The organism is Streptomyces sp. NPDC090499, from assembly GCF_044769305.1.
GTDB lineage: Bacteria > Actinomycetota > Actinomycetes > Streptomycetales > Streptomycetaceae > Streptomyces.
The window spans coordinates 667,802-721,796 of record NZ_JBIVXP010000004.1 but is presented as its reverse complement, the minus strand read 5'-3'; the positions used below and the strand labels follow the sequence as shown (position 1 = coordinate 721,796).

General features: G+C 72.3%; 51 protein-coding genes and 2 pseudogenes. 29 read left to right on the top strand and 24 right to left on the bottom strand.

Annotated features, from left to right (window positions below; all coding sequences use genetic code 11):
• Positions 1-346 precede the first annotated feature (346 nt).
• The 5 genes from ACIQVL_RS18965 to ACIQVL_RS18945 all read left to right on the top strand — a co-directional run bounded on the left by ACIQVL_RS18965 (position 347) and on the right by ACIQVL_RS18945 (position 5,138).
• Positions 347-1,174, top strand: coding sequence for an ANTAR domain-containing protein (locus tag ACIQVL_RS18965; protein ID WP_403475864.1), 828 nt, complete (start codon positions 347-349; stop codon positions 1,172-1,174).
• Between the two features lie 149 nt (positions 1,175-1,323).
• On the top strand, positions 1,324-1,938 hold the full coding sequence (locus ACIQVL_RS18960; RefSeq protein WP_403475863.1) for a DUF1326 domain-containing protein: 615 nt from the start codon (positions 1,324-1,326) through the stop codon (positions 1,936-1,938).
• Entirely contained in the window at positions 1,935-2,693 is a 759-nt protein-coding gene (locus ACIQVL_RS18955; protein ID WP_403475862.1) for a DUF2182 domain-containing protein, read from the top strand. Before ACIQVL_RS18960 ends, ACIQVL_RS18955 begins: the two co-directional genes overlap by 4 nt.
• A gap of 276 nt (positions 2,694-2,969) precedes the next feature.
• A complete protein-coding gene (locus ACIQVL_RS18950) occupies positions 2,970-4,325 on the top strand; it encodes a beta-1,3-glucanase family protein (protein ID WP_403475861.1) in 1,356 nt (451 codons plus the stop codon).
• A gap of 153 nt (positions 4,326-4,478) precedes the next feature.
• Positions 4,479-5,138, top strand: coding sequence for a zinc ribbon domain-containing protein (locus ACIQVL_RS18945; RefSeq protein WP_403475860.1), 660 nt, complete (start codon positions 4,479-4,481; stop codon positions 5,136-5,138).
• Here the strand turns inward: ACIQVL_RS18945 and ACIQVL_RS18940 are convergent.
• The gene (locus ACIQVL_RS18940) at positions 5,127-5,816 is read right to left on the bottom strand and encodes a GNAT family N-acetyltransferase (RefSeq protein WP_403439994.1); all 690 of its coding nucleotides are present in this window, start codon (positions 5,814-5,816) and stop codon (positions 5,127-5,129) included. The two genes, ACIQVL_RS18945 and ACIQVL_RS18940, sit on opposite strands and share 12 nt — an antisense overlap.
• A gap of 142 nt (positions 5,817-5,958) precedes the next feature.
• Here ACIQVL_RS18940 and ACIQVL_RS18935 point away from each other — a divergent pair, with 142 nt between their 5' ends.
• The 3 genes from ACIQVL_RS18935 to ACIQVL_RS18925 all read left to right on the top strand — a co-directional run bounded on the left by ACIQVL_RS18935 (position 5,959) and on the right by ACIQVL_RS18925 (position 9,887).
• Positions 5,959-7,164 (top strand): permease, encoded by a 1,206-nt coding sequence (locus tag ACIQVL_RS18935; protein ID WP_403475859.1) that lies wholly within the window; start codon positions 5,959-5,961, stop codon positions 7,162-7,164.
• A gap of 73 nt (positions 7,165-7,237) precedes the next feature.
• Positions 7,238-8,071 carry a class I SAM-dependent methyltransferase gene (locus tag ACIQVL_RS18930; RefSeq protein ID WP_403475858.1) on the top strand — a complete coding sequence of 278 codons (834 nt, stop codon included), beginning with the start codon at positions 7,238-7,240 and terminating at the stop codon, positions 8,069-8,071.
• Between the two features lie 238 nt (positions 8,072-8,309).
• Positions 8,310-9,887: an adenosine deaminase gene (locus tag ACIQVL_RS18925; RefSeq protein ID WP_403475921.1), complete on the top strand. Its 1,578-nt coding sequence runs from the start codon at positions 8,310-8,312 to the stop codon at positions 9,885-9,887.
• A 66-nt stretch (positions 9,888-9,953) separates the two neighbouring features.
• On the opposite strand, the gene ACIQVL_RS18920 is transcribed toward ACIQVL_RS18925, so the two are convergent.
• From ACIQVL_RS18920 to ACIQVL_RS18910, 3 genes are all read right to left on the bottom strand, one after another.
• Positions 9,954-10,271, bottom strand: coding sequence for a hypothetical protein (locus tag ACIQVL_RS18920; RefSeq protein WP_403475857.1), 318 nt, complete (start codon positions 10,269-10,271; stop codon positions 9,954-9,956).
• Positions 10,268-10,897 carry a SigE family RNA polymerase sigma factor gene (locus ACIQVL_RS18915; RefSeq protein WP_403439987.1) on the bottom strand — a complete coding sequence of 210 codons (630 nt, stop codon included), beginning with the start codon at positions 10,895-10,897 and terminating at the stop codon, positions 10,268-10,270. The genes ACIQVL_RS18920 and ACIQVL_RS18915 overlap by 4 nt, the downstream gene beginning before the upstream one ends.
• An 84-nt stretch (positions 10,898-10,981) precedes the next feature.
• Positions 10,982-11,422: a hypothetical protein gene (locus ACIQVL_RS18910; RefSeq protein ID WP_403475856.1), complete on the bottom strand. Its 441-nt coding sequence runs from the start codon at positions 11,420-11,422 to the stop codon at positions 10,982-10,984.
• A 326-nt stretch (positions 11,423-11,748) separates the two neighbouring features.
• On the opposite strand from ACIQVL_RS18910, the gene ACIQVL_RS18905 reads away from it, so the two are divergent.
• Positions 11,749-14,985 (top strand): ATP-binding protein, encoded by a 3,237-nt coding sequence (locus ACIQVL_RS18905; RefSeq protein WP_403475855.1) that lies wholly within the window; start codon positions 11,749-11,751, stop codon positions 14,983-14,985.
• Here the strand turns inward: ACIQVL_RS18905 and ACIQVL_RS18900 are convergent.
• Both ACIQVL_RS18900 and ACIQVL_RS18895 read right to left on the bottom strand, forming a co-directional pair.
• Positions 14,963-15,757, bottom strand: coding sequence for an ABC transporter permease (locus ACIQVL_RS18900; protein WP_403475854.1), 795 nt, complete (start codon positions 15,755-15,757; stop codon positions 14,963-14,965). The two genes, ACIQVL_RS18905 and ACIQVL_RS18900, sit on opposite strands and share 23 nt — an antisense overlap.
• The gene (locus ACIQVL_RS18895) at positions 15,754-16,845 is read right to left on the bottom strand and encodes an ATP-binding cassette domain-containing protein (protein WP_403475853.1); all 1,092 of its coding nucleotides are present in this window, start codon (positions 16,843-16,845) and stop codon (positions 15,754-15,756) included. The genes ACIQVL_RS18900 and ACIQVL_RS18895 overlap by 4 nt, the downstream gene beginning before the upstream one ends.
• Positions 16,846-17,038: 193 nt before the next feature.
• Here ACIQVL_RS18895 and ACIQVL_RS18890 point away from each other — a divergent pair, with 193 nt between their 5' ends.
• From ACIQVL_RS18890 to ACIQVL_RS18875, 4 genes are all read left to right on the top strand, one after another.
• Entirely contained in the window at positions 17,039-17,977 is a 939-nt protein-coding gene (locus ACIQVL_RS18890; protein WP_403475852.1) for a sulfite exporter TauE/SafE family protein, read from the top strand.
• Between the two features lie 80 nt (positions 17,978-18,057).
• Positions 18,058-18,426 (top strand): peptidoglycan-binding protein, encoded by a 369-nt coding sequence (locus ACIQVL_RS18885; protein WP_403475851.1) that lies wholly within the window; start codon positions 18,058-18,060, stop codon positions 18,424-18,426.
• 98 nt (positions 18,427-18,524) lie between these two features.
• A complete protein-coding gene (locus tag ACIQVL_RS18880) occupies positions 18,525-19,010 on the top strand; it encodes a cation:proton antiporter regulatory subunit (RefSeq protein ID WP_403475850.1) in 486 nt (161 codons plus the stop codon).
• 7 nt (positions 19,011-19,017) lie between these two features.
• Entirely contained in the window at positions 19,018-20,250 is a 1,233-nt protein-coding gene (locus ACIQVL_RS18875; RefSeq protein ID WP_403475849.1) for a cation:proton antiporter, read from the top strand.
• 22 nt (positions 20,251-20,272) lie between these two features.
• Here the strand turns inward: ACIQVL_RS18875 and ACIQVL_RS18870 are convergent.
• Positions 20,273-20,524: pseudogene (locus ACIQVL_RS18870) on the bottom strand (ATP-binding protein); the annotation flags it as partial.
• On the opposite strand from ACIQVL_RS18870, the pseudogene ACIQVL_RS18865 reads away from it, so the two are divergent.
• The 5 genes and pseudogenes from ACIQVL_RS18865 to ACIQVL_RS18845 all read left to right on the top strand — a co-directional run.
• Positions 20,522-20,728 (top strand): annotated as a pseudogene (locus ACIQVL_RS18865) (Scr1 family TA system antitoxin-like transcriptional regulator); the annotation flags it as partial. The pseudogenes ACIQVL_RS18870 and ACIQVL_RS18865 overlap by 3 nt on opposite strands.
• 82 nt (positions 20,729-20,810) lie before the next feature.
• Positions 20,811-21,032 carry a DUF397 domain-containing protein gene (locus ACIQVL_RS18860; RefSeq protein ID WP_403475848.1) on the top strand — a complete coding sequence of 74 codons (222 nt, stop codon included), beginning with the start codon at positions 20,811-20,813 and terminating at the stop codon, positions 21,030-21,032.
• Positions 21,033-21,314: 282 nt separating this feature from the next.
• Positions 21,315-22,187, top strand: a complete 873-nt coding sequence (locus ACIQVL_RS18855; protein ID WP_403439966.1) for a hypothetical protein — start codon at positions 21,315-21,317, stop codon at positions 22,185-22,187.
• A gap of 85 nt (positions 22,188-22,272) precedes the next feature.
• Complete coding sequence (locus tag ACIQVL_RS18850; protein ID WP_403439964.1) at positions 22,273-22,581, top strand: hypothetical protein; 309 nt, start codon at positions 22,273-22,275, stop codon at positions 22,579-22,581.
• Positions 22,582-22,902: 321 nt separating this feature from the next.
• Positions 22,903-23,664 carry a metallophosphoesterase family protein gene (locus ACIQVL_RS18845; RefSeq protein ID WP_403475847.1) on the top strand — a complete coding sequence of 254 codons (762 nt, stop codon included), beginning with the start codon at positions 22,903-22,905 and terminating at the stop codon, positions 23,662-23,664.
• 37 nt (positions 23,665-23,701) lie between these two features.
• Here ACIQVL_RS18845 and ACIQVL_RS18840 read toward each other — a convergent pair whose 3' ends face one another.
• Together ACIQVL_RS18840 and ACIQVL_RS18835 are read right to left on the bottom strand one after the other, a co-directional pair.
• A complete protein-coding gene (locus ACIQVL_RS18840; protein ID WP_403439960.1) occupies positions 23,702-24,502 on the bottom strand; it encodes a TIGR03943 family putative permease subunit in 801 nt (266 codons plus the stop codon).
• Entirely contained in the window at positions 24,499-25,542 is a 1,044-nt protein-coding gene (locus ACIQVL_RS18835) for a permease (RefSeq protein WP_403475846.1), read from the bottom strand. The genes ACIQVL_RS18840 and ACIQVL_RS18835 overlap by 4 nt, the downstream gene beginning before the upstream one ends.
• 171 nt (positions 25,543-25,713) lie before the next feature.
• Between ACIQVL_RS18835 and ACIQVL_RS18830 the strand changes: the two genes are divergently transcribed.
• The gene (locus ACIQVL_RS18830) at positions 25,714-27,612 is read left to right on the top strand and encodes an NAD-binding protein (protein WP_403475920.1); all 1,899 of its coding nucleotides are present in this window, start codon (positions 25,714-25,716) and stop codon (positions 27,610-27,612) included.
• Between the two features lie 503 nt (positions 27,613-28,115).
• On the opposite strand, the gene ACIQVL_RS18825 is transcribed toward ACIQVL_RS18830, so the two are convergent.
• Positions 28,116-29,924 carry a prolyl oligopeptidase family serine peptidase gene (locus tag ACIQVL_RS18825; RefSeq protein ID WP_403439956.1) on the bottom strand — a complete coding sequence of 603 codons (1,809 nt, stop codon included), beginning with the start codon at positions 29,922-29,924 and terminating at the stop codon, positions 28,116-28,118.
• 173 nt (positions 29,925-30,097) lie between these two features.
• Here ACIQVL_RS18825 and ACIQVL_RS18820 point away from each other — a divergent pair, with 173 nt between their 5' ends.
• On the top strand, positions 30,098-30,904 hold the full coding sequence (locus ACIQVL_RS18820; protein ID WP_403439954.1) for an SURF1 family protein: 807 nt from the start codon (positions 30,098-30,100) through the stop codon (positions 30,902-30,904).
• A gap of 184 nt (positions 30,905-31,088) precedes the next feature.
• Here ACIQVL_RS18820 and ACIQVL_RS18815 read toward each other — a convergent pair whose 3' ends face one another.
• The 4 genes from ACIQVL_RS18815 to ACIQVL_RS18800 form a co-directional block, all read right to left on the bottom strand.
• Complete coding sequence (locus tag ACIQVL_RS18815) at positions 31,089-32,225, bottom strand: hypothetical protein (RefSeq protein WP_403475845.1); 1,137 nt, start codon at positions 32,223-32,225, stop codon at positions 31,089-31,091.
• Between the two features lie 119 nt (positions 32,226-32,344).
• Entirely contained in the window at positions 32,345-33,022 is a 678-nt protein-coding gene (locus ACIQVL_RS18810; protein WP_403439950.1) for a SigE family RNA polymerase sigma factor, read from the bottom strand.
• A 486-nt stretch (positions 33,023-33,508) separates the two neighbouring features.
• Positions 33,509-34,588 carry an aspartate-semialdehyde dehydrogenase gene (locus ACIQVL_RS18805; RefSeq protein ID WP_403439948.1) on the bottom strand — a complete coding sequence of 360 codons (1,080 nt, stop codon included), beginning with the start codon at positions 34,586-34,588 and terminating at the stop codon, positions 33,509-33,511.
• Entirely contained in the window at positions 34,585-35,856 is a 1,272-nt protein-coding gene (locus ACIQVL_RS18800; protein WP_403439946.1) for an aspartate kinase, read from the bottom strand. Before ACIQVL_RS18800 ends, ACIQVL_RS18805 begins: the two co-directional genes overlap by 4 nt.
• Positions 35,857-36,055: 199 nt before the next feature.
• On the opposite strand from ACIQVL_RS18800, the gene ACIQVL_RS18795 reads away from it, so the two are divergent.
• Together ACIQVL_RS18795 and ACIQVL_RS18790 are read left to right on the top strand one after the other, a co-directional pair.
• Positions 36,056-36,739: a response regulator transcription factor gene (locus ACIQVL_RS18795; protein ID WP_403439944.1), complete on the top strand. Its 684-nt coding sequence runs from the start codon at positions 36,056-36,058 to the stop codon at positions 36,737-36,739.
• Positions 36,736-38,088, top strand: coding sequence for a sensor histidine kinase (locus tag ACIQVL_RS18790; RefSeq protein WP_403439943.1), 1,353 nt, complete (start codon positions 36,736-36,738; stop codon positions 38,086-38,088). Before ACIQVL_RS18795 ends, ACIQVL_RS18790 begins: the two co-directional genes overlap by 4 nt.
• Here ACIQVL_RS18790 and ACIQVL_RS18785 read toward each other — a convergent pair.
• A complete protein-coding gene (locus ACIQVL_RS18785; RefSeq protein ID WP_403475844.1) occupies positions 38,054-38,554 on the bottom strand; it encodes an SgcJ/EcaC family oxidoreductase in 501 nt (166 codons plus the stop codon). The genes ACIQVL_RS18790 and ACIQVL_RS18785 overlap by 35 nt on opposite strands.
• A 77-nt stretch (positions 38,555-38,631) precedes the next feature.
• Positions 38,632-38,799, bottom strand: coding sequence for a hypothetical protein (locus ACIQVL_RS18780; RefSeq protein WP_294002956.1), 168 nt, complete (start codon positions 38,797-38,799; stop codon positions 38,632-38,634).
• Between the two features lie 125 nt (positions 38,800-38,924).
• Here ACIQVL_RS18780 and ACIQVL_RS18775 point away from each other — a divergent pair, with 125 nt between their 5' ends.
• Positions 38,925-39,644 (top strand): sulfite exporter TauE/SafE family protein, encoded by a 720-nt coding sequence (locus ACIQVL_RS18775; RefSeq protein ID WP_403475843.1) that lies wholly within the window; start codon positions 38,925-38,927, stop codon positions 39,642-39,644.
• 18 nt (positions 39,645-39,662) lie between these two features.
• On the opposite strand, the gene ACIQVL_RS18770 is transcribed toward ACIQVL_RS18775, so the two are convergent.
• The 3 genes from ACIQVL_RS18770 to ACIQVL_RS18760 all read right to left on the bottom strand — a co-directional run bounded on the left by ACIQVL_RS18770 (position 39,663) and on the right by ACIQVL_RS18760 (position 42,067).
• Entirely contained in the window at positions 39,663-40,241 is a 579-nt protein-coding gene (locus ACIQVL_RS18770) for a Uma2 family endonuclease (protein WP_403475842.1), read from the bottom strand.
• Between the two features lie 50 nt (positions 40,242-40,291).
• A complete protein-coding gene (locus tag ACIQVL_RS18765; protein ID WP_403475841.1) occupies positions 40,292-41,242 on the bottom strand; it encodes a hypothetical protein in 951 nt (316 codons plus the stop codon).
• A 276-nt stretch (positions 41,243-41,518) separates the two neighbouring features.
• A complete protein-coding gene (locus ACIQVL_RS18760; RefSeq protein WP_403475840.1) occupies positions 41,519-42,067 on the bottom strand; it encodes a VOC family protein in 549 nt (182 codons plus the stop codon).
• A 188-nt stretch (positions 42,068-42,255) separates the two neighbouring features.
• Between ACIQVL_RS18760 and ACIQVL_RS18755 the strand changes: the two genes are divergently transcribed.
• Genes ACIQVL_RS18755 through ACIQVL_RS18745 form a run of 3 tightly spaced genes read left to right on the top strand, consistent with a single transcriptional unit; the run spans position 42,256 to position 44,547 of the window.
• A complete protein-coding gene (locus tag ACIQVL_RS18755; RefSeq protein WP_403475839.1) occupies positions 42,256-42,855 on the top strand; it encodes a hypothetical protein in 600 nt (199 codons plus the stop codon).
• Position 42,856: 1 nt separating this feature from the next.
• The gene (locus ACIQVL_RS18750; RefSeq protein ID WP_403475838.1) at positions 42,857-43,891 is read left to right on the top strand and encodes a hypothetical protein; all 1,035 of its coding nucleotides are present in this window, start codon (positions 42,857-42,859) and stop codon (positions 43,889-43,891) included.
• On the top strand, positions 43,891-44,547 hold the full coding sequence (locus ACIQVL_RS18745) for a response regulator (RefSeq protein WP_403439925.1): 657 nt from the start codon (positions 43,891-43,893) through the stop codon (positions 44,545-44,547). The genes ACIQVL_RS18750 and ACIQVL_RS18745 overlap by 1 nt, the downstream gene beginning before the upstream one ends.
• Here the strand turns inward: ACIQVL_RS18745 and ACIQVL_RS18740 are convergent.
• The 3 genes from ACIQVL_RS18740 to ACIQVL_RS18730 all read right to left on the bottom strand — a co-directional run bounded on the left by ACIQVL_RS18740 (position 44,540) and on the right by ACIQVL_RS18730 (position 46,235).
• On the bottom strand, positions 44,540-45,205 hold the full coding sequence (locus ACIQVL_RS18740; RefSeq protein ID WP_403475837.1) for a DUF5063 domain-containing protein: 666 nt from the start codon (positions 45,203-45,205) through the stop codon (positions 44,540-44,542). The two genes, ACIQVL_RS18745 and ACIQVL_RS18740, sit on opposite strands and share 8 nt — an antisense overlap.
• Positions 45,198-45,797: a recombination mediator RecR gene (recR, locus tag ACIQVL_RS18735; RefSeq protein ID WP_093500254.1), complete on the bottom strand. Its 600-nt coding sequence runs from the start codon at positions 45,795-45,797 to the stop codon at positions 45,198-45,200. The genes ACIQVL_RS18740 and recR overlap by 8 nt, the downstream gene beginning before the upstream one ends.
• Positions 45,798-45,890: 93 nt before the next feature.
• The gene (locus ACIQVL_RS18730; RefSeq protein WP_403440016.1) at positions 45,891-46,235 is read right to left on the bottom strand and encodes a YbaB/EbfC family nucleoid-associated protein; all 345 of its coding nucleotides are present in this window, start codon (positions 46,233-46,235) and stop codon (positions 45,891-45,893) included.
• A 306-nt stretch (positions 46,236-46,541) separates the two neighbouring features.
• On the opposite strand from ACIQVL_RS18730, the gene ACIQVL_RS18725 reads away from it, so the two are divergent.
• Together ACIQVL_RS18725 and ACIQVL_RS18720 are read left to right on the top strand one after the other, a co-directional pair.
• Positions 46,542-47,297: an SLATT domain-containing protein gene (locus ACIQVL_RS18725; RefSeq protein WP_403439922.1), complete on the top strand. Its 756-nt coding sequence runs from the start codon at positions 46,542-46,544 to the stop codon at positions 47,295-47,297.
• Positions 47,298-47,577: 280 nt separating this feature from the next.
• Entirely contained in the window at positions 47,578-48,732 is a 1,155-nt protein-coding gene (locus ACIQVL_RS18720; protein ID WP_403439921.1) for a Gfo/Idh/MocA family protein, read from the top strand.
• A gap of 22 nt (positions 48,733-48,754) precedes the next feature.
• Here ACIQVL_RS18720 and ACIQVL_RS18715 read toward each other — a convergent pair whose 3' ends face one another.
• Entirely contained in the window at positions 48,755-50,281 is a 1,527-nt protein-coding gene (locus tag ACIQVL_RS18715; protein ID WP_403439919.1) for a substrate-binding domain-containing protein, read from the bottom strand.
• Between the two features lie 134 nt (positions 50,282-50,415).
• Positions 50,416-52,212, bottom strand: a complete 1,797-nt coding sequence (locus ACIQVL_RS18710; RefSeq protein WP_403475836.1) for a protein kinase — start codon at positions 52,210-52,212, stop codon at positions 50,416-50,418.
• Between the two features lie 209 nt (positions 52,213-52,421).
• On the opposite strand from ACIQVL_RS18710, the gene ACIQVL_RS18705 reads away from it, so the two are divergent.
• Positions 52,422-53,780, top strand: a complete 1,359-nt coding sequence (locus ACIQVL_RS18705; RefSeq protein WP_403475835.1) for an aspartate aminotransferase family protein — start codon at positions 52,422-52,424, stop codon at positions 53,778-53,780.
• Positions 53,781-53,995 lie beyond the last annotated feature (215 nt).

Genomic DNA, 53,995 nt, shown 5'->3' with positions numbered 1-53,995 from the left:
CGCCCCGGCACCGGGTCGCTGTCGGAGGTGACGTGCGCGGGGGTGCCGGCCGGGCCGGAAGCCAGGTGGCGCGTGCCACAGGCGGACATGTGCGGGAGGAACGCGGGAAGACGCGCTGACGCTGAGCTGCATGTGCTGCCGTGATCATCCCAGGCGGGACACGCGCAACCACACGCAGGCCGTTCCCGCCGGGGCGCCCCGGCACCGGGTCGCTGTCGGAGGTGACGTGCGCGGGGGTGCCGGCCGGGCCGGAAGCCAGGTGGCGCGTGCCACAGGCGGACATGTGCGGGGGGAACGCGGGAAGACGCGCTGTGCGCAGGAGTCGGGTCGGATGGGAGTTGCTTACATGGCCGAGAATTCCGGTACCGGGCTGCGTCCGGGAGAGAGCGGGTCCCGCGACGCCGAGCAGCAGGCGATCGACGTGCGGAACAGGAAGCTGGCGCGTGCCGGGGTCGCCCGTGCCGAACGGCTCCTCGTCTCCTCGTACCGGCTCTCCTCGGAGCAGGAGGCGTTCGACCTGCTGCGCCGCGCCTCCCAGCGGTTCAACGTCAGACTGCACACCCTCGCCGAGACGGCCGTGCACCTGCCCGCTCCCCGGCCGGGTGCCGCCAGCTGGGTGCCGGGCCGGCCGCGCCCGGCCGCTCCGCCGCTGCCCGTCCTGCGCGCCGACGAGCGACGGCTGGTCGACGACAGCGCCGTCCTCAAGACCGCCCTGCAGCGCACCCTGCACATCACCGGTGCCGAGATGGGCAACGTGCAACTGGTGCAGAACGGCATGCTCCGCATGGAGCACCACACCGGACTGAACGGACGCTTCACCGACTACTTCACCTTCGTCGACGCCTCCACCACCTCCTGCGCGCAGGCCGCGGAGCAGAGCCGGCAGGTCACCGTCGAGGACGTCGCCGCCTCGGACGCCTTCGACGAGGCCTCCCGGCGGACGATCCTGCAGACGGGCAGCCGCGCCTGCCACAGCGCCCCGCTGCTCAGCCCGAGAGGAACCGTCATCGGCATGATCTCCTCCCACCACGACCGGCCCCTGACCCCGCTCACCGCCGCCCAGGCGGCGGCGCTGGACCAGCTCGGCAGGCAGGTCGGCCGCTGGCTGGTCTGGCACCGCAACACCACGGTGGTCTCCGCCCTGAACCACCTCCACACCACCGCCACCCACTGACGCCCACGGACCCCCACTGGCACCCACCGGCACCCGCCCGCCGCTGATCTGCGCGACGGGGGCCGTCGGGAATAGCCTGAAGAGGAGAGCGGTACCGGACAGAACGGGCCCTCCAGTGGCGTTCCCTTCGCGGAAGGGGAGGTAGAGCGATGCCCTGGAACCTGAACGGCACGTACCTGGAGAGTTGCAACTGCGACGTGGTCTGCCCCTGCACCACCTCGGGTCTGACCGCGCCGGCCGACCACGAGCGCTGCCAGGTGACCTTCGCGTTCCACGTGGACAGCGGGAACGTGGACGGCGTGGACGTCTCCGGCCACAACGTCGCCGTCTTCGTCGACGCCCCGCGGGTGATGGCCGACGGCGGCTGGCAGGTGGCCGTGTATCTCGACGCCTCGGCCGACGACAGCCAGGCGGCGGCGCTGGGCAGCGTCTTCTGCGGTGAGGCAGGCGGGCCGATGGCGGCTCTCGGGCCGCTCATCGGCAAGGTGCTCGGCGTGGAGCGGGTTCCCATCGAGTACCGCGACGACGGCCGCCACCACAGCGCGCGGGTGGGCGACGTCATCGACGTCGAGATCGAGGACCAGGTCGCCCCGCAGTTCGGCGAGGACGGCCCGGTCATGCACCTGACCGGGATGTTCCACCCGGCGAACAGCACGCTGGCCATCGCCCGGTCCGCGCGGGCGCGGGGCGGTGGCGTGTACGGCCGGTCGTGGGACTTCTCCGGTGGCAACGGGCACTCCGCGCCCTTCGCGTGGTCCGCGTGACCGGTCGGCCGGTCACCGTCCGCAGCGGGGCGGCCCCCGCCGGACTGCTGCTGGTCGCGGCGGCCGCCGCCTGGGTCTGGGTGGTGACGCGCCGGGCCGGCATGCCGGCGATGCCGGGCACGATGGGCCTGGGCCTGGCCGCCTTCCTGGCCGTGTGGACCCTGATGATGGCCGCGATGATGCTGCCCGGCACCACGCCCGTCGCCGCGCTGTACGCGCGCACCCTCACCGCGCACCGGACGCCGCGCATGGTCGTTTTCACGGCCGCCTACCTGCTCGTCTGGGCCGCGGCCGGGCTGCCGGCGTACGCGCTGGCCGCGGGCCTGGGCCGGGCGGGGGGCCTGCCCGCCGCGACCGGGACCGCGGTCGCCGCGGCCGTCTTCTTCGTCGGCGGCGTCTACCAGCTCACCCCCCTCAAGGACCGCTGCCTGGCGAAGTGCCGCTCGCCGGTCGGGCAGCTGCTGCGCTACGCCTCGTACCCGGGGCGCTCCCGTGACCTGCGTGCCGGAGCCCACCACGGAGGCTTCTGCCTGGGCTGCTGCTGGTCGCTGATGGTGCTGCTGGCGGCGTTCGGGGTGATGAACCTGTGGGCCATGGTGGTGCTGACCGCCGTGATCACGGCCGAGAAGCTGGCTCCGGCCGGCCGCCTGATCGCCCGCCTCGTGGGGATCGCCTCGATCGCCCTGGCCGTGGCCGTCTTCTGGTTCCCGGAGCTGGCTCCCGGACTCACCGGCGGCGGCATGACCGGGATGTGAGGGCCGGCGCGGAAAGGTCCGTACCGGATGCGTCAAGGGTTGTAAGAGCGGTCCGGACCCGGGCCGTTGGCGTGGTCGGGAACCGAATGCGACGGCCGGCGGGTGCGTGACACCAGGGCCGCGATCAGCGGCATGTCGTCCACAGGGCCGCAACCCGACGGATTTCGGCTTCAGTTGTTGACGGCGCGCGGGTGCGGGACTACAACCCGAGGGAGCGCTCTCACATCTGCCGTTGCTCCATCCCCACGCACGCCGAACCGGCTGAGGAGACTTCGCATGCAGAGTTCCGTCGGCGCACCCACCCGCAGACCACCGGCCGTCGCCTTACGTCCACGCCTGGCGCTCGGCCTGGTGGTCGCCCTGATCGCCGTCTTCTTCGCGGTCCTCGCCCCGTCGCCCGCGCACGCGGCCGACCAGTTGCTGTCCCAGGGCAGGCCCGCCACCGCCTCCTCGACCGAGAACGCGTCCTTCCCCGCGAGCGCGGCGGTCGACGGCAACACCGGCACCCGCTGGTCCTCGGCCTTCGCCGACCCGCAGTGGCTCCAGGTCGACCTCGGCTCCGTCCAGCAGCTCAGCAGCGTCACCCTGAACTGGGAGGCCGCCTACGCGAAGGCCTTCCAGATCCAGACCTCCACCGACGCCGCCACCTGGACGACCGTCTACTCGACCACCACGGCCACCGGCGGCACCCAGAACCTGGCCGTCAGCGGCAGCGGCCGCTACGTCCGCCTCTACGGCACCGTGCGGGGCACCCCGTACGGCTACTCCCTGTGGGAGTTCCAGGTCTACGGCCCCGGGTCCACCACCCCGCCGGACGACTTCTGGGGCAGCACCAGCGACATACCGGCGGCGAACAACGCCGTCGAGGTGAAGATCCTCAACCGGACCAACGGCAAGTACCCCGACAGCCAGGTGTACTGGAGTTTCAACGGCCAGACGCACTCCATCGCCGAGCAGCCCTACCTGGACATGCCGGCCAACTCCGCGGGCCGCATGTACTTCTACCTGGGCTCGCCCACCAGCTCGTACTACGACTTCATCGAGTTCACGGTCGGCAACAACGTCTTCAACGGCAACACCACCCGGGTCGACGCCTTCGGCCTGAAGCTGGCCATGCGGCTGCACACCAAGGACGGCTACGACACCGAGGTCGGCGAGAACCGGCAGACCTTCGCCGAGGACCGTGCCACCACGTTCCAGCGGTTCGTCGACGCGGTGCCGTCCCAGTTCGACGTGCTGGCCCAGACCCAGGCCCCGTACCGGATCATCGCGCCCGGCAGCGACCCGAGCTTCCGCGCGGGCGGCGCCAACGCCGACTACTTCACCTCGTACGCCCAGTCGGTGGGCGTGACCGCGGCCACCTCCGACATCTTCGGCTGCGCGGCCTCCCTGGCGTCCGACCCGAACACGTGCGCCGCCCTCAACCGGCACGTCGCCACCCTGCCGGCCTCCCAGCAGTCCGACCCGGCCCAGTTCTACACGGCGGCCCCCGCCAACTACTACGCCAGGTTCTGGCACGACAACGCCATCAACCACCTCGCCTACGGCTTCCCCTACGACGACGTGGCGGGCCAGTCCTCCTTCATCTCGCACGCCAACCCGCAGTGGCTCCTGGTGGCCGTCGGCTGGTAGCCGCTCCCGCAGAGCAGGCCCGTGGCCCGGGGCAGCCGTCTCGGGCCACAGCTCTGGCCATGGCCTGAACTCGGCTGCTTTGGCCAGAACCAGTACCGTTTCCCCTGCGTCGTACGGCATGTGTGCCGATGGCCTGACCTGTGGGGGGACCACATGAGCGCCGAGATCTACTTCAGCAACAACTACCGGGACCTGTGCGAGCGGAACGGCACCGGTGCCGGCTTCCAGTTCGAGTTCTCCTGCTCACGCTGCTACGACACCTGGCGCTCGCCGTTCGAGCCGTACACCGGGGAGCGGGCCGCCACCTGGCTCCACAAGGGGGTCGACGTGGCCTGGGGGCTGCTCGGCCGTACCGGTACCGGGCTGACGTCGGCGGCCGACGGGCTGGCGGGGGCCGGTTACGGGCGCGCCCGCGACGAGGCGTTCCAGCGGGCCATCGACAACGCGCAGGGCCACTTCAACCGCTGCGCGCGCTGCACCGACTACGTGTGCGGCCGCTGCTGGAACGCGGCCCAGGGCCTGTGCCTGCGCTGCGCTCCGGACACGGCGGCCGAGGCGATGGCGGCCCAGCAGCGCGGCCTCAACGACATGGCCTCGCAGCGGGCGTACGCGGCGGGCCAGCAGGCCGGGCAGGGCTACGACCCCGGCACGCCCCGCCAGTTGGTCTGCCCGCAGTGTCAGACCGAGACGCACGGCGCCGCGTTCTGCTCGGGCTGCGGCTACCGACTGGCCCAGTCGCAGCAGTGTTCGTCCTGCTCCGCGGTGGTACCGGACGGGGCCGCCTTCTGCCCGGGGTGCGGCTCACGCAGGTAGCGGGCCGGCGCCCCGGCAGCGGGTGAGCGGGGCGGTCGTCGTGCGCTCCAGCCAGCGGGCGTCGATCTCGCGGCCGTCCGGCTGGGTGTGGCGTGCCCGTCCGTCGGCGGCCACGAAGCCGGCCTTCGTCAGGGCACGGGCGCACGCGGTGTTCGCCGGTTCGAAACCCGCGAACACCCTCGGCAGCCCCAGGTGGGCGTGGCCGAGGACCACGGCGGCCCGGAACATCTCGGTGCCGAGCCCCAGACCGCGCGCCTCGGGCGCCATCCATCCGTCGATCTCACCGGTGCCGGGGTGCATCATCACGACCCCGGCGTAGGTGCCGACGTCCACGCGTACGCCGATCAGCAGCTCCGCCTCCTCGTCCCCGAGGGGTTCGTAGGGCCGGTTCAGCAGGTTCCTGAAGGGCTGCAGGGTCTCCGTGGCGCCGGGACGCAGCCGGAGCAGACCTTCACGGACGGCCGCGTCAGCGATGACGCGGTCGTCGGTCCAGCCGAGCCACCGCTGGGCCGCCGGGTCCGAGCCCGCGGCCACGGCGGCGACGAGGTCCAGCCTCGACTCCGGGGTGTAGAGCAGAAGGCGCTCCGTGCGCAGCGTGTGCCGCCGGTGCCAGCACGGGCCGGGCAGCGGGAGCCTCGGTGCGGTCGTCCGCCCGCGGCGCAACCGTGACCAGACCATGCGACTCCCCCCAGGACCCTCGTGACCGAGGCGGAGTCTACTGCCACGGTGCCTCCATCCGGATGCCGTGACACCACTGGCCTACATACCCTCCAGGGGTATATAAACGGAGGGTCGCGGTCGGCTGCGAAGGGCGGACACCATGCATGCGGTCGGGCACGCGCTCTCCATCGCCGGGTCGATGACCTGGGAGATCACCTGGGCGCTGATCCTCGGCTTCACACTCTCCGCGGTCGTGCAGGCGGTGGTGCGCCGGGAGACGGTCGTACGGCTGCTCGGCGACGACCGGCCCCGTACGCTCGCGCTCTCCGCGGGGTTCGGCGCCGCCTCCTCGTCCTGCTCCTACGCCGCCGTCGCGCTCGCCCGCTCGCTGTTCCGCAAGGGCGCGAACTTCACCGCGGCCATGGCCTTCGAGATCGCCTCCACCAACCTCGTGATCGAACTGGGCGTGATCCTGGCCCTGCTGATGGGGTGGCAGTTCACCGCGGCGGAGTTCGTCGGCGGCCCCATCATGATCGTCGTGCTCGCCGTGCTCTTCCGCGTGCTGCTGCGCGAACGGCTGCTGCGCCAGGCGCGGGAGCAGGCCGAGCGCGGGCTGGCGGGCTCGATGGAGGGGCACGCGGCGATGGACATGTCCGTGGGCGGCGAGGGCGGTTTCGTCCGGCGGCTGTTCTCCCGGGCCGGGTTCACGTCCGTCGCGCACATCTTCGTCATGGAGTGGGCGGCGATCCTGCGCGACCTGGTGGCGGGGCTGCTGATCGCCGGGGCGATCGCCGCCTGGGTGCCGGACGACTTCTGGCAGAGCTTCTTCCTGGCCGGCCATCCGCTCGCGGCCAAGCTGACCGGGCCGCTGATCGGGCCCGTGGTGGCCGTCGTGTCGTTCGTCTGCTCCATCGGCAACGTGCCGCTGGCCGTGGTGCTCTGGAAGGGCGGCATCAGTTTCGGCGGCGTCATCGCCTTCATCTACGCCGACCTGCTGATCCTGCCGATCCTCAACATCTACCGGAAGTACTACGGGGCCCGGACGGCCGCCTTCCTGCTGGGCACCTTCTACGCCTCGATGGTGGTGGCCGGCTACGTCGTGGAGCTCGTCTTCGGAGGCCTCGGGCTGATCCCCGACCAGGCCGACGCGAAGATCCCCGACGAAGGGGTCAGCTGGAACTACACCACGTACCTCAACATCGCCTTCCTGCTGCTGGCCGCCGCGCTGGTCGTACGGTTCCTGCGCACCGGCGGCCCGGCGATGCTGCGGATGATGGGGGGTGCGCCGGACGGCGGCCACGAACAGCAGGAGGAGCACGCACACGGGCACGGACCCGGACCCGGACACATGCACGGCACGGACTGAGCGGGCGCCCGGCGGGGCAGGACGTCCGGGTCCGACTCGTTCGTCGTGGAGACATCGTGGAAGAGGAGATCACGTGGACCCCAGCCGCGACCTCGCCCTCGCACCCGCCGTGCGCGCCGTCTACGGGCCGCAGGACCTCAGCTCCGCACCGGCGTTCGCGGGCGGCTTCATCAACTTCGGCCACTGGGCCGGGATCCCGCTCGACCGTCCGCTGACCGCCGAGGACCGGGTCCGCAGCCAGCGCGACCTCTACCGGCTCGTGTTCGGCGCCCTCGACGGGGCGGACACCCGTGCCGTCGAGATCGGCTGCGGACTGGGGGTCGGCGCCGCGCTCGCGCTGGAGGAGTTCGGCTTCGCCGCCGTGACCGGCCTCGACATCCACCCCGAGCAACTGGCACGAGCCCGCCGGGCCAACGCCGGCCTGCTCGCCACGGCGCCGGAGCGGCTCGGTTTCGCGCACGGGGCGGCGGAGCGCATGCCCTTCGAGGACGGCCGCTTCGACCGGCTGTACTCGGTGGAGGCCGCCCAGCACTTCCGCGGCCTGACCGCGTTCGCCGGGGAGGCCGCGCGCGTGCTGCGCCCCGGCGGCCGGCTGGCCGTCACCAGCTTCTTCCTGCCGGCCGGCGCCGAGGACGCGGGCGGCGAACTCGCCGCACGGCTGGAGAGCTTCGCGTCCGGCCTGGACGTGGCCCACCCGCTGACGGCCCTCCTCGACGCCCTCGGCGGCGCCGGCCTGACCGGCGTACGGGCCGAGTCGATCGGCGACCAGGTCTGGCCGGGCCTGGACCGCTTCCTCGCCGGTGTCGACCTGCCCGTGCAGTGGCCGCGCAACTTCCTGCCGGCGTATCGCGACGGCCTGCTGGACTACTACGTCGTCACGGCGGACCGCCCACCGGCCGTCGCCTGACCGTCCCGGCGGCCCGCGCGCAGGGCTGCGCCCGCTCGGGTGGCTCTGCGGTGCCCGCCGCGTGGCTGTCCGGCCACGGCCGGGCCGACTTGATGATCATCGGTCCGTGACGACCTACGACGGCGCTCGCACCGCCGGCCAGCCACGCCGCACGGCGCCCGCCGTCGCAGCCGCCTGCCCGCGCCGGAGCCTTGCCCGCTCTCCCGCCCGCACTCCCGCCCGCGCCCTCGCCGCGGCCCTGATCCTGCTCTGCAGCACCCTGCTGACCTGCCTGTCGGCCGCACCCCCCGCGGCCGCGCTCCCCCGCCCCGGAGCCGCCGCGGGCACGTCGGCGGATGCCGAGGCCCGCACGGGCGCGTACCTGGCATCGCTGCGGTCGGCGGGCCCGGACCGCTCGCGGGCCCTGCGCAGGTTCTTCCTGAAGCTGCCCAAGGGCGGCGACCTGCACAACCACCTCTTCGGCGCGGTCAGGACCGAGTACCTGATCGCGCTCGCCGCCGACGACGGGCTGTGCGTCGACACGGCGACGCTGACCGCCGTCGTACCGCCCTGCGGCCCCGGCACCCGGCCCGCCGCCGACACCCGCGACGACCGTGACTTCCGCGAGGCGGTCCTGCGGGCCTGGTCCATGTACGGCTTCCCGCCGGACCGGAGCGGCCACGACCACTTCTTCGCCACGTTCGACAAGTTCGGGCTGGTGCCCGCGCTCCACCCGGACAAGGTGCTCGCCGAGGTCGCCGACTCGGTGGCGGCGCAGCACCAGTTCTATCTGGAGACCATGGTCAACCCGGCCTCCGACCGCGCCGAGCAGCTGGCCGACGAGGTCGGCTGGGATCCCGACCCCGCCGAGATGTACGCGCGGCTGGTGGCGGGCGGCCGGCTCGACCAGGTGGTCGCCGCGGCGCGCCGGGCGACGGACGACGCCGAGGCCGGGTTCCGGGCCGAGGCCCGCTGCGGCACCGACCGGCCCCGCCCCGGCTGCCGGCTCACCGTGCGCTACGTCTACCAGGCCTTCCGCGGCGAGTCCCGCGAGCGCGTCTTCACCGAGCTGGCCCTCGGCATGCGGCTCGCCGAGGCCGACCCCCGCTTCCTCGCCGTCAACCTCGTCCAGCCCGAGGACGGGCCCGTCGCCCTCGCCGACTACACCGTGCAGATGCGCATGGTGAGGTTCCTGCACACGGTCTATCCACGGGCCCATGTCACCCTGCACGCAGGCGAGTTGCGGCCCGGCCTGGTCGACCCCGAGGACCTGCGGTTCCACGTCCGGGAGGCCGTGGACATCGCCGGCACCGAGCGCGTCGGCCACGGCGTCGACCTCCGCCACGAGGACGACTGGCAGCGGACGGCCCGCACGATGGCCGCCCGGCAGACCGCCGTCGAGGTGCCCTTCACCAGCAACGCCCAGATCCTCGGCGTGCGCGGCGCCGCGCACCCCTTCGACACCTACCGGGCCTACGGGGTGCCGGTCGTCCTGGCCACCGACGACCCCGGCGTGTCCCGCACCGACATCAGCCACGAGTACCAGTACGCCGCCGAGACCTACGGCCTGACGTACCCGGAACTCAAGGACCTGGCCCGCGCCTCCCTGCAGTACGCCTTCCTGCCCGGCGACAGCCTGTGGCGGGGCAACCCCACCCGGGACGGCTACCGTCCGGTCGCGGCCTGCGCCGGGCAGCTTCCCGGCAGCGGGCGGACGCCGGGCGCGGAGTGCCGGGCGCTGCTCGACGCGAGCGCGAAGGCGGCGGTGCAGTGGCGTGAGGAGGCCGCGTCGGTGGCGTTCGAGCGGACGTTCGGCCGGGCCGCGTCACGCCCCTGAGAGCAGGGCCGCGGCGGGGCGACCGCCGCGGCGGAACGCGGTCGAGGCGATCGTCCCGTCCGCCGCCTAGCGGGTGGTGGACGGCACGGCGGAGGGCACCGGCTGCGGGTCGCCGGAGCTGGGGGCGGCGGTGGGGCTGGAATGCCGGGCGGGTGGTGTCGGGTGGGAGCGGTCCGGGGTGTTGGAGGACAGCACGAGGACGACGGCGGCTGCGGCCGCCGCTGTGGCGGCGACGGCGAAGGACAGCACCCGCCGAATCCGCCGTGTGCCCCAGGTACGTCCGACGGGCGGGCGGGCCGGTGACAGGTCGTGGGCACTGATGAGCTGCCCGCGTGCTTCGAACGCAGCGCGCAGCCGCTCCTCCAGTGGCGCCCGATTGCTCATCGGTCCACCTCCAAAAGCTTCTCCAGAGTGGCGAGCGCACGGCTCGCGGTCGACTTGACGGTGCCACGGGACACCCCGAGGGTCTCGGCGATCTGCGCCTCGGTCAGGTCGGACCAGTAACGCAGGACCAGCACCTCGCGCTGGCGCGCGGTGAGTCGGGCCAGCGCGTCGAAGACCTGCCGGTGCTCCTCGGCGAGCAGCAGCATCTCGTCGACCGGCACCCCCGGGCCCTGGTACGGCGGGGTGTACGCGCGCGCGGTGCGCCGCCGACGCAGCACCGAGCGGGCGGCGTTGACCACCGCGGTGTGGAGGTAGGCATGCGCGTCCTGGAGGTCGTCCAGCCGTTCGCCGTGCCGACGGCAGACGGCGGTGAAGGCATCCTGGACGACGTCCTCGGCGGAGTGCAGGTCGTCCACCAGGAAGGCCGCCAGCCGCACCATGTCGAGCCGCCGGGTCCGGTACAGATCGGCGAGTGTAGGGGCATCCTTCTCGCCGTCCCGGTCCGCCACCGGGCGCAGGTGCCCGAAGCGTCGGCCCGGGTGCGGCACGCCCGACGCCGGAGTGGGGGTGGTCCGGGCCCGGCGCATGAGCCGGGCCCACCAGGGCAGGGCAAGGGTGAGCTGCATCGTCCTCGTTCACCTCAGGGGTACGGCGGGGCCGGCTCCGGTCCGGCCCCGCCACACCGATGGTCGGCGGCTCAGCGGCCGGTTCTACCGCGGGTAGGGCTTGCCGTTCTCGTCACCCGGCACCGGAGTCGGGTCGCTGTCACCGGAGGTGTGCTTCCCTGCGGTGGAAGGCACCGGCTTCGGGTAGGGCTTGCCGTTCTCGTCACCCGGCACCGGAGTCGGGTCGGCGTCACCGGAGGTGTGCTTCCCCCCGGTGGAAGGCACCGGCTTCGGGTAGGGCTTGCCGTTCTCGTCACCCGGCACCGGAGTCGGGTCGGCGTCACCCGAGGTGTGCTTCCCCGGGGTGGAGGGCACGGGCTTCGGGTCGGCCTTCGCCGACGTGCCCGACTCGGTCGCGTGGGTGTGGCCGGCGGTGGCCGCCTGGGCGGCGATGCCGCCGCCCACCACCAGGGCGAGACCGGCAGCCGACCCCAGCACCCAGGTGCGCAGGGAACGGTTCGACTTCTTGGCGCGGGAATGCCGCATAGGAAACGACTCCAAAGAGCTCAGAGAAAACGCTGACGGATCGGACGGCTCCGGGACCGAAATCCCGTCCCGGAAACCGCCTTTCACCCCACCAGACGTGCGGCCCCACCCGAGGTTGTCGTGATCCGCAAAAAAGATCCGCGGCGGTCGTGAGAGCAGCCGACGGACGTCCCCGCCACGCGCGAGGCGCCGGGTCCGGGGGACGGCCAGGGTGCTGCCCGACCGCGAGCGCCTGCGCCGGCTCGCTCCTCTCGTGCTCCGCTCGTGCTCCTCTCGTGCGAAAACACACTCCGGCACGATGCGGGACGACGTCCTAGTCTGCACGGGTGACCGATACCCCCGAGCTCATCCTGCTGTCCCGAGTCGCCTGTCGTGGGCGGGAGATCACCGCGCCGCGGCTGCGTGGGCTGCTGGCACTGCTGGCGGCGGATCTGCGTACCGGCTGCAGTACCGGACGGCTGGTGGCGGGGCTGTGGCCGGACGAGCTGCCGGAGCGGCCGGGCAAGGCGGTGCAGATCCTGGTGTCCCGGCTCCGGTCGCAGCTGGGTGCCGAGCTGGTCGTGAGCACGCCGACGGGGTACCGGCTGGGGCTGGACGAGACGCAGGTCGACAGCTCCGCGCTGCTCGTGCGGGAGGCGGCGAGCGCCGAACGGGCGCGGGCGGGGGATCAGGAGGGCTCCCTGGCGGAGGCCGAGGCGGGGCTGGCGCTGTGGGACGGCAGCGTGGACGCCGGGACGGGCGAGGAGCTGCACGACCCGGTGGCGGCGCTGCGGGCGGATCGGCTGCGGGCGTACCGGGCGCTGGCGCGCTCGCACGCCCTCGCGCTCGCCCGGCTGGGCCGGCGGGCCGAGGCCACCGCGCCGCTGACCGAGCTGCACCGGGAGCTGCCGCGGGACGAGGAGGTGCTGGCGGAACTGCTGCGCTGCGAGGCCGCAGGCGCGGGCCGGGCCGCGGCGCTGGCCCGGTACGACGGCTACCGGCGCCGGCTCCGGGACGAGCTGGGCAGTGACCCGGGGGCCCGGCTCCGGGCCGTGCACCAGGAGTTGCTGAGCACGGACGCGGCGCCGGTCCGGCACGGGGTGCCGCACGAGCCGAACCCGCTGCTGGGCCGGGACGCCGACGTCGCCGCCGTGGCCGGGCTGCTGCGCGTGGCCCGGGTGGTCACCGTGGTCGGTCCGGGCGGGCTCGGCAAGACCCGGCTCTCGCACGCGGTGAGCCGGGCGGCCGGGCAGCCCGTCGTCCACTTCGTCACGCTGGCCGGTGTCACCGGTGACGACGTGGCCGACGAGGTCGCCTCGGCCGTCGGCGGCGGGGAGGGCCGCCAGCTCCCCGGCGGCGGCAAGGACGCGGTGAGCGGGATCGTCGCCGCGCTGGGGCCGGGCCCCGTGCTGCTGGTCCTGGACAACTGCGAGCACGTGATCGCCGCCGCCTCCGCGCTCGTACAGGCGCTGGTGTCGCGGTCGAGGGAACTACGGGTCCTGGCCACCAGCCGGGCCCCGCTCGGGCTGACCTCGGAGTCCGTGTACGCCCTGCCGGAGCTGTCCCTGGCGACCTCCGTCGAGCTCTTCGAGCAGCGGGCGCGGGCCGCCCGGCCCGGGGTGGAGCTGCCCGCGGACCGGGTCGCCGAGATCTGCCGGCACCTGGACGGGCTGCCGCTGGCCGTGGAGCTGGCGGCGGCCCGGGTGCGGGTCCTCTCCGTGGCCGACATCGCGCACCGGCTGCGGGACCGTTTCGCGCTGCTGCGCGGCGGCGCCCGGGACGCCCCCGAACGGCACCGCACGCTGCGGGCCGTGGTCGAGTGGAGCTGGAACCTGCTGGAGCCGGAGGGGCGGGCGGCCCTGCGTGCGCTGTCGGTGTTCCCGGGGGGCTTCGCCGCGGACGCGGCCGAGTACGTGCTCGGCGAGAGCGCAGGTGACAGCGGAAGCGAAAGCACGAGCGAAGGTACGAGCGAAAGCGCGAGCGAGAACGAGAGCGACGGCCGGGACGCGACGGAGCTGCTGGAGGCGCTGGCCGGTCAGTCCCTGGTCAAGGTGGGCGAGAGTGCCGCCGGGGTGCGGTTCCACATGCTGGAGACGCTGCGGGAGTTCGGCGCCGCCCGGCGGGCGGAGGCGGGCGAGGACGAGGCCGTGACGGGCCGGTTCCTCGCCTGGGCCCGGGACTTCGGCCGGGCCCATCACGCCGGGATGTACGGCACCGACGCGCCGGCCGCCTTCGACCGCGTCCGGGCCGAGCAGGACAACCTGGTCCTCGCGCTGCGGCACGCCCTGGCCCGCGGCGACGGGCCGGCCACCGCCGCCGTCACCGCCGTCCTGGCCTCCCTGTGGTCGGTCGGCAACAGCTACACCCGGTTCGTCACCCTCGCCGCCGAGACGGGCGGGCCGCTGTCCCACTTCCGTCCGGGACCCGGGCACCCCGAGGACGTGGAGACGGCCCGGAGCGCGGCCGCGGTGTGCGCGGCCGGCCTCTTCATGGGCTACGGCCCGCACGCCGTACGCCAGCTCGTCACGCTGCGCCGCCTGCCGCCCGCCCCGGCGGACACCGTGCCGCGGGCGCTGGCCGCCGTGCTGTGCGCGGTCCCGGACATGCGCCCGCCGCAGTACGCGCGGCTGGAGGAGCTGTGCGAGGCCGACGAGCCGCTGCTGGCGGGCCTCGCCGCGGGCGTCGCCAGCTACCTGTGGGAATCGGCGTACGAGACGGAGCGGGCACTGCGGTACGCGCGCCGGATGCTCGCCGCGGTGGGGCCGCTCGGCAACCTGGTCATGACGCTGCTCGGCCACGGCCGGATCGGCGAGCTGTGCCTCAAGACGGAGCGCGGCGCGGAGGCGTACGACCATCTCCGGGCCGCCGACACACTCAGCGGGGCCGGGACCTGGTCGGACGCGATCGGCGTCCGCTACGGGCTGGTGTCGGCCTGCCTGCAGCGCGGGGACGTCGAGGAGGCGGAGTACTGGCTGGGCCGCGCCGTCCCGGACCGGCAGCCGGAGACCGCCCAGGCCTTCAGTCCCGAACTGCTGCAGGCACGGGCGGAGATAGCGCTGGCCCGGGGGCTGACCGAGGTCGGCCTCGGCCTCTGGCGGCAGGCGGCCGCCGGGATCCGGGAGGCGAGTGCGCTCGCCGCCGACGACCCGTTCCTGGACTCGTGGTCGCTCCAGGTGCAGGCCGCCGCGCTCGCCGCGCACGCACAGCACGGCCGCGTCGAACCGGTGGCCGAGCTCGCCGCGCACCTGCGGGAACGGCTGCTCGGCATGCTGTCAGGCACCGCTTCCGGCGCCGGGGACCTGCTGGAACTGCCGGTCTACGGCTCGGTGCTGCTCGCGCTCGGCCATGCCGGGCTGGCCTGGGGCGACCCGGCGGCGGTACGGCTGCTGGCGCTGGCGGAGGTGCTGCCGGTGATGCGGGACCTGCCCACGCTCTCCTCGGCCAGGTCCCGGGCGGCGGCCGAGAACGCGGACGGGGCCGCGTACGCCGACGCGAGGTCGGAGTACGCGGCCCTGGGGCGGGATCAGCTGCGGGTGGCGGCCCGGCAGGCGCTGCATGAGGTCACTGCCGGGGCTCGCGGCTGAACCGCGCCTTGGACCACAGGTAGCCGAGCACGCTCAGCCCGAGGCCCCAGCCGAGGGCCAGCACCGCGTTCTCGGTGCCGATCCCGCTGCCCAGCAGCAGGCCGCGCAGGGTCTCGATGAAGGGCGAGAACGGCTGGTACTCGGCGAACCAGCGGAACCAGTCCGGCATGGCGTCCACCGGCACGAACGCGCTGGACAGGAAGGGCAGCATCACCAGCGGGGTGCCGATGTTGCTGGCGCCCTCGGCGTTGGGGCTGATCAGGCCGATGCCGACCGCGAGCCAGGTGAGCGCGAGGCTGACCAGGGCCATCAGTCCGGCCGCGGCGAGCCACTCCACCGGCGACGCGTCGGGCCGGAAGCCGATGGCGAGTCCGATGCCCAGGACGAGCGCGAGCGCCATCATCGTCTGGATCACGCTGCCGACCACGTGTCCGATCAGCACCGAGGCGCGGGAGATCGCCATGGTGCGGAACCGGGCCATGATGCCCTCGGTCATGTCGGTGGCCACCGAGACGGCGGTGCCGAGCGAGGTCATGGCGGCGGTCAGGAAGAGGATGCCGGGGACGAGGTAGGCGACGTACTCGGACCGGTCGGCGTGGCCGCCGGTGATGCCGGCGCTCATCACGTTGCCGAAGACGTAGACGAACAGGAGCAGCAGGATGACCGGGGTGAGCAGGAGGTTCAGGGTGAGGGAGGGGTAGCGGCGGGCGTGCAGGAGGTTGCGCCGCAGCATGGTCAGGTTGTCGCGGAGGGCGTAGGAGGCGGTACTCATCGGGCGGTCTCCTTGTCGGTAGAGCCTGCGGTCGGGCTTCCGGTCGGGCCGGCGGTCGGGCCGGCGGCCTGGCTGCCGGTCGAACTGCCGGTCGAGGCGACGGGGTTGCCCGTCAGGGCGAAGAACACGTCGTCCAGGTCGGGGGTGTGCACGGAGAGTTCGTCGGCCTCGATGCCGGCCGCGTCGAGCCAGTCGAGGATGGCGCGCAGCTCGCGCTGGGTGCCGCCGCTGGGGATCTGCAGGGCGAGGGCCTCGTCGTCCCGGGTGGTCTCGCGCAGTTCGGTCGCCGCCCGCTCGTAGGCCGCCGGGTCGGAGAACCGCAGCCGCACGTGGCCGCCGGGCACCAGCCGCTTCAGCTCCCCGGCGCTGCCCTCGGCGACGAGCCGGCCGCCGTTGAGCACCGCGATGCGGTCGGCGAGCTGGTCGGCCTCGTCCAGGTACTGGGTGGTGAGGAAGACGGTGGTGCCGCCGGAGACCAGCTCGCGGATGATCTGCCACATGGTGTGGCGGGAGCGCGGGTCGAGTCCGGTGGTCGGCTCGTCGAGGAAGATGATCCGCGGGCGGCCGACCAGGGTCATGGCGATGTCGAGGCGGCGCTTCATGCCGCCGGAGTAGGTGGAGGCGGGCTTCTTCGCGGCCTCGGTGAGGTCGAACCGCTCCAGCAGGTCGGCGGTGACCTGCCGTCCCTCCCGCTTGGAGAGGTGGTGCAGGTCGGCCATGAGGAGCATGTTCTCCTCACCGGTGATCAGCCCGTCCACGGCGGAGAACTGACCGGTGACCCCGATGGCGGCCCGTACCTTCTGGGCCTCGGCCGTGAGGTCGTGGCCGGCGATCCGGGCGGTGCCGCCGTCGGCGGAGATCAGGGTGGACAGGATGTTGACCGCCGTGGTCTTGCCCGCGCCGTTCGGCCCGAGGAGGGAGAAGACCGTCCCGGCGGGCACCCGGATGTCGATGCCGTCGAGGACGGTCTTGTCCCCGTAGGCCTTGCGCAGCCCGGTGGCCGCGATCGCGAGGTCGCGTCCGTCCTGGCGTCCGCGTCCGTCCCGGCCTTCGTGTCCGTCCTGGCGTTCGTGTTCGCTGGTCGTCATGGCGCAGAGCGTGCCGCCGCGGCGGTTCAGCACGGCTTCAGCCGGGTTTCAGCCTGCCGGGACTCCTCCGGGACGTTGAAACCCGCAGGTCAGCGGCGCGCCGGAAGCCGCCGCCGGGCGGTCGGGCCGAGCGCTGCCCGGCCCTGAACCCTTCCCTACGTTTCCCATAGGAATGGTGGTTAAGGTCCGCCCCATGGATTCCACCGTTCCGATCGTCGTCGCGGGAGCCCTGGTCGGCTTCGCCGTAGGGCTCACCGGCATGGGCGGCGGAGCGCTCATGACGCCGATCATGGTGATGGTGTTCGGGGTGAATCCGACGGCGGCCATCGGCAGCGACCTGGCCGCGTCCGTGTTCATGAAGCCGTTCGGCGCGCTGGTCCACCAGCGGGCCGGGACGGTGCGCTGGGACATCGTGCGCTGGCTGCTGCCGACCGCCGTCCCGGCCGCCTTCGGCGGGGTGTTCCTGCTCCGGGCGCTCGGCGACGGCGACGACCTGGAGCAGCGCGTCAAGTACGTCGTCGGTACGGCGCTGATGCTCGCCGTCGCCGGCATGCTCGCCCGCATGTGGCTCGACCGGCGCCGCACCGCCGCGGACGGGGAGGACGCCGAGGTCCCCGTACGGCCCGTGGCCACCCTGCTCATCGGGCTGGTGGGCGGGGTGATCGTCGGGATGACCTCGGTCGGCTCGGGCTCCCTGATCATCGTGATGCTGATGCTGGCCCACCCGCGGCTCAGGGCCAACCATCTCGTCGGCACGGACCTCGTGCAGGCCATCCCCATGGTGGCCGCGGCCGCCCTCGGCCACCTGCTCGTCGGCGACGCGGACCTGGGGCTCGCGGCGACGCTCCTGATCGGCGCCGTCCCCGGGGTCGTCCTCGGCGCCCTGGTCTCCAGCCGGGTCTCGGGATCCGCGGTGCGCTGGGCGCTGGTCGTGCTGCTCACCGGCTCCGGACTGGCGATGCTGAAGGCGTCGTCCACCGTCATCCTGCTCGGCTGCCTGGCCATGATCCTGCTCGGCACGCTCACCGCCGTACGCGACCGGCGCCCGGCAGGCTCCGCCGCGGCGGCGACGGCGGACGCCGCGGAGACGGCGGACGCGGCGCAGCCGGCGGGGGCGCCCGGCTCCAGGTGACCGGGGGCTCCCGACTCGCGGGCCCCACCGCTCCCGGGCGACCATGGGCAGGAGTCGAGTCGCCCCCTTAAGGAGCGGGCATGAGACGGAACCGACTGCTCACCCCGGCCGCGGTACTGGGCGCGGCCGTCGCCCTCGGCCCGGCGCTGCCGCACACCGCGGCGGCCACCCCCGGACAGAACTGCTCGTACGTGGCATCGGGCTACCAGCCCACGCTCGGGTACGGCGCCACGGGAGCCGCGGTCAGGCAGGCGCAGTGCCTCAGCAACGCGTGGGGCGGGCAGCCGCCCCGGCTCGCCACCGACGGGATCTACGGCACGGCCACGCAGGAGAAGATCGAGTGGATCCAGACCTGCCACGGCCTGCCGGCGAGCGGAGTCGTCGAGGGCCGCACCTGGCACGTGCTGTACCACCCGGCCCTGGACTGCTACGTCCCCTACCCGTCCTGAGCCGCCCCCGGCCCGTCTCCCCGCCTCCCCCGTTAGGGTGTTGTTAAAGAAAGCGCAAAAACCCAGCGGGACGAGACGACGAGACAGGGGAGACAGCCTTGGGGGCTCCACGCCTGAGCAGGACGCCGTTGCCGGGAATCGGGGTGCGTTACGACCTCGCCACACGCGAGCAGGGCCGGGTGTCCGTGGTCGCGCACCGGGACGGTTCACGGATCCTGAGCGCCTACCACCGGGACGACCCCGACGCCTGCGCCCTGTCGCTCAGGCTGTCCTCGGGGGAGACGGCGGCGCTCATCGACGCGCTGATGCCGACGCACCACAGCCCGAACCTGCTCTCCACCACCGGCCTGGGGCTGGTGGCCGAGCGGATCGAACTGTCCGCCACCTCGTACTGGAACGGCCGGCTCCTCGGCGAGACCCGGATGCGGACCGACACCGGCGTCTCCATCGTCGCCGTGCTGCGCCGCGCCGAGGCGGTGCCCTCCCCCACACCCGGCTTCCGCCTCGCGGGCGGCGACACGCTCATCGTCATCGGCACCCGTGAGGGCGTCGACGCGGCCGCCTCCATACTCGGGCGGGAGTGAGTCCGCCGTGCACGACTCCTCCGTGTTCCTGATCGAGTTCGGTGCGATCATCCTCGGCCTCGGCCTGCTGGGCCGGCTCGCCGGGCGCCTCCGTTTCTCGCCCATCCCCCTCTACCTGCTGGCCGGGCTCGCCTTCGGCGAGGGCGGGCTCTACCCGCTCGGCACCAGCGAGGAGTTCGTTGCGATCGGCGCCGAGATCGGCGTCGTCCTCCTGCTCCTCATGCTGGGTCTGGAGTACACCGCCAGCGATCTCGTCTCCAACCTCAAGACCCAGTACCCGGCGGGTCTGGTGGACGCCGCGCTGAACGCGCTGCCCGGCGCCGCGATGGCTCTGCTGCTCGGCTGGGGCCCGGTGGCGGCCGTGGTGCTGGCCGGCGTCACCTGGATCTCCTCGTCCGGGGTGATCGCGAAGGTGCTCGGGGACCTGGGACGGCTCGGCAACCGGGAGACGCCGGTGATACTGAGCATCCTGGTCCTGGAGGACCTCTCCATGGCCGTCTACCTGCCGATCATCACCGCGCTGCTGGCCGGCGTGGGCCTCGCGGCGGGCAGCCTCACGCTGGCGGTCGCCCTCGGGGTCGCCGGACTGGTCCTGCTGATCGCGGTCCGCTACGGCAGGCACATCTCCCGCTTCGTCTCCAGCGACGACTCGGAGAAGCTGCTCCTGGTGGTGCTGGGCCTGACCCTGCTGGTCGCGGGCATCGCCCAGAAGCTGCAGGTCTCCGCCGCGGTGGGCGCCTTCCTGGTCGGCATCGCCCTGTCCGGCGAGGTGGCCGAGGGCGCCCACCACCTGCTGGCTCCCCTGCGCGACCTGTTCGCCGCCGTCTTCTTCGTCTTCTTCGGCCTGCACACCGACCCGTCGAGCATCCCGCCGGTGCTGCTGCCCGCGCTCGCCCTGGCGTTCGTCACCACGCTGACGAAGATCGCCACCGGCTACTGGGCCGCGCAACGCGCCGGGATCTCGGCCAGGGGCCGCTGGCGGGCCGGCGGCACCCTGGTCGCCCGCGGCGAGTTCTCCATCGTCATCGCCGGTCTCGCCGTCACCGCGGGCATCGAACCCTCCCTGGGCCCCCTGGCCACGGCCTACGTCCTGATCCTCGTCATCCTCGGCCCCCTCACCGCCCGCTACACCGAACCCCTGGCCCGCCGCCTCACCCGCCGGACGAGGACCGAGCAGTCCCTCGCCCTGCCGGCCCCGGCCGCCCCGGTCGACGACCAGGACACGGTCGGCCGGACGTGACCGGGCCCGGCGGCCACCCCGGTCACGGCGAGACGACGGGCACCTGCGCCCACACCGTCTTGCCCACGGGGTGACGAGGCGTCACACCCCACCGCAGGGCCAGGGCATCCACCAGGAGCAGACCGCGGCCCGACTCCCCCTCGGGAAAGGACGAGGGCACGGCGCCGGGCGGCCTCTTCCTGGATTCGGCGTCCGCGACCTCGGCACGGACCAGGCCCGCCGCGGTGTCGAGGGCGAGCCGCAGCCCGAAGTCGCGCCCCGGCACCCTGCCGTGCAGCAGTTGGAGCGATTGCTCGACGGAGCGGCAGAACGTCACATCACCGTGCAGGTACTGCCCTTCGACCAGGGCGGACACGAGGCGATGGGCGGATCGTTGACGATCCTCACTCTTCCGGACAGCTCGGACGTGGCCTACACAGAAGGCTCGGACTACGGCCAGCTCATCGAGGAACCACCCAACGTCGGCCGTTACAAGGTGATTTACGATCGGCTGCGGGCGGCAGCCCTCCCCCCGCTCATGTCACTCGACATGATCAGGTCCGTGATGGAGGGCAACTACCGTGGCGCGAACGTCCCGTCCCGATCTGAACGGCGCCGCCTGGCGCAAGAGCAGCTACAGCAATCAGGAGGGCGGCAACTGCGTGGAGGTGGCCGACGCGTTCCCCGGCGCCGTCCCCGTGCGTGACAGCAAGAGCCCTGACGGACCCGCACTGATCTTCGAGGCCAGCTCCTGGGCCGCTTTCATAGGCAAGTTGAAGGCCGGTCGGCGCCACCGCGTCTGAGTCCGCCGGGCCCCGGCCACGGCACGCCTCCCCGGTCCGCCGGAACCTTGTCCGCGAGGGCCCGGCGGGCCGCTGACCTCCCCAAAGAACCGGGGGAAAGAACTACCCGCCCACCCACCCTCCCCGGCCGTGCGGCGCGCGTCACCCGTCCGGGTGACCGGCTTGCAGGCGCGGGATGCGGGCCGTTACGTTCACCGCGACAACCGCAAACAGATACGGCCCCCGGCCGGGACTGGCATCCCGAACGAGGGCCTGACCGATCAGGAAGTGAACACCTTCCCGATGGCTGACCCGCAGTCTAACGCGCCCTCGCGCACCGGTGCCGGAGCTCCGACCTCCGGCGTGATCCACGTCCGCACCCGGCTCACCGCCGACTTCACCGTGATCTCCAACGCCCTCGCGCAGCGCCGCGGCAGCGCGGTCACGGTCGGCGTCGCGGCCTACGTCCTCTCCCTGCCCGACGGTTCACCGGTGAGCATCGCCGCCCTCTGCGAGCACTTCACCGAGGGCGAGATCCTGATCTCGCGGGCACTCAGGGAATTGGAAGCGGCCGGATACCTGGAACGCCGTCGCGAGCGGGCGTCCACCGGGCAGGTTCGTACCCGGACGTTCTTCCACGACGTACCCGGCGGCGATCCCGACCCGGAACCGCCCGAACCCCCGAAGACCCGCCTCCCCCGGGAACAGCCCGCGAGCGCGCCGGTGACCGGGCCAGCCGCTGAGCGCACCCCCGAACCGGCTGCCGAAGCGAAGTCCCCGGCTTCGCTCGCCGACGCGGACCCCCGGGCCGTTGCCGTACTCACCGCACTGCGCCGCGTCGATCCGCGCCTGATCCTCTCCGCGCAGGAGGCCGCACGACTCGCACCGGCAGTCTCCGAATGGCTCGCGGCAGGCGTCGACGCTCCCAGACTCATCGAGTTCCTCACCGCGGGGCTGCCCGACCGGCTCCGCACCCGCCCGGCAGGCATCCTCGCCTTCCGCCTGCGCGAGACGCCCCTCCCTGCCCCGCCCCCACTCCGGTCCGAGCGCGTCACAGACCGCCCGACCGTCGCGCGCTTCCAGACCTGCGACGGCTGCGAGCGGGCGTTCCGAGCGCCGGACCCCGGACGCTGCCGGGACTGCCGGTCCGGGAACGGTGTCCGTGCGGCCGGTTGAGCCGGTGACCGGGTGTGCGGTCCACCGGCAGGTGGGAGGCTCGATGCGCGACGATGCGAAGCGCGGCATCAGGAGGAGGTGGGGCATGGTGGACAGGTTCAGAGACGGGCTTCTGACACCCGCGGAAACGGCCTCCTACCTTGAGATCCCCCAGTCGACTCTCACCACCTGGCTGAAGGGCCAGGCCGCCGGAGCACCGCTGGTCCACCAGGTGGAGCCGGTCCTGAGAGGGCAGCCCTCGGTGCCGTTCATCGCGGTGGCCGAGGCGCACGTCCTTAGCGAGATGGTCGAACGGCTCGTCACACGCGGCGACGCGATCCACCGGGCCGTTGAGAAGGGCGGCCCAGCGGCGTACGCCGTGCGGCACGACCGTGTCGAGCGCACCTGGCCGTGAGAACCTCCACCGAGACGAATGGCCGAAGACGCTGAAACTCGTTGTCCGGCTGGGGCGGCGGAGGCCGTACCTGCCTGTGCCATCACCCGACGGGCTTGGCCCCGCCAGAATCGGGTCCGCTCATGAACACGCGCAGCCCACCGACAGCGGCTGAGCTACCCGGAAGGGAGCGATTGGTGGATTTGGGCCACCACCGACCCCGCCCACCTGGGACCGCGCTCCCCGGCGGTGGCCCAAATCCTCCAGTTGACTGAACAGGCCGAGGTACGCCGCGGGTGAAGGACCACACCGCGTGGCTGCCTTCATCCCACAGTGGTCACCATGCTGAAGCGAGTAGCCGTCCTGTCCGACGTTCACGGCGTCCTGCCCGCCCTGGAGGCAGTACTCGCCGAACCGGACGTCAGCACCGCCGATCGCATCGTGCTCACCGGTGACATCACCGCCGGCCCACAACCGACCCAGGTTCTCGACCTGTTGACCGGTCTCGGCGACCGCGTCATCTGGGTCAGCGGCAACGCCGACCGCGAACTTCGTGAATTCCGTCGGGGGCAACGCGACACCATCCCCGATCCCATCGCCCCCTGGGCAGCCTCGCAGCTTCGCCAGGACCATCTCGACCTTCTCGGCTCGCTGCCACGATCGTTCTCCCTGTCCGTGAACGGCCTGGGAGAGGTGCTGTTCTGCCATGCCACCCCTCGCGACGACGAAGAAGTCGTCCTCGTCGACTCCTCCCTCGACCGCTGGAAGGAGGTCTTCGACGGACTCGATCCCGGCATCCGCACCGTGGTCTGCGGCCATACCCACATGCCGTTCGTCCGCCTCGCCCACGGCCGACTGGTGATCAACCCCGGCAGCATCGGCATGCCCTACGGACGAACCGGAGCACACTGGGCCCTCCTCGGCCCGGGAGTCGAGCTCCGCAGCACGAACTTCGACATCCAGCGTGCGATCACCCGGATCAGCGAGGACTCGTCCTACCCGGGCATCACCGAGTGGGCCGACTACTTCCTGCACGCCCGCGCGAGCGACGCCGACGCCCTGGCGGCCTTCGCGCCACGGGACGGACGTGACCACAGCCCGTGACATCCGCTCTCCGGCCACGGCTCCGCGGCCAGGGCCGTCAGTTGTTCCAGGTCTCGTCGTACGGGTCCGCCGGGGTCGGGATCGGCTTGGCCTCGGTGACCCGGAGGTACGGGATCGGGCCGTTGTTCACCGGGTCGCGGGTCTCGCGGGCGGTGTACGTGCCCGTCACCTGGAGCCAGCCGTCCGGCTGCAGGACCGGGGGGATCTTCCCGGTGAGGGCCACCTTCACCGGCTGGGCGTCCGCCGCACAGCAGTTCAGCGCCATCCGGACGAGATACGGGGTACCGGCCGAGTCGACGGCCACGAAGCCCGCGATCCGGACCTGGTGGCCCGCCAGCGAACGCCCGTGGCCGTAGACGGCGCGGCCCGCGTAGTCGACCAGGTTCAGCGGTATCGGGTCGGAATTGGGCAACTTGTTGTAGCCGTAAGGCTGTTGCAGGGCCGTACCGGTGCGCAGCGCGCTGTACGAGCCGAGCGCGGGCGGCGCGATGAGGATCAGGGCGAGGAGCGGGAGGACCAGCAGCCAGGAGATACGGGGCTCGCGGTGGACGTGCCCCTCGGGCGCGGTCTCCGGCACGGCTTCCCGCCCGGCTTCCGGCACGTCCTCCGGCACGGATTCCGGCGCGGCCTGCTGCCCGGCCTCCGTGCGGCTGCCGCGGGCGCGCCTCCACTCGTACCAGGCCGTCGCCAGCGCCGAGACGATCAGGACCGCGCCCGCCGCCAGCAGCAACGGCTGCAGACCCGCCTTGACGTAGCGGAGGTAGAGGTCGGTCATGCCCGCGTGCAGCAGGGCCGCACCGACCAGGAACATCACCGCCGCCTGCGCCTGCCGGTTCACAGCAGCACCGCCCCGGTCAGGACCGCGCCCGCGATCGCCGCCGCGAAGGTGGCCGGGGCGAAGCGCAGGGCGAAGCCGCGGCCGAAGGTGCCGGCCTGCATCGCGAAGAGCTTGAGGTCGATCATCGGGCCCACGATCAGGAAGGCCAGCTTCGCGGTGAGCGAGAACTGGGTGAGGGAGGCCGCCACGAACGCGTCCGCCTCCGAGCAGATGGACAGCAGTACGGCCAGCACCGACAGGGCGAGGATCGCGACCACCGGGTTGGCGGCCGCCGTACGCAGCCACTCCGCCGGGGCCACCGCCTTCAGCGTCGCCGCCGCCATCGCGCCGAGCACCAGGAAGCCGCCCGCCTGCATGGTGTCGTGCCGGACCGAGGACCAGAACGCCTCCCCCTTGGTCTCGCCCTCGTGGTGCGCGTGGGCCGGCAGGCGCAGCCAGTCGGTGCGGCCGAGCCGCTGCCACAGCCAGCCCATCGCGCACGCCACCAGCAGGCTGCCGGCGAACCGGCCCACCACCATCTCGGGGTTGCGCGGGAACGCGACCGCCGTCGCCGTCAGCACGATCGGGTTGATCGCTGGCGCGGAGAGCAGGAAGGCGATGGCCGCGGCCGGGGTGACGCCCCGGCGGACCAGGGCACCGGCCACCGGCACCGACGCGCACTCGCAGCCCGGCAGGATGACGCCGGCCAGCCCCGCGACCGGTACCGCCAGAGCCGGGTGGCCGGGCAGGGCGCGGGCGAAGAAGGAGGGCGGCACGAAGACCGCGATCGCCGCGGAGAGCAGCACGCCGAGGACGAGGAACGGGAGCGCCTGGACGACCACCGCCACGAACACCGTCATCCAGCTCTGCATCACGGGCTTCGACAGAGCGCCGCGCACCGGGCCCTGGAACACCACGACCAGGAGCAGGAGCAGGGTCAGGGCCAGCGGGGAGTTGAGGTGCCAGCCCTCCCGGCCGGGCGGGGTGCCGGTGTCGTCGGCGCCGGGCGTACCCGTCTCGGGCGCGGCGCCGGGCGGGGCGGCTTTCTCGGTGATGGCCACGGGTCGGATACCTCCGGCACTTCGGTCAGATCCGGGATTATGCTCCCTCCCCCTCCCTACGGGCGGTCGGGGGCGGGTGTTCACCTCGTTGCTGGAACCATGCGTCCTGTTGAGGCACTCTTTTCCCTCGTGGCGAGCGTTCCGTATCAGGGTGGTGGGTCCCCGGCGCCCATGGTGGTGTGCGGGGACGACGGGCTCGCGCACCGGCTGGCCGCCGAGTTGCGCACGGTCTACGGCGAACAGGTCACCCTCGTCGTGCCCCCGAACGTGCGCATCGCCCGGCCGCCGGTCGTCGGACGCGCCCGCGCCGCCTCGGCCGCGCTGTTCGACCGGGTGGTCAGTGCGACCGTGGGACGGACGGGCGGGAACGGCGGCAGCGGCAGCGGCGGTGCCGGGGCCGGCGCGGTCTCCGGGGCCGGCGAAGGGCCGCGCGGGGAACGGGTGCTGGAGGCCTACGAGGCCACCGAGGCGGTGCTCGCGGAGGCGGGAGTGGAACGGGCCGCCGCGCTCGCGCTCGTGTACGACGACGACGAGACCAACATCCGGGCCGCGCTCACCGCCCGCCGGCTGAATCCGCGGCTGCGGCTCGTGCTGCGGCTGTACAACCGGCGGCTGGGGCAGCATATCGAGGAACTCCTCGACCAGGCAGCCGCGTTGGCGATCGACCCGGACGGCAGCGGGGGCGGCGCGGTGGGGGACGCCTCCACGATCGTGCTGTCCGACGCCGACACCGCCGCGCCGGCGCTCGCCGCCACCGCACTCGCCGGGCGCGGCAAGGTCATCCACACGGACGGTCTGGTGCTGCGGGCGGTGGATCTGCCGCCGGGCGCCGACGCGGGGCAGGACGCCGTCGAACAGGGGCTGTTCCCGCTGGCGCTGCTCTCCCCGAACGGCACCGGGCCCGAACCGGCCGAGGGCGGCCGGGAGCGGGGGCCGCTGCTGCTGCCGAATGCGGAGCAGGTGCGGGCGTCCGCGGGTGAGCGTGGCGTGATGGTGCTGGAGCACGTGTCGTCGTCGGCGGGGGCGGCGGAGCCGGCCGGGCGCGGGGTCGTACCGCCGCTCGCCTCGCTGTTCTCGCGGCGGCTCAGGTGGTCGCTGGCCGGGATCGTGGGGTGCGTGGTCGCGCTCGCGGTCGCGCTGTCGGTGGTGACGCACATGCATCCGGTACGGGCCTTCTACTACACGCTCCTCGACCTGTTCGCCATCGACGACCCCGCGATCGGGGCGCCGCTCGGCCGGCAGGTCCTGCAACTCCTTTCGGGTCTTGTCGGGTTGCTGCTGCTGCCGGTGCTGCTGGCGGCGGTCCTTGAGGCGCTCGGGACCTTCCGCACCGCGTCCGCGCTGCGCAAGCCGCCTCGGGGTCTTGGCGGTCATGTGGTGCTCCTCGGGCTGGGGAAGATCGGGACGCGCGTGCTGACGCGGCTGCGGGAGCTGCACGTGCCGGTGGTGTGCGTCGAGGCCGATCCGGAGGCGCGCGGGCTGGCGGTGGCGCGGCGGCTGCGGGTGCCGGTGGTGCTCGGGGACGTCACCCAGGAGGGGGTCCTGGAGGCCGCCAAGATCCATCGGGCGCAGGCGCTGCTCGCGGTGACCAGCGCGGACACGACGAATCTGGAGGCCGTGCTGTACGCGCGGTCCGTGCGGCCCGATCTGACGGCGGTGCTGCGGCTGTACGACGACGACTTCGCGACCGCCGTGTACCGGACGCTGCGGGCGGCGCATCCGCAGGCGGTCACCCGGAGCCGGAGTGTGTCGTACCTGGCGGCGCCGTCCTTCGCGGGGGCGATGCTGGGGCGGCAGATCCTCGGGGCGATCCCGGTGGAGCGGAAGGTGCTGCTGGTGGCGGCGGTGGCGGTGGGCGGGCATCCGCAGTTGGAGGGGCGGACGGTGGCGGGGGCGTTTCGGGCGGGGGCGTGGCGGGTGCTGGCGCTGGAGGGGCGGCAGGGGGTTGCGGACGGGGAGTACGTGTTGCGGGGTGGGGACCGGGTGGTGGTGGTCGCCACCCGCCGGGGTCTGGCGGAGCTGTCCGGCCGCCGGGTCCTGCCCACCCACCCGCCCGACTCGCTCGGTTGAGAGGCGGGGGCGGGTGGGCCGCGGAGCCGGGACACGTGCGGCCGAGCGGGGGCTGAGCGCGCAGTTCCCCGCGGCCGCCCTGCGGGGTACGCCGCACCGTGGTTCAGTGCCGCGACATCGTGGTTGGCCGCGCAGTTCCCCGCGCCCCCACACGGGGGCACACCGCACCGTGGTTCAGTGCCGCGACATCGTGGTTGGCCGCGCAGTTCCCCGCGCCCCCATACGGGGGCACGCCACGCCGTGGTTCAGTGCCGCGACATCGTGGTTGGCCGCGCAGTTCCCCGCGCCCCCATACGGGGGCACACCGCACCGTGGTTCAGTGCCGCGACATCGTGGTTGGCCGCGCAGTTCCCCGCGCCCCCACACGGGGGCACGCCACGCCGTGGTTCAGTGCCGCGACATCGTGGGTGCTCGCGCAGTTCCCCGCGCCCCTTGCGGGGCACGCGACGCCGTGGTTCCCCGCGCCCCTTGCGGGGCGCTTCGGGGGCGGGTGGGTGGGGGGGTCAGTCTGTCGGCGCTGTCGCCGTGGGGGTGAGGTGGCGTTCGGCGAATTCCATTTCCAGGCGGAGTTGCTTGATGCGTTCGTCGACCACGAGGGAGCCGTGGCCCGCGTCGTAGCGGTAGACCTCGTGGGGGGCCGAGCGGGCGGCGAGGCGGTTGACGTAGTTGTCGATCTGACGGATGGGACAGCGGGGGTCGTTGAGGCCGGCCGAGATGTAGACGGGGGCCTTGACGTCGTCCACGTAGGTCAGCGGGGAGGAGGCGGCGAAGCGGTCGGGGACCTCTTCCGGCGTGCCGCCCAGCAGCGTGCGGTCCATCGCCTTCAGGGACTCCATCTCGTCGTGGTACGCCGTGACGTAGTCGGCGACCGGGACGACCGCGATGCCCACCGCCCAGGAGGCCGGCTGGGTGCCCAGGCCGAGGAGCGTGAGGTAGCCGCCCCAGGAGCCGCCGGTCAGGACCAGGCGCCCGGGGTCGGCGAGGCCGGACTCGACCGCCCAGTCCCGGACCGCCGCCACGTCCTCCAGCTCGATCAGGCCCACCCGGTGCTTCAGCGCGTCCGTCCAGGCCCGGCCGTAGCCCGTGGAGCCGCGGTAGTTGATGCGGACCACCGCGTACCCGTGGTCGACCCAGGCCGCGGGCCCCGCCGCGAAGCTGTCGCTGTCGTGCCAGGTCGGGCCGCCGTGCAGGTCGAAGACGGTGGGGAGGGGGCCGACAGCGCCGGCCGGCTTCTGGATCAGGGCGTGGATGACACCGCCGGGGCCCTCCACCCATGCGTCCGAGACGGGCACGGAAGGGGGGCACTTCATGCCCGGCGGGTCCAGGACCACCCCGCCGGTCGTCGAGCGGACCACCGGCGGCTCCGCGGCCGACGACCAGAGGTACTCGACGGTGCCGTCGGGGCGGGCCGTGGCCCCGGAGACGGAGCCCGGCGGGGTCGGGATGCGCGTCAGCTCGTGCGTGGCCAGGTCGTAGCGGAACAGGTCGCTGCGGGCCTTGTGGCTGTGCGCGATGAGCAGCGCGCCGCCGTCCGGGTACCACTCCGCGCTCACGTCGCCCGGCAGGTCGAGGGTCAGGTCGGTCTGCGTGCCGGAGACGACGTCCCAGACCAGGGGCTCCCAGCGGCCCCGCCGCTGGTGGCCGATGAGCAGCCGCGGGTCGGCGTCGACGGGGGCGAAGCCCAGCACCTCCAGGCCCAGTTCCTCGGTGCCGCCGTCGGTGTCGTCCAGCTCGGCGACGGTCGAACCGTCCGGGCGGACCACCCGCAGCGCCGAGTGCATGGCGTCACCGTGCTCGGTGTGCTCGATCGCGATCAGCGAGCCGTCGTGGGAGAAGTCGCCGACGCCCGCGGACTCGGCGTGCCGGTAGATCTCCAGCGGCTCCTCACCCGTTCTGACCAGGTAGATCGTCGTGCCCTCGTCGTCCGTGGAGCGGCCCACGACCGCCGTGCGGCCGTCCCGGCCCAGCGCCAGGCCGGAGGGGTAGGACGGGTCGAGACCCGGCGTCGCCTCCTCGTCCGCGCCGCCGCCGAACGGCTGGCGGCGCCAGACGCCGAACTCGTCACCGTCCTTGTCGTCGAACCACCAGATCCACGCGCCGTCCGGGGAGAGCAGCCCGTCCGTCGTGCCGTTCGGCCGGTTCGTCGCCTGGCGCTGCTCCCCGCTCGCGCGGTCCCAGGCGTACAGCTCGTACGTCCCCGTCGCGTTCGACACGAACAGGGAACGGTCGGGGGCGTCCTCCGCCCAGTCCGGCAGGGAGACCCGAGGGGCGCGGAAGCGCTTCTCCCAGTCCGGCATGTCGCTCTCACTCATGGCCGCAGTCATGGCCCCATAGTGCCCGTCCCCGCCCACATTGCGTCGACGAGAGCCCACCGCCTGTGGATAACTTTGCGAACCTCCAGGTGGGCGTCGGGGGCCCGGACACCCGTCGGCGCGCGTCCACCCCGCCCGTAAACCGCCATGAACCGCCCCGTACCGTGGACGGCGTGTACCGCTTTCTGCTGACACCCCGCTGGTGGGGCATCAACGTCTTCGTGCTGCTCGCCATCCCGTTCTGCATCTTCATGGGGTCGTGGCAGCTGAGCCGCTTCGAGGCGCGGGTCGAGGCGCATCGCAGTGCCGACAAGCAGGTCGAGACGGCGAAGACGGAGCCGGCCCGGCCGCTGGCGGACCTGCTGCCCGTCGACCAGTCGACCTCCGGCAAGCGGGCCACCGTCACCGGCCGGTACGCCAAGCAGCTGCTGGTGCCCGACCGCCAGGTGGACGGGAAGAACGGCTTCTACGTCCTGACCCTGCTGCGCACCGACTCGGGCCGGGCCCTGCCCGTCGTACGCGGCTGGCTGCCCGGCAGGGCGGACGCCGCCAAGGTACCGGCCCCGCCCACCGGCGAGGTCACCGTGACCGGCGCGCTGCAGGCGTCCGAGACGCCGGGGGACAACGGCGTCAGCAACCAGGGCGGGCTGCCGTCCGGGCAGACGGCGGCGATCAGCGCGGCCTCGCTGGTGAACCTGGTGCCGTACCCGGTGTACGACGCGTGGATCACCCTGGAGAAGGCCGACTCGGGGATGACGGCCGTACCGGCGGCCGCGCCGGACAACTCGGGGCTCGACCTGAAGGCGTTCCAGAACCTCGGCTACACCGGTGAGTGGTTCGTGTTCGCGGGGTTCGTGGTGTTCATGTGGTTCCGGCTGCTCCGCCGCGAGGTGGAGTTCGCCCGGGACGCGGCGCTCGGCCTGGTCCCGGACGCGGCCCCGAACCCGGAAGAGGAAGCCCAGCAGCCGACCGCCGTGTGACGGCCCCGGCCGGTCCAACCGGCCGTAACGGTCGCACGGGTCCCGCCGGTCGTACCGGTCGCAGGGGTCCCGCCGGTCGTACCGGTCGCACGGGTCCCGCCGCTCGTACCGGCCGCACGGGTCCCGCCGCTCGTACCGGCCGCAGGGGTCCCGCCGCTCGTACCGGCCGTACCGCCCCCGCCGGTCACTCCGCCGCCAGGACCCCGGTCCAGTAGACCGTCCCAGCGCACGCGTTCGTCACCGTCGCCGAGCCGGTCGGGGACCCGGCCTGCGGCGTGTACGAGACCGCGACGCTCCCGTCGGCCGTGCCGCCGTCCTCGGTGAACAGCTGGGTGGTGGTGCCGTCCGACCCGGAGGTGGTCGTACCGGCGCTGCTGCTCGCGCCGTCGGAGGGGCTCGGGGACGGGGTGCTGCCGCCGGTGCCGCCGGTGTCGGTGGAGCCGCCGGTGCTGGAGCCGCTGGTCGGGCAGGTCTCCGAGGGGACGAAGCCGAACTTCTCCTCGTAGGCGGCGCCGGGCGCCAGGACCAGGCCGGTGAGCTCGGTGGTCGGGTCGGGCAGCCCGGCCGCCGCGTCGCCGGCGACGTGCCGGGCGGCGGCGATCTTGGTGGCGTCGGCCGCTCCCTGCGCGAGGACGCCCACGCTGCCGGGGCCGCCGACGGTACAGCTCGTCGTCGAGACGTTGACGACCCGGAAGGTGCCGTAGACGACGCCCGTCGAGTCGGGGGCGCCGACGGTGGCGGCCGGGGTGCCGAGCTGTGCCGAGGTGCAGACGGGGGCGCTGCTGGCGGCGCTGGCGGTGGGGACGACCTTGGTGCCGGAGACGGCTCCGGTGCTCTCGCTCTTGCCGCCGTCCTTGGTGCCGCCGGGGGTCTGGTCGGCGGCCTGGCCGCCGCTGCCGCCCGCGGTGCCGGAGCCGCCGTCGGGGTTCTTGCCGCCGGTGGCGCCGCCCTGTGCCTGGGAGGCCTGGCCGGCCATGGAGGTGTTGGGGTCGGTGCCGCCGGAGTTGGAGACGTGCACGAGGGCGGGGACCGCGGTGCCGATGAACAGGGCGGCGGCCGCCATGCCGACGACGGCCTGCCGCTTGCGGGCCCGGCGGGCGGGCACCGCGCGGCGCAGGTGGTCGAGGCTGCCGTCGCGCGGGGCGAGGTCGTCGACGGCGGAGTGCAGGAGCCGGCGCAGGGCCAGCTCGTCCGTGTCGAGCCCGTCCAGGGCTTCGGGGCCGCCGGCATCGGCCCCGAAGCCGGGGCCGAGCCCGCTCCGGAGCCCTTCAGGGCCCTGCTCCAGGCCCTCGGGGCCCTTGTCGTCGGGGCCGTCGTTCACAGTTCCGTTCCCAGCGTGCGATTGCGTGTGCTCTTGCTCGTGGTGCCGTCCTGGTGTCGGCTCGTGCCAGGCGTAAGGCTCGTGGCGATCATGTGAGTCGCCTCCCTGGGGGCTGTCCGTCATGCCGCCGACTCCATCGCCACCCGTAGCGCCGCGATGCCGCGCGAACCGTACGCCTTCACCGAGCCCAGCGAGATGCCGAGCGTCTCGGCGACCTGGGCCTCGGTCATGTCGGCGAAGTAGCGCAGGACGAGGACCTCGCGCTGGCGGCGCTGCAGGCCCTTCATCGCCTTGATCAGGTCGCGCCGCTCCAGCTGGTCGTAGGCGCCCTCCTCCGCGCTGGCTGCGTCCGGCATCGGCTTGGAGAGGAGCTTGAGGCCGAGGATGCGGCGGCGCAGCGCGGAACGGGAGAGGTTGACGACCGTCTGGCGCAGGTAGGCCAGGGTCTTCTCCGGGTCGCGGACGCGTTTGCGGGCGGAGTGGACGCGGATGAACGCCTCCTGGACGACGTCCTCGCAGGAGGCGGTGTCGTCGAGGAGGAGCGCGGCGAGGCCGAGGAGTGAACGGTAGTGCGCCCGGTAGGTCTCGGTGAGGTGGTCGACGCTGGTACCGGCCGCCGCCGTCGCCTCCTCGGCGCCGTCGCGCTGGCTGGGTATGCGGGTGGGCCGCGCTGCGGGCATGGGCGCGATCACCGGCATGCCGCCGGGCGTGCCGGGCATGCGGGGGCGCAGACCGGCACGGGGCGGCCGCACGGCCGTCGCGCCGCGGGGCGCACTGAGTTCGAGTACCTCTGCCACGTGAGTTGGACACGTCTGCCCCCGGCGGGGTTGTACGTGCCGGGCATCACTTTTGCGTCGGACTTTCCGGACGGGTGCATGCCGGGGCCGCCGGGTGGGCCGGCCGGCGCGTTCGGTACCGTCCCGCGCGCGTCCGGCAGCACACTCGACGGTGCATCAATTGCCGTCATGCGTCCCGCTCTTCCCTTGTGTCCCATGATGAACGGGCGTCCCCACGCCCCGATCACGGCGTCCCCACGCCAGGATCATGCGTCCCCGCGCCCCCAAGGCCCGGTTGCGTAAGCGCCCGGTAAGTGGGCGACCGCAAAGACGCTCCCCACCGTCCGCATGGTTGCGGAGGACGGGAGGAAAATCTTCGAACGCGGACGGGCTCCGGTTCAAGTGGTTTGGACCATGCTCCGGGACACATTTCTTACACGGATCCTACGCATGGGCCCGCTCCCACCCGGGGCGCACCCCGGAGCGTTTACCGTGGTCACCGGGCGTTCACGCGGAATCCGCCACAGCTGAACGGCCGGTCAGTTCCGCCGCCACCAGCTCGGCGATCTGCGCGGTGTTCAGCGCGGCCCCTTTGCGAAGGTTGTCCCCGCACACGAACAGCTCCAGCGCGGTCGGGTCGTCGAGCGCCCGCCGCACCCGGCCGACCCAGGTCGGGTCGGTGCCCACCACGTCGGCCGGCGTCGGGAACTCCCCGGCGGCCGGGTTGTCGAAGAGGACCACGCCCGGAGCCGTGTCCAGGATCTCCCGGGCCCCGTCGACCGTGACCGCGCCCTGGAACCTGGCGTGCACCGTCAGGGAGTGCGTGGTGACCACCGGGACCCTCACACACGTCACCGCGACCGGCAGCTTCGGCAGCCCGAGGATCTTGCGGGACTCGTCCCGCACCTTCATCTCCTCCGACGACCAGCCGTCCTCCCGCAGCGACCCGGCCCACGGTACGACGTTGAGCGCGACCGGCTCCGGGAACGGCCCGGTCAGGTCCCCGACCGCGCGCCGCACGTCACCGGGCTTGGTGCCCAGCTCGGTGCCGGCGACCATCGACAGCTGGGCCCGCAGCGTCTCCACGCCCGCCCGCCCGGCCCCGCTCACCGCCTGGTACGACGACACCACCAGCTCGCGCAGCCCGAACTCGGCGTGCAGCGCGCCCAGGGCGACGATCATCGACAGGGTGGTGCAGTTGGGGTTGGCGATGATCCCGCGCGGCCGGTTGCGGGCGCAGTGCGGGTTGACCTCGGGGACGACCAGCGGCACCTCGGGGTGCATCCGGAAGGCCCCGGAGTTGTCCACCACGACCACACCGCGCGCGGCGGCGACCGGCGCCCAGTGTGCGGACACCTCGTCGGGCACGTCGAACATCGCGACGTCGATGCCGTCGAAGGCCTCCTCCGACAGCGCGACGACCTCGACCTCCGCCCCGCGCACGGTCAGCTTGCGGCCGGCCGAGCGCGGGGTGGCGATCAGGCGGATCTCGCCCCAGACGTCCGCCCGCTGGGACAGGATCTGGAGCATGACCGCGCCGACGGCCCCGGTCGCACCCACGACCGCGAGCGCCGGCTTGCCGGTCATCGGCCGGTGCCTCCGTAGACCACGGCCTCGTCGGTGTCGGAGTCGAGCCCGAAGGCGGTGTGCACGGCGCGCACGGCCTCCGGCACGTCGTCGGCCCGGGTGACGACCGAGATGCGGATCTCCGAGGTCGAGATCAGCTCGATGTTGACCCCGGCGTCGCTGAGCGCCTCGAAGAACGACGCCGTGACCCCCGGGTTGGTCTTCATACCCGCTCCGACCAGCGAGATCTTGCCGATCTGGTCGTCGTAGCGCAGCGAGTCGAAGCCGATGCCCGGCCGGTTGCGCTCCAGCGCGTCGATGGCCTTGCGGCCCTCGGTCTTGGGCAGCGTGAAGGAGATGTCCGTCAGGCCGGTGGCGGCGGCGGACACGTTCTGCACGACCATGTCGATGTTGATCTGGGCATCGGCGATGGTCCGGAAGATGGCGGCGGCCTCGCCCGGCTTGTCGGGCACCCCGACGACCGTGACCTTGGCCTCGGAGGTGTCGTGCGCGACACCGGAGATGATGGCCTGTTCCACCTTCTTGTCCCCAATCGGCTTGCTGCTGACCCACGTACCCTGCAGTCCGCTGAAGCTGGACCGGACGTGGATCGGGATGTTGTAACGGCGCGCGTACTCCACACAGCGGTGGAGCAGCACCTTGGAACCGGAGGCGGCGAGCTCCAGCATGTCCTCGAAGGAGATCCAGTCGATCTTCCGCGCCTTCGTCACCACGCGCGGGTCGGCGGTGAACACACCGTCGACGTCGGTGTAGATCTCGCAGACCTCGGCGTCCAGCGCGGCGGCAAGGGCCACGGCGGTCGTGTCGGACCCGCCGCGCCCCAGCGTGGTGATGTCCTTCTTGTCCGCGCTGACGCCCTGGAACCCGGCCACGATCGCGATGTTGCCCTCGTCCAGCGCCGTCCTGATCCGCCCCGGCGTGACGTCGATGATCCGGGCTTTGTTGTGGACCGAGTCGGTGATGACGCCTGCCTGGCTGCCGGTGAACGACTGGGCCTCGTGGCCCAGGTTTTTGATCGCCATGGCCAGCAGGGCCATGGAGATACGCTCTCCGGCGGTCAGCAGCATGTCGAACTCACGCCCGGCGGGCATCGGTGATACCTGCTCGGCGAGATCGATCAGCTCGTCCGTCGTGTCGCCCATCGCGGAAACGACGACAACCACCTGGTTGCCGTTCTTCTTCGCTTCCACGATTCGCTTGGCGACGCGCTTGATGCCCTCGGCATCGGCAACGGAGGAGCCTCCGTACTTCTGCACGACAAGGCCCACGTGCGCTCCTCGCTCGGTTTGTTGTGTCGGCTCAGTTTAACGAGCGTCCGAATTCCACCGGCCTGCTCCCGCATGGTGAGACCGGCGGGCCCGCTCCGCTCGCGACCGGAACCTGCCCAGCGAACAGCAGACCACGCGGAAAGTGCCCTGCCTCACATTCCACTCCGTGCATGAATTTTCAAGAATTAAGGTACGGGGCGTGCGCGTACTCCTGGTGGAAGACGACGAGCCGGTCGCGGAGTCCCTCCGGCGCGGCCTGAAGCGGTACGGCTTCGAGGTCGAGTGGGTCACCACGGGCGCCGCCGCACTCGCCCACCCGGGCCCCTACGACGTCGTACTCCTCGACCTGGGTCTGCCCGACGGCGACGGTCTCGACATCTGCAAGGCGCTGCGCGGGCGCGTCTCCGGTGGCGACGTGCCGATCATCGTGATCAGCGCCCGCAGCGACGAGACGGACCGGGTGGTCGGCCTGGAGCTGGGCGCGGACGACTACGTCTCCAAGCCGTTCGGGGTCCGCGAGGTGATCGCCCGGATCAGGGCGGTGCTGCGCCGGACGCAGCCCCGGCCGGCGGACGCCGGCCCCGACCGCTACGGCTCCCGGCTCACCGTCGACCGCAAGGCCGCCCGCGTCCGCCTGGACGGCGCGGAGGTCGCCCTGGCCCCCAAGGAGTACGACCTGCTGGCCTTCCTCACCGAGGAGCCGGGCGCGCTGATGTCGCGCGAGCAGATCATGGAGGCCGTCTGGGACGCGAACTGGTTCGGCCCGACCAAGACCCTGGACGTGCACGTGGCGGCCCTGCGCCGCAAACTCGCCGGCGCGATCACCATCGAGGCCGTCCGGGGCGTCGGCTTCCGCCTGGAGGTAGCCGGGGACACCTCATGAACCGTCAGCTGATCCGCAGCTACATCCTGCTGGTCGCCGTCGCGATCCTGCTCTTCACCGTGCCGGTCGCCTTCACCCTCACCAAGCAGCTCCGCGACGACACGGAACTCTCCGTCCTGCGCGAGGCCAAGACGATGGCGCTGCTGCTGGGCGGCGGCGACAGCGTCTCCTGCGAGGCACTGACGGAGGTGGCCAGGGCGTACGACCGTGAGACCCCCGGCACGGTCCAGGCGACCCCCACCCGCACCTGCACCCCGGCCCTCCCGGCCCCCGCCGCCGGCCCGGCGCTGACGCGGGCCGTGACGGACGACACCGCGACCACCGACTGGGGTTCGGACGTCATCTGGGGCGAGCACCTGACCGTGACCGTCCCCGCCGAGGGCGACGCGGCCGTACGGATCGTCTACTCGACGTCGGACATGACCACCCGGTTCTGGCAGATCTGGGGCTTCCGGGCCGGCCTGGCCGTGCTCGTCCTGGCGGCGGCCGCGGCGATCGGCGCGGTGGCCGCCCGCCGGATCACCCGCCCGCTGCGCGAACTCAACTCCATGGCGAGCAGGTTCAGCGACGGCGACCTCACCGCCCGCTCGCCGGTGACCGGCCCGGCGGAGACCCGGACCCTGGCCCGCACCCTCAACCAGGGCGCGGAACGCCTGGACACCCTGGTCGCCTCGCAGCGCCGTTTCGTCGCCGACGCCTCCCACCAACTACGCACCCCGCTGACGGCGTTGCGGCTGTCCCTCGACAACATCGCGGACGGCGTCGACGACGAGTTCGTCCGCGAGGACGTGGAACAGGCGACGGCGGAGGTGATCCGGATGAGCCGCCTGGTGAACGGCCTGCTGGTGCTGGCGCGGGCGGAGGCGAAGGTGACGGCGCCCGAGCCGCTGCCCCTGACGGACATCGTGTCGGAACGCCTCGCCGTCTGGAGGCCGGCCGCCGACGAGCGCGGGGTCCGCATCGCGCTCAGGGGGAGTGCCGACGGCCGGCCGGCCGTGCTGGCCAGTCCCGGTCACCTGGAGCAGGTGCTGGACAACGTGCTCTCCAACGCCCTGGAGGTCTCCCCGGACGGCGCCACGATCACCGTGCGCGTCGAGGCCGACGCCGGCGAGGTGACGCTGTCCGTCCTGGACGAGGGCCCCGGCATGACCGACGCGGAGAAGTCCCGCGCCTTCGACCGCTTCTGGCGCGGCCAGGGCCTGACCGGCCGCTCGGGCTCGGGCCTGGGCCTGTCCGTCGTACGCCAGCTGGTGACGGACGACGGCGGCACGGTGGCCCTGCGGGACGCGCCCGGCGGCGGCCTGTGGGTGGCGGTCACCCTTCGGGCATCGCCGAGGAGTGGTGGTTGACGATCAGCCACTTCCCGCCGCGCTTCTCGTACTCGTAGGTGTAGCGGGCCTCGACGACCCGCTCGGCGCCGGTCTTCGGGTCGGTGAGGGTGAACTCGTAGATCCCGGTGTCGATGGCGGAGTCGGTGTCGAGGACGTTGACGATCGTCTCGACCTTCTTGCCGACGGGCCTGTTCTGCAGGAAGTGCTCGAAGTAGTCGACGATCTCGGCATGGTCGGTGCGGATCTTGTTGCTGACGGTCGGCAGCAGCACCGCGTCCTTGGCGTACAGGTCGGCGACCTGCTCCGGGTCGCCGGTCTGCAGGGCCGCGTTCCACCTGTCGAACAGGGCGGCGATCTGCTTCTTGCCGGGCTCGGGGGCGGTCCGCGGGCCACCGGCCTGGCTCACCCCCACGCTCACCGTGGCGGCGGTGACGACGGCGGTGGCGGTGACGACTGCGGCGCGTATGCGGTTCGTTCTGGTCATGACCCAAGACTCGCCTTGCGCTGGTTAACGCCCGTGCAGCCGACGTACAGCGCAGGTGCAGGGCTGGGCCAACTTCTTCAGGTGCGCAGGAGACTGACGCCGGCACCGAGCGACACGACCCCCATCCCGACGGCCGTCAGCACGCCCTGCGTGCCGTCGACGACGAACGGCGCGACGGCGGCGACGACGAGGTTGAAGAGGAAGAGGAACCACAGGACGGGACGGGAGGAGAGCAGCGGCTTCACGGCGGGATCCTTGTTTCTCGGCTTGGTTTCTCGGCCTGGCTGACCTGGTGAGATCAACGATCCCGTCTCCCGGCTGCGGCAACGAGGCAGCGCACTCCCGAACCGTTGGTGTAGGCAGGTACACCATGACGGCGCTGATCCTTCTCACCGGCATCGTGCTGCTGGGCGCGAGCGTGCAGTGGCTGACCGGCATGGGCTTCGCGCTCGTCGCCGTCCCCGCCCTGATCCTCCTGCTCGGTCCGGCCGAGGGCGTCGCGCTCGCCAACTGCGCGGCGGGCGCGATCAGTGTGGTGGGGCTGGCGGGCGGCTGGCGCCGGGTCCGCCCGGCCGCGATGGTCCCTCTGTGCGCGGCGGCGGCCTGCACGGTCCCGGCGGGCACCTGGCTGACCCACCAGCTCCCCCCGCCCGTCCTCCTCCTGACCATGGGAGCCCTGGTCACCTCGGCCGTGCTCCTGGTGATGCGGGGCGCCCGGCTCCCCGCCCTCGGCGGCCGGGGCGGCGCGCTGACGGCCGGCGCGGTGGGCGGCTTCATGAACTCGGCGGCGGGCGTGGGCGGCCCGCCGATCTCCCTCTACGCCCTCAACGCGGGCTGGACGGTACGGGAGTTCGTCCCCAACGCCCAGTTCTACGGCGTCGTCGTCAACGCCTTCTCGGTGACGGCGAACGGCGTGCCGGGGCTGAGCGCGGCCCAGTGGACGGCGGTGGCCGGCGCCATGCTGGCGGGCGCCCTGACCGGCCGCGCGGTGGCCGCCCGCACCCCCGAACACCACGCCCGCCGCCTGGTCCTCCTCCTCGCCCTGACGGGCGGCGTCACCGCGGTGACGAAGGGGGTGTGGACGCTGTGACCTTCGCGGTACGACCGCTCAGTCCACGAACTCCTTGAGGGGCTCGGTGTCGAGGGTGATATCGACCGGCCCCGGAAGCTTCACGGCGGCTCCGAAGGGCAGCTTCTCCTCATGCCGGTAGCGGCCGTTCTCGGGCTGGTTGAACACGACGACCGAGCAGTCGTCGCGGTCGATGAGAAGGTAGACGGGGATACCGGCAGCGGCGTAACCGTCGGGCTTCTCGACGCGGTCGCGCTGGTTGGTGTCGGTGTCGAACGAGGTGATCTCGACGGCCATCAGCACGCCGCTGGTCTCCGACCACTCCCCCTTGCCCTTGAGACTGCCCTTGGGCACCAGCACGCCGTCCGCACGGGCGCGCCCCTTTCGGTACGCCTCGGTCTTGAGCCCTCGTTCGGGATGAAGCCGCAGATCAGGACGGAGTTGCATGCACTGTTCCAGAAGCCACATGTAGATCTCGCTGTGGTTGCCGTCAGGCAAGGGCTTGACCTGGACCTTCCCGTTGACGAACTCCAGCCGCACGGTCTCCGGGGCATGGCGTTCGAGTTCCTCGAACTCCTCGACGGACATCTGCGGCTGGTGCTCGGTCCTGGGGGTCATGGCGTCGCCTCCTCGACTCCATACTGCCCCGACCGGCACCTCCTGCACGCTCACCGCAGCCCCGCCGCGCGGCGCAGCGCCTCGACGCGCTCGGTGACGTCGATGACCTCGTCGGCGCCGGGCAGGCAGCCGCTGCCGCGCGGCCCGGGAAGGAAGGTCTCAGGGACGTAGCCGTCCGTGTACTCGTCCTCGTCGACGCACTCCAGGCACTCCCGGCACAGCCCGCTCACGATCTCGGTCGTCCGCTCGTCCGCGTCGCACAGACCGCAGGCCATGATCACGCGAGAGACGTGAGCCCGGCGGGCGGCCTTCTGCCGGACCTTCGCCTTGGACCTCTTCGGGGGCATCTTGCTCTCCAATCGGTTGCGGGCGAGTCCGCCCGGGTTGGTGACGGCGGCCGGGAGGCCGTCGGTCAGTGCCTTGGTGATGTCGTCCGGGGTCGCACCACGGGACAGCCACTCCTCGGCCAGGGATGCGAGGGAACGGCAGTCGGTGTCGGACAGGGCCATACGGGAGTCGGCGGCACGCAGTTCGGCGAGGACCTGCCGGGCGGTGTCGGGTTCCGGCCCGACGTCCACGACATCGATGTCTTCGGCCGCCTGGGCCTCCTCGACGCGGGCAAGCCCCGGCCGGTAGTCCTCGGTGACGTCCTTGCCGTTCAGCCTCCGCGCGAACTCCGCCCACCACTCGGCCGACCTGCGGGTACGCGACCAGTGCGTCCGGGTCACCCAGCGCATCGAGTTGTCCTCGACGGTGATGTGCTCCTTGATCCAGCGCAGGTGGCCGGCGAGCGTGATGCGGCGCAGCGAGGTGCGGCAGGCCTGCTGCCCGTAGCGGGGGTGCGCGGCGGCGATCGCCTTGTAGCCCATCGCGCGGCCTTCGTGGAGGTGGTCGACGAAGACGGCGATCTCGCGGTCGCGGGGGCTCAGGTGTGCGAAGTCCGGGTCGGCGTGCGGATCTTCGTCACCCGCAGTGCGCTTGCCGTAACCCGTTTTGGCCATGGGGTGCGACGGGGACGGCAGGGCAGGGCTAGGGTAGGTGCAGGCCACCATCGAGTCCTTGTCGATGAGTAGGTTGAGGCCCCGGAGCCGGTGTTCCCGCACCGACCGGGGCCGATCTATGTGCCGCGAACCTAGAGCTCCTTTACGTTCCGGCGCAAGCCGATCACGGAACGTCACTCTTTCGAGGTAGGCGGCCTCAACTCACCTGCAGACTTGGTCGGTTGGGTCGGATCAAACCAGCCCAAAAACCCAAGGGAAGAGCTCGAAGCCCGAGGCTCAAGCCCCGGGCCGAACTGCGGAAACGACAGGGGCACTGCTACGGCCCTGAGAACGGCCGCTGAGTTCGGCGTCGAACGTCTCCTGGGCCACGCGCATGGCATCGGCGTACGCGGGTTCGCGCAGCCGTTTCCGCATCTCCTCCTCGGAGACCTCCTCGATGTGGGCGACCACCCACCAGATGTTGCCGAAGGGGTCCTTGATACGCCCGCCGCGTTGCCCGAAGGCGTGGTCGGCGAGGGGCGTGACGACCTGGCCGCCGGCCTCGACGGCACGCGCGAACGTGTCGTCCGCGTCGGCGACGAACACACGCAGCAGGCTGGGCATCACGGGCCAGTCCGCGCTCCGGTCGAAGGCCGGCAGGACGGTGTCGCCGATCCGGATCTCGGCGTGCCCGATCGCACCGGCCTCGGTGGCGACCCGCCCCAGCTCCACGCCCCCGAGCACCTCGGTGACGAAGTCCAGAAACGCCCCCGTGTCGTCGGTGACGACCCAGGGGGCGAGTGTGGTGCAGCCCTGCGGTGCGGCGCTTTCCGGCTGCTCGGGCATCGCGGTCCTCTCGTCGGTGTCGGGATGACGCCGACGACCGTGGGCACGACTTAGGACCGCTCTTGTCCTGCATGGCTGTTGTGGTCTCAACTCTCCACCAGATCAACGAAGTTGCTCTACGCTGACGGGTCCCGCACGTGCATGAGCTCGGGGGACGGGCTTTGATCGTGCAGTGGTGTGTGAAGGGGATGGCGCTTCCCGACGACGACGTCGCCAGAGGAGTGATCGACGACAGGTTCGGGATCGCCTGCCGCTGGTGGCAGCGGGTCGATCCCCTGCCGCGCGGCGACGTCGCCTCGAAACTGACCGCGCAGAACCTCAATCTCCACGTGAACCATTTCGAGAGCACCGACCCGGACACGGGGCTGCCGTTCTGCGAGGAGACCCCTTTCATCTCCCTGTCGTGCGGGACGGTCGAGCGGGACACGGCGGCGAAGACCAACTTCGTGCACACCGCCCGGCACACGGCTCTGTGGTTCGGCACCCGCTTCGGCCGGGAGCCGGTCGCCTATCTCTACTTCTGCTGGGTCATCCTGGCCCCCCGCTCCGCGGTGGCCGTACAGGGCGTCGCCGAAGAGGTCCGGGACCTGAACACCTACCGCAGATACTCCGCGTACCAGGTCGAGGGCGAGGTGGCAGCGAAGATCCTCGTGCCCGCGAACCAGATCAGCCGGTGCGAGCGATGGGAGTGGAACCGCGAGCGCAAGACGATCCGGCAGACGTGGACTCACTCCAACCCCCATTTCGTGCGGCCCGAAGCACTGAGCAACGTCAGGGAGATGCTCTGAGATGACCTCCCGCTCACTGGACCTCCTAGGGCTCCACGCCGAGCAGGTGGGGACCGCCGCGGACTTCCACGAGGCATACGGGCGCCTCATGGAACCCGACCAGGAGAACGACGACTTCAAGGCCCTCGTCGAGGCCGCGTCGGCTTACCGCCTCGCGGGCCAGTGGCGGTTGCTGGTCGAACGGGACGCCGGAGTCGGACTGCTGCTCCACGCCGCCTCGCTGTTCACCCGGGCCGGACTCACCTACGGCGCGTACCTCAGCGCCTCGCTGGCACCTGCCAGCTGTCGCGACCAGCTCGATCCCTGGAAGGAACGGCTTCTGCGCTCCGCCGGACAGCAACGCGGCGAGAGCGAGCTACTCGTCGAGCTCGGGTTGGCGGACCACCAGCCGGACGACATCCTCGGCCATGTCCAGCAGCAGACCTACCTGCTACTGGCCTGCGCCCTGCTCGCCCCGCCCGGGAGCCCGCAGGCGACAGAGCTCAGGTCCTTCGCGTCCGAGTCACCGCAGCGGGACGGCGTCGTTCCCATGGGGTCGTTGGCCATGCCGGTGCGGACGTTCTGGGGACTGGCGGTGGACATGCTCTCTCCCGAGGACAGAGGGGCCGCCCGACGGTACGCCGACACGCTCGCCGAACTGTCCCGTGCCTGTGCGAGGACTGTCGACCTCGCCATGGCCAACACCCTGACCTGGTCCAACGGCGCGGCCCCGATCGACGTGGCGGACCTCGAAATGATCGGCACGGCGGCAATGGGCCATCGGCACTTCGGCTGGCGCCGGATGCGAGTCCTGCTGGCCACCACAGAACTGCCCGACCTCGCCCGGGTGCCGCTGGACCTCGGCCTGGAGGTGGTGGACGTAACAGTCGACGGCTACGCAGATACTCCTGAACCACGTCCAGGCCCAGTAAACGTGGATATTCTTGACCCGGTCGACCTCAACCCGGACCATCACACCTGGGACCATCTCGACCCGGATCGAACAGAGCTGGGCGGCCCGGACGACGGAACAGACGTGGGCGGGCCGGAGCTCTGATGAAGGATGCGACGGAGCTGATCCGGGCGCTGACCGGGCTGGCCTGGCCGCTGTTCGCCGTCTGGGTGGTGTGGAGGTTGCTCCCGGAGATCCGGGACATCGCCAGGAACCGGGCCTTCAGCCTCAAGGTCGGCAACAACGAACTGACGGTCCAGCAGTTCACGGACCAGGTCGTCGACACCACCGCGGAGCTTCAGCGGCAACTCACGGTCCAGGCCGATGGGGGCCGGCCCGGACAGGAGCCGTCGCCGCAGTCGCAGCGCGTCCTGCACAGGATCCTGTGGGTCGATGACAACCCCGCCAACAACGCCTACCAGACCGCCCAGTTACAGGCGATGGGCGTGGAGGTCGTACAGGCCGAGTCCACGGACGAGGGCCTGCGGGCCCTGCGGAGGGCATCGCGGCCCTTCGACGCCGTGATCTCCGACATGGGCCGCGCCGAGGCCGGCGGGTTCGACCCCGACGCCGGCCTCAAGCTGATCCGGAAGATCCGTGAGACCGACGCCGTGACCCCGGTGTTCGTCTACGGAGGCGCCGGTGCGGCCGCCCGCCGGGACCAGGTGGCCGACGGCGGGGGCAACGGTGTCACCCAGTCCCCAGCCGAGTTGTTCGCCATGCTGGACCAGGTAGGACAGTTCCCGAGGACGGCTACTTGACCGACGACCGCGCTCCCAGCGCCCCGCCGATCTCCTGCTCCATGACCCGCCCCGCCTCGAACTCCAGGGTCTCGTCACCCATCGTGTCCTGGTCCGTGTCCAGGCCGTCCAGTTCCTCCAGGGGCTGGTTGAGGCGGACGTGGATCAGGACGGACTGGAGGGCGCGCAGGACGGCGGAGGCGGTGGGGCCCCAGTTGGAGAAGTAGGAGAACTGCCACCACCACAGGGCCTCCGTGGTGCGGCCCGCGCGGTAGTGGGCCATGCCGTGGCGGAGGTCGGTGATGATGTCGGCCAGGTCGTCCGAGATGCGGGCCGGGACGGGCGCCTTGCGGGGCTCGTACGGGTCGAAGACCTCGGAGTAGACGTCGACGGGTTCGAGGAGGCGTCCGAAGTTCTCGCGGAGCTGGTCGACGTCCGGCTCCGGGCCCAGGTCCGGCTCGTAGCGCTCGTCGGGAACGATGTCCTCGTGCGCGCCGAGACGGCCGCCGGCCAGCAGCAGCTGGGAGACCTCCAGGAGGAGGAAGGGAACCGTCGAGTCCGGCTCGTCGCCCTTCGACACCTCCGTCACGGCCACCAGGAAGCTCTCCACCTGGTCGGCGATCTGGACCGCGAAGTCGTCGGGGTCCTGCGCGGTCGCGTGCAGCGTGGCGTCAGACATCTAGGAGTCGTCTCCCCTCGAAGGCGCGGCCGAGCGTGACCTCGTCCGCGTATTCCAGGTCGCCACCCACCGGGAGGCCGCTGGCCAGGCGGGTGACCTTCAGGCCCATGGGTTTGATCATGCGGGCGAGGTAGGTGGCGGTCGCCTCGCCCTCCAGGTTCGGGTCCGTGGCGAGGATCAGCTCGGTGACCGTGCCGTCGGCCAGGCGGGCCAGCAGCTCCCTTATCCGCAGGTCGTCGGGGCCGACGCCCTCGATCGGGCTGATCGCGCCGCCGAGCACGTGGTACCGGCCGCGGAACTCACGCGTGCGCTCGATCGCGACGACGTCCTTCGGCTCCTCCACCACGCAGATCACCGTCGGGTCGCGGCGGGTGTCGCGGCAGATGTTGCACAGTTCCTCCTGTGCCACGTTGCCGCAGGTCGCGCAGAAGCGGACCTTCGCCTTCACCTCCAGGAGAGCCTGCGCGAGACGCCGTACGTCCGTCGGCTCCGCCTGCAGGATGTGGAAGGCGATCCGCTGCGCGCTCTTCGGACCGACGCCGGGCAACCGCCCCAGCTCGTCGATGAGGTCCTGGACCACGCCTTCGTACAACGGACTGCCCTTCCTGGAGTCTTTCGGTACGTACGGTAGTTGGCTGCCGCCTGTCCTAGGAAGGCGGTGCGGGTGTCGTGCGGGCGACGAACATCAGAACGGCAGGCCGGGGATGCCGCTGCCGCCGCCCAGACCCTGCGCCAGCGGGCCGAGCTTCTGCTGCTGGAGCGTCTGGGCGTTCTCGTTGGCCGCCTGGACCGCCGCGATGATCAGGTCGGCGAGGGTCTCGGTGTCCTCCGGGTCCACCACCTTGGGGTCGATCTTCAGGGCGCGCAGTTCGCCGGAACCGGTCACGGTGGCCCGCACCAGGCCGCCGCCGGCCTGTCCGTCGACCTCCGTGCCCGCCAGTTCCTCCTGGGCCCGTGCCAGGTCCTGCTGCATCTTCTGGGCCTGCTGGAGCAACTGCTGCATGTTGGGCTGGCCACCACCGGGGATCACGATCAGCTCCTGGGTCGGGTCCGGATTCTCTCTGTTGTGCATGAGCCTACGTGGTTGACGCAGCCGTCGCCCCGCCACTCTTTCGAGTGAGATTCCCGGTGGCCCTATACCTGATCAAGACCCACTTCCGGGCGGAAAAGAGACGAAAGGAAAGCCTTCGCCACCCATTGGGCGGTAGGAAGGGTTCCCGTCGTCAGCATCCATTGTCAGGTCCGGCGCCAGGTCGAATGTCGGGGCCGGTGGCAGTTCCGATGTCACGGAACGTGACCGGTCGGGATCGGTTCGGGACCAGTTAGGGAGTGCCGGGTGGGTCAGCCGGAGATGCAGCCCGAGGGACCGCCTCAGGACGGGCGGGGCGGCGAGGGTGCGGCCGGACTGCGGCCGGGTGATCTGGCCGGGCGGGCGTTCCCGCTCGGGGACTGGGGTGAGCCGGCCGAGCGGCTCGACGAGCTGTACCGGTGGGTGGAGCGCGGGGCGCTGGAGACGGCCCGGTGGTATCTGGCGGACCGGATCTGGAAGCGGCGCGGAGCGCGGGCGCTGCGGTGCGGGGCGGCGGCGGGGGCGGCGCTCGGGGCGGCGCTCCCGCTCCTCGATCTCACCGGGGTGGTGGGCGGGGTCGCGCCGTGGGGGTATCTCGCGCTGCTGCTGGCGGTGTCCTGTGTCGGCGTCGACCGGTTTTTCGGGGTGACGTCCGGGTGGATAAGGGACATGGCGACCGCGCAGGCCGTGCAGCGGCGGTTGCAGGTGCTGCAGTTCGACTGGGCGTCGGAGAGTGTGCGGGAGGTGCTGGGGCCGGCGGAGGGTACGGCGAGCGAGGCGGCGGAGCGGTGCCTGGGGGTGCTGCGGAGGTTCTCGGAGGACGTGACCGAGCTGGTCCGTACGGAGACGGCCGACTGGATGGTGGAGTTCCGGACGGGGCCGGCGCCGCTGGGCATGCAGGCGACGGTGACGGCGGGGCCACGGGCGGACGCGGGACACCTGAACGGACGGTTTCCGCTGCCGCCGGGCACGAACGGGGCGCGGCCGAACATGCCGAGACAGCGGCCGCCGGAGCCGCGGTGAGGGTGGGGGGTACGGGTCGCCGGTCCGGTGCGGCGCCGTGGGGGAGTTCGCGCAGTTCCCCGCGCCCCTGAGGGTGAGGGCTTCCCGCCATGGTTCAGTGCGGCGCCGTGGGGCTGGTCGCGCAGTTCCCCGCGCCCCATAGGGGCGCGGGGAACTGCGCGGGCAACCACGACGGCGGTGCACGTGGCATTGTCCGGACGCCCGAATGTCTTGACATCTTCTGAAGCGGCGCCGCATCGTGAGCACGCAGGCTCTGGACGGTCCAAGGAGGGGCAGCCCCATGGTGCGTACGCTCGGCGTCGCCGTCGTCGGATTCGGCTGGATGGGGCGGGTGCACTCGCAGGCCTACCGGCGGGTCCCCCACCACTACCCGGAGCTGCCGGTACGCGCCGAGCTGGTGAGCGTCGCCGAGGAGGTGCCGGGGCGGGCGGAGGAGGCCGCGGCACAGTTCGGGTTCGCGTCGACGACCCGGGACTGGCGTGAGGTCGCCGCCGATCCGCGGGTGGCGGCCGTGAGCATCACCGCGCCGAACTTCCTGCACCGTGAGATCGGCGTCGCCATGGCGGAGGCCGGCAAGCACATATGGATCGAGAAGCCGGTCGGGCTGACCGCCGAGGACGCCCGCGCGGTGGCGGAGGCGGTGGCGAAGGCCGGGGTGCGGGGAACGGTCGGCTTCAACTACCGCAACGCGCCCGCCGTCGCGTACGCCCGCGAGCTGATCGCCTCCGGCGAGCTGGGTACCGTGACGCACGTCCGCGTCCGGCTGTTCAGCGACTACGCCGCGCACCCCGACGGCGCCCTGACCTGGCGGTACGAGCGGGCCCGCGGCGGCGGGGGCGTCCTCGGCGACCTCGCCTCGCACGGCGTCGACCTGGCCCGCTTCCTGCTCGGCGACATCGAGTCGCTGGCCGCCGACACGGCCGTGTTCATCCCGGAGCGCGCCCGGCCCACCGGCGCCACCGCCGGCCACACCCTCGCCACCGGCGGCGAGCTGGGCCCGGTCGAGAACGAGGACTACGTCAACTGCCTGCTGCGCTTCGCCTCGGGCGCCCGCGGTGTCCTGGAGGCCAGCCGGGTCTCGGTCGGCGAGCAGAACAACTACGGCTTCGAGGTGCACGGCACCAGGGGCGCCGTCTTCTGGGACTACCGGCGGATGGGCGAGCTGGGCGTCAGCCGCGGCACCTCCTACCAGGACCAGCCCGTCTCCACGGTCTTCGTCGGCCCCGGCCACGGCGAGTACGGCGCCTTCCAGCCCGGCGCCGCCAACGCCATGGGCTACGACGACCTCAAGGTCATCGAGGCCCGCAACTTCCTGCGGTCCGTCGCCGAGGGCACCTCCTACGGCCCGACCCTGGAGGACGCCGTGCACAGCGCCACCGCCCTCGACGCGATGAGCCGCTCGGCCGCGCAGGGAACCTGGGTGAGCCTCGGCTGACCCGGGAGGACGGCGGCGGGCGTCACGCGCAGAGTTTCATGCCCACCGGCGCGTAGCAGGCCACGTGCCCGTACGAGCGGATCACGGCCTGGCCGTTGCCCATCTCGACGTACGACAGGAAGCTCGACGCCAGCGAGTCGGCCGCCGGCCGGCCGTAGGTGTACGCGTACTCGATCTCGCGGTACGGGTAGGGGCTGGTGCCGCGCTCGATCGCCTCCACCGACGGGGCGTTGTCGTCCAGGGAGAGGATGTGCAGGCCCTTCACGCCCTCCGCCACGTTCAGCTCGGCGTAGCCGACCGCGCCCTTCAGCTGGGCCACCTCCGACAGCACCTGGTCGGTGGAGTCCAGCTCGCAGCGGATCACCTTGGCCGTCGGGTCGTCCTTGTGCACGCAGTCCACGGAGGAGTTGGCGATCTCGCCGCGCCCCAGCACCCGCCGCTGGAAGACCTGCCGGGTCCCGGAGTTGGCGTCCCTGCTGACCAGCACCACCGGCAGGTCGGGGCCGCCCAGCTGCTTCCAGTTGGTGATCTCGCCCTGGTACAGCCGCCGTACGTCGGCCGTGGTGAGGTTCCGCAGCGGCACGTCGTCGTTCACGACGAGGGCGAAGACCACCAGGGCGACCCGGTTCTCCTTCAGTTCGGGCATGTCGGTCGGCTTGGGCCCGTCGGAGAGGGCGATGACCGACGGTGAGCCCTTCTTCGTGGCCGCGCCGTCGCCGTTCAGCTCCCGGATCCCGGCGGTCGAGCCGTGCGCGTCCACCGTGATCGAGGCGCCCTCGCAGTCCTTCTCGTACTTCTTCGCCGCGTCCTGCATCACGGGGGCGAAGGCGGTCGAGCCGATGACCCGCAGCGAGCCCTTCGCGCAGCCGATCGGCGGCGGGGTGTCGTCGCGGGCCACCACGATCGTGGCGAGAGTGAGGACACTGAGCGTCAGCATGATGGTGATCAGCCGGGAGGCGCGGCTGAACAGGGGCGTCGCGTCGTCCGGGGTGGCGCTGCGGTTGGGGTGCACCTCGCCGTCGTGGATCCCGCCGACGATCCTGATCTCCCGGCCGACGTCACCGCCGGAGAGCAGCACCAGGAGCTTGAAGTGCTCGCCGTGGTTGAGCGGGACCCGCGGGATGCGCAGGGTGTTGCCCGAGTAGCCGAAGCCGCGGTCCGAGGTGAAGTGCGGCATGAGGTGGTCGCTGTCGGTCGGCTGGGTGACCGAGACGCCGCGGATGATGCGGTCGGTGAACACCGCGGTGAGGCCGTGCAGTTCGGGACTGGTGTAGTCGTCGCGGCCGATGCCCTGGGAGCCGTCGTTCTCGATGCGCAGCAGGACCAGGGTGGCGTCGGCCATGTCCGGGGCCTCGTCGAAGAGGCCCAGGCGTCTGCCGATGCGGCCCGACCGGGCGTCGTCGCCGATCGGGTTGTCCATCTGCACGCGGTAGCCGATGCGTTTGCGGCGCGGGACCCGGCGCTCGTACCAGAAGATGCCCGCGGACGCGACGATGCCGAGCACCGCGGTGCCCACGGCGACGATGTTCTCCGCGTTCAGCCACTCCATGTGGGTGCCCCCGCCACTCCCCGGAGTCGGATGGTGGGGTCACCGTAAGGGGCGGGATGCGGTTGTGAAGGGACATAACGGTCGCCCGCACGGTTGTTCGCCGAACGTTCAACTGGTGCAGGGGGACCGGCAGTTCACTCCTTGCTGTAGGTCAGGCTCTCGTCGCCGTCCTTCGTCACACGCTTCAGCTTGCCGGCCGAGAGCAGGGTCACCTCGGTGGCCTCTCCTGCGGTGCACGACGAACGGGGCTTGCCCGCCGTGACCGTGGAGGGGCCGATCTCCAGCGGGCCGTCCGCGCCCGGCTTCCCGGCGAGTTTCGCCGTGAACTCGCAGTGGTAGCCGGGGCCGTCCGCGACCAGGGTGAGGACCGTGTCGCCCACGGCACCCTGGCGGATGGTCAGTTCGCGGGTGTTGTGGCCGGTGTCGTTGTCTATCGAGGTGGCCCAGGTGCCGAGGAAGCCGCTCGGGACGGAGCCCTCGGGAGCGGCCGAGGCGGAGGACGACCGGGTGGGCGTCGACTCCGCGGAGGTGGTCGGGGCGGTGGCCGACGGGGTGGGGGTGCCCTGGCCGGCCGCCTTGTCGTCCGCGCCGCCGCCGCTGTTCATGAGCCCGTAGACCGAGCCGCCCGCGGCGAGCAGCACGATCAGGGCGATCGTGACGAGGAGGGCGGTGGAGCGGGTGGTGCGGCGGGGCTCGTCGGCGGGGAGGGGGTCGTAGAGCGGGGGCGGGGGGACGGGCGGGTAGATCTGGGTGGGGTCGGGAGCGGCCTCGATATACGGGTTGTACTGATTGTCCTGGTTGTACGGCGAGGTCTGCGGGTGCTGGTGGGGTTGGTTCGGGTAGCCGTAGGCCGGGTGGGCGGGGGCGTGTTCGGGAGACGAAACGCCGCGGGGCGGCTGCGGGCCGACGGGGGCTGATCGCACAGTTCCCCGCGCCCCCGGGTCGGCTGACCCTTCAGCCGATTGATCCGTCGCACCGGATGCCGGTGCCCGGTTCAACGCCCCGTAGACCGTCGGGTCCTCCACCTCCAGCAACTCGACGGCGTGGCGGCCGAGTTGGGCCACCAGGGCGCCCGGCAGCCACGGGTCCCTGGAGCGGCCCTCCCAGACCGTGTCGCCCGCTCCCGTCCGGGCCAGGATCGCGTCCAGGGACGGACGGGCCGCCGGGTCCTTGCGCAGGCAGTCGCGGACCACGTCGGCGATGTCCTCGGGAAGCCCGGAGAGGTCCGGGTCCTCCTGGGCGATCCGGAACATCAGGGCGTGCGCACCGCCCTCCGTGGCCCCGAAGGGAAGCCGGCCGGTGGCCGCGTACGCGAGCACCGAGCCGAGGCAGAAGATGTCGCAGGCCGGGGTGATCCGGTCGCCGCGCACCTGCTCGGGGGCCATGAACCCGGGCGAGCCGAGGAGGGAGCCGGTCTGGGTGAGCCGCTCGCCGGGCAGCGTCTCCAGCGCCCGCGCGATGCCGAAGTCGATGACCCGGGGCCCCTCTATGGTGAGCATCACGTTGGACGGCTTGAGGTCCCGGTGCACGAGCCCGGCCGCGTGGATGTTGCCCAGCGCGTGCGCGAGCCCGGCGGCGAGGATGCGCACCGACCGCTCGGGCAGCGGCCCGTGGTCGTGCTCGACGACCCGCTGGAGGCTCGGCCCGGCCACGTAGCCGGTGGCCACCCAGGGCACGGCGGCCTCGGTGTCGGCGTCCAGCACCGGCGCGGTCCAGAACCCGCCGACCCGCTGCGCGTTGCGGACCTCCTGCCTGAAGCGCGCCCGGAACTCCTCGTGCTCGGCGAGTTCCGCCCGCACCAGTTTCACGGCAACGGTACGGCCGCGCTCCGACCGGGCGAGGTACACGTGCCCCATCCCGCCCGCGCCCAGCCGCGCCAGCAACCGGTAGCTCCCGATGTGCTGCGGATCCCCCGGCCCCAGCTTCTCCATGGCAGATCCGCCCCTCGCTCACACTTGTGATCGAGCCGAGAATAATGCGGCCCTTCCGGGGATCGCGCGGCGCCATGTCTACGGTTACGTAACAGGGACCGGCCGCGGGCCATGTCCCCAGGCTGTGGACAGACTGTCGCGGAATCCCCCTGACCACGGAACAGGTCGCCGATACCGCTCCCGTACCCGCCGCTCCTACGCTCCCCCGCATGACCCCTCAGCCCCGTCCCCAGGCCGGCGCCGCCGTGAAGGCGGCCGATCGTGCGCATGTCTTCCACTCCTGGTCCGCGCAGGACCTCATCGACCCGCTTGCCGTGGCCGGCGCCGAGGGGTCGTACTTCTGGGACTACGACGGCCGCCGCTACCTGGACTTCACCAGCGGTCTCGTCTTCACCAACGTCGGGTACCAGCACCCGAAGATCGTCGCCGCCATCCAGGAGCAGGCCGCGAAGATGACGACCTTCGCGCCCGCCTTCGCCGTCGAGGCACGGTCGGAGGCGGCCCGGCTGATCGCCGAGCGGACCCCGGGCGACCTGGACAAGATCTTCTTCACCAACGGCGGCGCGGACGCCGTCGAGCACGCCGTACGGATGGCCCGGCTGCACACCGGCCGTCCGAAGGTGCTGTCCGCCTACCGCTCGTACCACGGCGGCACCCAGCAGGCGATCAACCTCACCGGCGACCCGCGCCGCTGGGCCTCCGACGGTGCCGCCGCCGGGGTCGTGCACTTCTGGGCGCCCTTCCTCTACCGCTCCCGTTTCTACGCGGAGACCGAGGAGCAGGAGACCGCGCGGGCGCTGGAGCACCTGGAGACGACCATCGCCTTCGAGGGGCCGGGGACCGTCGCGGCCATCGTGCTGGAGACCATCCCCGGCACCGCCGGGATCATGGTGCCGCCGGCCGGGTACCTCGCCGGGGTCCGGGAGCTCTGCGACAAGTACGGGATCGTCTTCGTCCTGGACGAGGTGATGGCCGGGTTCGGGCGGACCGGCGAGTGGTTCGCCGCCGACCTGTTCGGCGTCGTCCCCGACCTGATGACCTTCGCCAAGGGCGTGAACAGCGGATATGTGCCGCTCGGCGGAGTGGCCATCGGCGCGAAGATCGCCGAGACCTTCGGGAAGCGGCCCTACCCGGGCGGGCTGACCTACTCCGGGCACCCGCTGGCCTGTGCCGCCGCCGTCGCCACCATCAACGTGATGGCGGAGGAAGGGGTCGTCGAGAACGCGAAGCGGCTGGGGGCCGAGGTCGTCGGACCCGCGCTCGCCGCCCTCGCCGAGCGGCACCCGAGCGTCGGCGAGGTCCGCGGGGTCGGCATGTTCTGGGCGCTCGACCTGGTGAGGAGCCGGGAGACCCGGGAGCCGCTGGTGCCGTACAACGCGGCCGGGGAGGCCAACGCGGCGATGGCCGCGTTCGGGGCGGCGGTGAAGGAGCACGGGGTGTGGCCGTTCGTGAACATGAACCGGACGCATGTGGTGCCGCCGTGCAACGTGAGCGAGGCCGAGCTGAAGGAAGGGTTCGCGGCGCTGGACGCTGCGCTGAGCGTGGCCGACGAGTTCACGGTGGCTTGAGGTCGCGTGTCGGGTGCGGGTGCGTGGGGGCTGGCCGCGCAGTTCCCCGCGCCCCTGAAGGGGCGCCCCCGCACCCGTAGGGACTGGGCACGCCCACGCGGCGGCAGCCATGAATCCGGCACAGCGCCCCGCACCCCTGAAGGAGCGCCCCCGCACCCGTAGGGACTGGGCACGCCCACGCGGCGGCAGCCATGAATCCGGCACAGCGCCCCGCA

What these genes read in the sequence shown, in the direction of transcription:
- ACIQVL_RS18965 (WP_403475864.1), top strand. Translation starts at nt 347, where the DNA reads ATGGCCGAGAATTCCGGTACCGGGCTGCGTCCGGGAGAGAGCGGGTCC.
- ACIQVL_RS18960 (WP_403475863.1), top strand. Translation starts at nt 1,324, where the DNA reads ATGCCCTGGAACCTGAACGGCACGTACCTGGAGAGTTGCAACTGCGAC.
- ACIQVL_RS18950 (WP_403475861.1), top strand. Translation starts at nt 2,970, where the DNA reads ATGCAGAGTTCCGTCGGCGCACCCACCCGCAGACCACCGGCCGTCGCC.
- ACIQVL_RS18945 (WP_403475860.1), top strand. Translation starts at nt 4,479, where the DNA reads ATGAGCGCCGAGATCTACTTCAGCAACAACTACCGGGACCTGTGCGAG.
- ACIQVL_RS18940 (WP_403439994.1), bottom strand. Translation starts at nt 5,816, where the DNA reads ATGGTCTGGTCACGGTTGCGCCGCGGGCGGACGACCGCACCGAGGCTC.
- ACIQVL_RS18935 (WP_403475859.1), top strand. Translation starts at nt 5,959, where the DNA reads ATGCATGCGGTCGGGCACGCGCTCTCCATCGCCGGGTCGATGACCTGG.
- ACIQVL_RS18920 (WP_403475857.1), bottom strand. Translation starts at nt 10,271, where the DNA reads ATGAGCAATCGGGCGCCACTGGAGGAGCGGCTGCGCGCTGCGTTCGAA.
- ACIQVL_RS18915 (WP_403439987.1), bottom strand. Translation starts at nt 10,897, where the DNA reads ATGCAGCTCACCCTTGCCCTGCCCTGGTGGGCCCGGCTCATGCGCCGG.
- ACIQVL_RS18910 (WP_403475856.1), bottom strand. Translation starts at nt 11,422, where the DNA reads ATGCGGCATTCCCGCGCCAAGAAGTCGAACCGTTCCCTGCGCACCTGG.
- ACIQVL_RS18900 (WP_403475854.1), bottom strand. Translation starts at nt 15,757, where the DNA reads ATGAGTACCGCCTCCTACGCCCTCCGCGACAACCTGACCATGCTGCGG.
- ACIQVL_RS18895 (WP_403475853.1), bottom strand. Translation starts at nt 16,845, where the DNA reads ATGACGACCAGCGAACACGAACGCCAGGACGGACACGAAGGCCGGGAC.
- ACIQVL_RS18890 (WP_403475852.1), top strand. Translation starts at nt 17,039, where the DNA reads ATGGATTCCACCGTTCCGATCGTCGTCGCGGGAGCCCTGGTCGGCTTC.
- ACIQVL_RS18885 (WP_403475851.1), top strand. Translation starts at nt 18,058, where the DNA reads ATGAGACGGAACCGACTGCTCACCCCGGCCGCGGTACTGGGCGCGGCC.
- ACIQVL_RS18855 (WP_403439966.1), top strand. Translation starts at nt 21,315, where the DNA reads ATGGCTGACCCGCAGTCTAACGCGCCCTCGCGCACCGGTGCCGGAGCT.
- ACIQVL_RS18850 (WP_403439964.1), top strand. Translation starts at nt 22,273, where the DNA reads ATGGTGGACAGGTTCAGAGACGGGCTTCTGACACCCGCGGAAACGGCC.
- ACIQVL_RS18845 (WP_403475847.1), top strand. Translation starts at nt 22,903, where the DNA reads ATGCTGAAGCGAGTAGCCGTCCTGTCCGACGTTCACGGCGTCCTGCCC.
- ACIQVL_RS18830 (WP_403475920.1), top strand. Translation starts at nt 25,714, where the DNA reads ATGGTGGTGTGCGGGGACGACGGGCTCGCGCACCGGCTGGCCGCCGAG.
- ACIQVL_RS18825 (WP_403439956.1), bottom strand. Translation starts at nt 29,924, where the DNA reads ATGAGTGAGAGCGACATGCCGGACTGGGAGAAGCGCTTCCGCGCCCCT.
- ACIQVL_RS18805 (WP_403439948.1), bottom strand. Translation starts at nt 34,588, where the DNA reads ATGACCGGCAAGCCGGCGCTCGCGGTCGTGGGTGCGACCGGGGCCGTC.
- ACIQVL_RS18790 (WP_403439943.1), top strand. Translation starts at nt 36,736, where the DNA reads ATGAACCGTCAGCTGATCCGCAGCTACATCCTGCTGGTCGCCGTCGCG.
- ACIQVL_RS18785 (WP_403475844.1), bottom strand. Translation starts at nt 38,554, where the DNA reads ATGACCAGAACGAACCGCATACGCGCCGCAGTCGTCACCGCCACCGCC.
- ACIQVL_RS18775 (WP_403475843.1), top strand. Translation starts at nt 38,925, where the DNA reads ATGACGGCGCTGATCCTTCTCACCGGCATCGTGCTGCTGGGCGCGAGC.
- ACIQVL_RS18770 (WP_403475842.1), bottom strand. Translation starts at nt 40,241, where the DNA reads ATGACCCCCAGGACCGAGCACCAGCCGCAGATGTCCGTCGAGGAGTTC.
- ACIQVL_RS18765 (WP_403475841.1), bottom strand. Translation starts at nt 41,242, where the DNA reads ATGGCCAAAACGGGTTACGGCAAGCGCACTGCGGGTGACGAAGATCCG.
- ACIQVL_RS18760 (WP_403475840.1), bottom strand. Translation starts at nt 42,067, where the DNA reads ATGCCCGAGCAGCCGGAAAGCGCCGCACCGCAGGGCTGCACCACACTC.
- ACIQVL_RS18755 (WP_403475839.1), top strand. Translation starts at nt 42,256, where the DNA reads ATGGCGCTTCCCGACGACGACGTCGCCAGAGGAGTGATCGACGACAGG.
- ACIQVL_RS18750 (WP_403475838.1), top strand. Translation starts at nt 42,857, where the DNA reads ATGACCTCCCGCTCACTGGACCTCCTAGGGCTCCACGCCGAGCAGGTG.
- ACIQVL_RS18745 (WP_403439925.1), top strand. Translation starts at nt 43,891, where the DNA reads ATGAAGGATGCGACGGAGCTGATCCGGGCGCTGACCGGGCTGGCCTGG.
- ACIQVL_RS18740 (WP_403475837.1), bottom strand. Translation starts at nt 45,205, where the DNA reads ATGTCTGACGCCACGCTGCACGCGACCGCGCAGGACCCCGACGACTTC.
- ACIQVL_RS18720 (WP_403439921.1), top strand. Translation starts at nt 47,578, where the DNA reads ATGGTGCGTACGCTCGGCGTCGCCGTCGTCGGATTCGGCTGGATGGGG.
- ACIQVL_RS18715 (WP_403439919.1), bottom strand. Translation starts at nt 50,281, where the DNA reads ATGGAGTGGCTGAACGCGGAGAACATCGTCGCCGTGGGCACCGCGGTG.
- ACIQVL_RS18710 (WP_403475836.1), bottom strand. Translation starts at nt 52,212, where the DNA reads ATGGAGAAGCTGGGGCCGGGGGATCCGCAGCACATCGGGAGCTACCGG.
- ACIQVL_RS18705 (WP_403475835.1), top strand. Translation starts at nt 52,422, where the DNA reads ATGACCCCTCAGCCCCGTCCCCAGGCCGGCGCCGCCGTGAAGGCGGCC.